Here is a 57,671-nt window from a genome sequence, read left to right as displayed (position 1 = left end):
ACGTCGGTGTTCCAGTTCAAGGGCGATTCGGGCCAGTGCCATTTCACCGTCGCGCCCACCACCGCGGCGCTCACGCGCTGCGCGATGCGTGGCGCGCCGACGACCGCCCTCGTCACGGGCAGCGTGGCCGGATGCGGAAGACGCTCGACGACGCTGCTGCGTTGGAGGGTGGCTGCGTGCGGGGGAAGCGCGGCGATTTCGCGGCGCTGGAGGGTGGCCGCGGGGGGGGGGCGGGGGGACGATCCCCCCGCGCTGGAGGGTGGCTGGATGCGTGGGACGATCGATGCCCAACGTTTCCAGGTCCGGCGCGAGCGGGTGCGGCGGTAGCTCAGTTCTGCACGGACTTCACAAGCACGATCTCCCGACCGTCCCCGATCCGCCACCGGAGCTGACCTTCTCCGACGAACTGCAGCTCTGCCTCGTCGCGACCTCCCTCCTCGCGCAGGAAGCTCACGAGCAGGCGGTCGCCGTTGGCCTCCGTCACCCGGAACGAGCCGGTTCGCGGCGATTCTGCCGGGATCGTCACCGTCACCTTGTTCCCGGTGAACTCGAACGCCGTGCCTTTCACCCAGCCCATGGCCTTGGCGAGGTGCGGCTCCGGCACGTTTTCGATCGATTCTCCGAGCCACCGCCCCTGGAGCCGGTCCTTCGGCGTCTTGCCGCATCCCGACGCGAACAGGGCGACGGCCGCCAGCACGAGCGCCGTCTTCTTGGAAAAACGCATGGGCCTCCGACCGACGAAGCAAGGCCGCGATCTCCACTCGCGTGCCAGGTCCGCCGGCTGGGCAAAACGTTAAGGGAGCCTGGATCCTGGGGCCAACAAATGTAGGAGATCAGGCGACAATGTGCCGACGTGAAGGTGTGACCCCTACGTCCCTACGCCTCGGGGTCGCCACCTTCGGCTGGACAAGGAGCCTCGACCTGCGCCAAGGCTAGCGTCCGGTGGGAGCACTTTTCACGCATCGAAGGCTCGGCGAGGTTGAACGCAAGCGGCTGCTCCGCGAGGTGCTGGAGCGGGCGCGGGATCGCTCACGCGGCACGGGCGTCGTCGTCTTCGACCTCGACGGCACGATCATGGACAACCGGCCGCGGGTCGTCGCCATCCTGCACGAGCTCGCCGACCTCTGGCGGACGCGACACCCGAGCGAATCGGCCGCCCTCGCCGCTGCCGGTATCGACGACGTCGTCTACGGGCTCGTCGACACGCTGCGACGCCTCGGCGTCAGCGAACCAACGCTCCACGAAGAAGGCTTCCGCTTCTGGCGCGAGCGCTTCTTCTACGACCCGCATATCCGCCACGACACCGAGATCGCCGGCGCCCGCGACTACGTGCGCGCTTGTTACGACGCCGGCGCGGTCATCGTGTACCTGACGGGCCGCGATCTGCCGAACATGGCGCTCGGATCCTTCGCGAGCTTGCGGGATCTCGGTTTTCCGATCGGCGTCGTCGGCACCGAGCTGGTCACAAAACCCGCTTTCGAGACGCCTGACAGCGTCTTCAAGCGCGAGGTCGCGCCGGCGCTCTCACGGCTCGGCGAGGTCATTGCCGTCTTCGACAACGAGCCGGCGAACTGTAACCTGTTCCTGGAGATCCACCCCGCGTGCACGACGGTCTTCGTGGACACCCAGTACGCCCCCGATCCGCCGCCGCTCGATGCACGTGCCCACGTGATCCATTCCTTCGAGCTCGAGCCATGAAACCGACTGTCGCGCTCGCCCTGCTTCTCCCGGCCCTCGCCGCGTGCGAGGCGCCGCCCGGCTCGCCCCCTTCCTCGACCTCCACGACCGACGCCGCGAGCCCGAACGCGAGCATCCTGCCCGCGCCCCTCGCCACCGAGGCCGAAGAGGCGCAGCACGACGCGGGCGGTCCCGTCCCCGACGGCGGTCCGATTGGCCTCATGGCCGATCCCTCGGGCCGGCTCATCATCCCCGACGCGGGCACGCCGCCGCCGGGGGTTCTTCGCGGCGACGAGGCGATCCCCGCCGAGTCGCCGACCACGAAGGACCTCGCGGGCGCCACGCTCGAAGCTGTCTTCCGCCCGCGCAACGTCCCGCCCGTTCCTCGTGGCCCCGAGATCTCCCAGGACGGCATCAAGGCCGCCGCGGCGCTCACCGCGCCGAAGTGGAAGATCGACCTCACCGACACGGGCCGCATGCGGGTCGAGTTCGCCTCGCGCGCGATGCCGCTGCCGCAGCGCTCGGAGATCCGCGCGCGCATCGATCGTTACGGCCACATCGCCCTCTGGCCCGACGCGACCGACTACCGCGTCGTCCCGCCCGGCGCGCTCCGCACCGTGCTCGGCGAGCGTCGTGTCGACGTCACGCCCCTCTCGCCCGGCGTCGCGCGCCCGCTCGGCGAAGGCAAACGTTTGCAGCTCCCCACGCGCAAGGTCGAGATCACGTCGAGCCTCGGCTCGGTGCGGCTCGAGCTCGGCAAGTCCGCGGAGATCGGCGAGGGCGGCGCGCTGCTCTGCCGCGCGCTCGTGGAGATCGTCGGCGTCGATCCGCGCACGACGGTTTGTCAGGGCGGCGAGGTCCCGCTCGCGGCCGCGTACACGTGGCAGGACGGCGGAGGCATCGACTTCGAGGTCACCACGATCACGCGCCGCACCGACATCCCCACGAACGAGACGCTCGTGCCGCCGCCTGGCTCGACGTACCAGCCGAGTGGCCTGCCTGCGTCGCCTGGCGGTGTGTTCCTCACGCGCGAGGAGGTCACGGCGTTCCGCTCGTCGGCGCTGCAGCTCCCGCCGCCCACGGATCCGCTCGCGCCGGGCGAAGGGTTCGTCGCGGTGAACGCGTCCGACATGCTCGCGTACGTCCTCGTCGACGGCGTGCCCGTCGTCGCGGTCCCGCCGAACGATCAGCGTTACGTGATCGGCACGCTGCGCGGCCGCTACGTGATCCAGTGGCGCACATTCCTCGGCGATCGCATCGGCCCGGCGAGCACGCTCGACCTCCCGGCGCGCTTCACGTTCGGCGAGGTCCCCGATGCGGGCGCGCCGGACGGGGGCGGCAGCGCGAACTAAACCGTCTCGGGGCTCCGAAACACTGCGGCGATCTCCGCCGGCAACCGCTTCGGCGTGAGCTCGTTCCCCACGCACGCGAGCAGCGTCTCGCCTTCACAGAGCACGTCGGCGCCGCGCAAGATGCGATAGCTGAAGCGCACGGTCACACGCGTCACCTCGGCGCACGTGGTCTCCACGACGAGCGTCTCGTCGAAGCGCGCGGCTTTCCGGTAGCGGAGCTTCGCCTCGACGACGGGCAGGTGGATGCCCATCTCGACCCACTTTTCGTAGGAGATCCCGCGGCGATGGAGCCAGTCGACGCGGCCGGCTTCGAAGTAGGTCAGGTAGTTCGCGTGGTGCACGATGCCCATGAGGTCCGTCTCGCAGAAGCGGACGGTGAGGGTCATGCGGCTCGTGAGGTGCTCGGGGAGCGGCTCGGCTCGTTCGGTGCGCGCACGGGGGTCGGACATGATGCGAGTGGCCGCATCTAGCAGCGATCGACGAGCGACACCACGTCCACCTAGGCGCCCCGCGCCGCCGGTGCTACCTCGCGCTCTCGATGGCCACCAACGTCTCCACGATGATCGACGCCGAGAGCATCGCGCAGCGCGTGCGCGAGCTCGGCGCCGAGATCACGCGCGACTACGCCGGGCGCAACCTCGTCCTCGTTTGCGTCCTCAAGGGCAGCTTCGTCTTCACCTCCGACATCGCGCGCCACATCGATCTCCCGATGCGCGTCGAGTTCCTCGGCGTGCGCAGCTACGGCGAGGACACCAAGTCCTCCGGCGTCGTGCAAATCACCCACGACCTCACCAAGCCCGTCGAGGGCGACCACGTCCTCCTCGTCGAGGACATCGTCGACACGGGCCTCACGATCGCGCACCTGCTGGAGCTTCTCCGCACGCGCAAGCCCGCGAGCGTGAAGGTCTGCTCGCTCCTGCACAAGCCTGCGCGCACGCGCATCCAGGTGCCGATCGACTACCTGGGCTTCACGATCGAAGACAAGTTCGTCGTGGGCTACGGGCTCGATTGGGCCGAGCGTTACCGCAACTTGCCGTTCATCGGCCTCGTGGAGTCGTCGTCGTGAGCAAGCGCCTCGCGGTCCTGGAGAGCATGATTCAGAAGGGGTCGAAGGATCCCTTCGCCTGGTATGCGCTCGCGATGGAGTACGCGGGGGCCGATCGGATCGACGACGCGCTCCGCACGTTCACGTCGTTGCGCGACATGGATCCGAACTACGTGCCGCAGTACCTCATGTGCGGGCAGATGCTCGTGAAGGCGGGGCGCGTGGACGCGGGCCGCGAGTGGCTCGAAGAGGGCGTCACGCGGGCGCGCGGCAAGGGCGATTCGCACGCGCTTTCGGAGATTCAGTCGGCCTTGTCGGCGCTCGACGATTGAGCGTTCGGTTCGGTTTCCTCTTCCCCCTCGGACGACGCCCTCACCCCCGACCCCTCTTTCGACGCTTGGGGGCTACGCTCGGACGAGCCGAGCTGCGCCCCCAAACCCCCCTCACGGGAGAGGGGAGGAGATTGCTGCGCGCGGATCCATCGCACGCGCTCGGCGATCACCTTCTCGTAGCCGCGCTCCGTCGGCTCGTAGAAGTGCGTCCCGGCGATCGCGTCCGGCAGGTACGTCTCGCCCCACGCGATGCCGCCCTTCTCGTCGTGCGCGTAGCGGTATCCCGTCCCGTAGCCCTCGCGCTTCATGAGACCCGTCACCGCGTTGCGTAGCTTCATCGGCACGGGCAGGCTGCCCCTCTCGCGCACGACCTCCTGCGCCGCATGCCACGCGGCGTTGCACGCGTTCGACTTCGGCGCGCACGCCAGGTAGAGCGCCGCCTGCGCGAGGAAGTAGGTCCCCTCGGGCATCCCCACGCGCTGGAACGCCGCGTCGGCCGCGACGGCCACGTCGAGCGCGCGTGGGTCGGCGTTGCCCACATCCTCGCTCGCGAAGATCATCATGCGCCGCAGCAGGAACAGCGGATCGTCGCCCGCCTCCAGCATGCGCATCAGCCAGTAGATCGCCGCGTCCGGATCCGAGCCGCGCATCGATTTGATGAACGCGCTGATGACGTTGTAGTGCTCTTCCCCCGCCTTGTCGTAGAGCAGCGTCTTCTGCCCGCTCGTCTGCACCACGTCCTCGCGCGTCACCCGCGCGCGCCCCTCTCGCTTCGCCTCGTCGGACGCGATCTCCAGCGTCGTCAGCGCCCTCCGCGCGTCGCCGGCCGCGAGCTTCGCGATCGCCTCGATCGCCTCCTCGTCTGCACCCACCGACCCCGCGAGCCCCTCCTGCGATTCGATCGCGCGCCGGAGAAGCTCCGTGATCCCCTTCTCGTCGAGCAGGTTCAGCCGGAACACGCGGCACCGCGACAGGAGCGGCGCGTTCACGGCGAACGAAGGGTTTTCCGTGGTCGCGCCGATCAGCGTGATCGTCCCGTCCTCCACGTGCGGCAAAAACGCGTCCTGCTGCGCGCGGTTGAACCGGTGGATCTCGTCGACGAACAGGATCGTCCGTTTCCCCTCGTAGGCGCGTGCCTCCTTCGCCGCGGCCATCACCACCCGGAGCTCGGGCACGCCGCCGAGCACCGCGTTGAACGGGACGAAGCGCGCCCGCGTCGACTCCGCCACGATCCGCGCGAGCGTCGTCTTCCCCGATCCCGGTGGCCCCCACAGGATCATCGACGGCACCCGATCGGCCGCGATCGCGTGCGCGAGCAGCTTCCCCTCGCCGACGAGGTGCTCCTGTCCGACGAGGTCCGAGAGCGCGCGCGGCCGCATCCGCTCGGCGAGCGGCACGAGCTCGGCGAGCTTGGGATCACGCTTCAGCGCGGCCTCGAACAACGTCGGGCCCGCGTCCTTCTCGCCGCCGCGAGGGCTTCGCCGGGCCGTCATGTCACCGGTCCATCAGCGCGAGCACGGCGCGCTGGATGCTCGACGGATCTCGCCCCACGAAGCGCACCGTCCCCGATCGATCGACCACGAACGTCGTGGGCACCTGCGACACGCCGAACGCGTACTGAAGCCCGTGCCCGCCGTCGTGCACGATCGGAAACGACACGCCGAACGCCTCGGCGCCGGCCGCGGCCTCGTCCGGGCTGTCGTCCACGCTCACGCCCACGACCACGAGCCCCTCGGCGCGTCGATCTTGGTAGAGCCGTTCGAGCGCGGGCATCGTTTGCTGACACGAGCCGCACCACGATGCCCAGAAGTCGATCACGGTCACGTGCGTGCGCAGCGTGCCCGGCACATCGACGGAGCGCTCGTCGATCGCGGTCTCGTGGAACGGCGGCGACGTGGCGCCGAGCAGCGGATGGCCCATCGACACAGGCATGGCCGGCGCGCAACCGAAGAGGCCGATCGCGCCTGCGCAAGCGAGCGCGCTCGGCGTGGCCGCGATGGAACGAAGAGGACCGCGCATGGTGATGCTCGAACTCTAGGCCGCCTCTTCCGCGAAGGCTATCGGGCGCCGAAGATGGCCGTACCGACGCGGACGATCGTCGCGCCTTCCTCGATGGCCACGTGGAAATCGTGGGACATGCCCATCGACAGCTCGGGCAAGAGCGCGGGCGCTTCGAGCGTGTCGCGCAGCGCGCGCAGGCGCGCGAAGAACGGACGGACGGCCTCGGGATCGTCGAGGTAGGGCGGGATCGCCATCAGCCCCACGACGCGCAGATGCTCGGCGCGCCTCGCCGTTTCGAGCAGCGCAGGCAAGGCCTCGGGCGCGCATCCGGCCTTCGACGCCTCGCCGCCCACGTTCACTTCGAGCAGCACGTCGAGCTTGCGCCCGAGCGCGCCGGCGCGTCGATCGAGCTCCGTCGCGAGCTCTTCGCGGTCCACCGTTTGGATCACGGCGGCCACGCTCGCGGCCTGCTTCGCCTTGTTGCGCTGGAGCGCGCCGATGAAGTGCAGCCGCAGCTCTGGCAGGTCCGCGAGCGCTGTCGCCTTTTGCACCAGCTCTTGCACGTAGTTCTCGCCGAAGTCGCGCTGGCCTGCGGCGAATGCGGCGCGGATCGCCTCGGGCGGCTTGGTCTTCGACACCGCGACGAGCCGCACCGAGCTCGGGCTCCGCCTGGCTCGGATTGCAGCTTCGTCGATGCGCGCGCGCACGGCGGCGAGACGCGCGGAGATCGTGCTTTCGTCCTCGTTCACAGGGCCTCACGATACCGCGCCCCGCGCTTCTCGCGAGCGACGCACCTGTGCCAGAGGTCAGCGCGATCCGGGCGTCCGGAGACGTGCCAAGCTGTGCCGCTCTTGTGCCCGTTTCCTCGTGGAAAGGACGTTGCACGTCATGGCATGATGGTTGCGGCATAACGTCAACAGCCATGCGAAAGCTCCTCGTCCTCTTCGTCGTCACGGGTCTCGTCATCTCGGCGTGTACCTTCAACCCGCAACCTGATCCGCCTGGAGCCGAGTCCGGCACCGCAGGCGCGGGCGCGAACAACGCGGTGGGCGCAGGTGGCGGCGGCGGCGGCGGCCCGTCCTCGGGCAGCGCTGGCGGCGATACGACGAGCGGCGATGGCGGCCCGTCCGGGTCGGGTGGTGAAGGCGGCGCTGGTGGCGAGGGCGGCGCAGGTGGCGAGGGCGGCGCGGGTGGCGCCGGTGGCTCCGGCGGCATGGGCGGCGCGGGCGGCGCGGGTGGCGCCGGTGGCGCCGGTGGTGCTGGCGGCGCCGGTGGTGCCGGCGGCGGTGGTGGCGTGGGCGGCGCGCGCGGCAAGTAGCCGAGACGGATCGACGCCCTCCCTCCCAACGACGGCCCCACCCTCGTCCTCCCAACGCTCACGATGACCGGCGGGGTCGACACGCGTCGACCCCCTCGGTGCACGCTGACCGGCGGGGGTCGCCTCGTTTCGACCCCCTCGGTACACGCTGACCGGCTGCGGTCGACACGCGCCGGCCCCCTCGGTACACGATGACCAGCTGCGGTCGACACGCGTCGACCCCCTCGGTACACGCTGACCGGCGGGGGTCGCCTCGTTTCGACCCCCTCGGTACACGCTGACCGGCTGCGGTCGACACGCGTCGACCCCCTCGGTGCACGACGACCGGCGGGTGTCGACACGCGTCGACCCCCTCGGCAGAACGTCGCGACCGCTCGGCGGTCCTACGACACTAGCTGTTTCGGTTGGGCCGGGTGTACTCGTCGATCACGTTGGCGACGAGCTCGGCGAGCAGGTTGTCGCAGACGCGGAGGCGTCTGGACATCTCGCGCGCGATGTTGAGCACGAGCAGCGAGTAGGCGCGGAGGTCGCGCCGGTAGAGCGAGTCGAGGTCGTGCGCGGTGATGCGAAGCAGCCTCGACGGCGCCACGGCGCGCACCGTCGCCGAGCGCGGGAGCACGTCGAGGATCGACATCTCGCCGAACCAGTCGCCCGGACCGAGCACGGCCACGCGTGTCTCGTGCTTGCGCTTCGACTGCTTCAAGACCTCCATCTCGCCGTCGAGCAAGACGAACATCTCGCGACCGCTGTCGCCCTCGCGGAACACCACCGAGCCAGGCGGGAGCTCGATCATGTCGAGCGAGCCCGAGAGGTCTTGCAAGACCTCATCGCCGAGCCCGCCGAACAGACCGATCTCCCGCAGCCGTTCACTACCCTGGAAGCCGAGTTTCAGAGACATGCGCCGTACGTCACGTTGCCGATGATCACATCCACGGAATCCGCGCCGATCGTGATCGGCGTACACGTCGCGCCCGCGGGACAGCTCGGCGCGTTCACGTTGCAGTACTTCAAGCACTCGTTCACGCCCGTGTTGAAGCACCCGTACGTCGCCGCGCAATCGGCGTCTTCCGTGCACGACGAGTTTTGCGTGCCGCTGCCGGCCTCGCGGCACGTCGTGTAGAGCCGCATCTGCCCCGCCGCCTCGCGCCCGAACGTGCAGCCCGTGCCCGCCGCGCAACCGACGTTCGTCGTGGCGTTGCAGTTGTCCGAGCAGAGCGTAACGCCCGCGACCTGGCCGCCGCTGCCGTCGTTGAGCTTCACGACGCACAAGCCGCCCGGCGCCGTGCACTGCGCGTCGGTCGAGCAGAACTCGCCGCACGTGCTGATCGTCGCCGTCGTCGCGAGGCAGATGCCTCCGGCCGCGCAGTCGTTGTCGAGGTCGCAGAGCCCGCCGATCGGCACGTTGCCCGCGGCCACACACACGCGCGTGCCCGCGTTGTCGACCTGGCACATCTCGCCGGCCGCACACCCGCACTGCGGCGAGACGAGCTTGCAAGGCGTCTCGTTGCACGCGCCGCCGCCGCCGGATCCGCTCGAGGACGACGACGAGGACGAACCCGCGCCGCTCCCCGACGAACTGACCGAGCCCATGCCGCCCATGCCGCCCATGCCGCCCATGCCGCTCGCGGACGACGAGCTGTTCGACGCCGGACCGGGCCCCGGCCCGCTCCCTTCGCCGCCTTCGCCGCCGCCACCACCGGTGCCCGTGTACGAGCTGCCTTTCGCGCACGCGCCGAGCACCGATCCCACGAGCGAAACGAGCGTCATCGCCACGAAAAAGCCTGTTCTCATCGTCACCTCGCGCGAACGGGAGCAAGAGGAAGAAGCGAGAGAAACCTTACGCCCAAGGGGCGAAAGATCAACGAGCGGCGAGCGCCTTCGTGAACACGATTCGTTGGCGACCCGGGCCCGCGTAGTCCTCGACCTCGGCCCTCGACCAGCCGAGGGCGTCATGGAAGCGCACAGAGCCTTCGTTGCCGAGCGTGGTGATTGCTTTCATCTGCCGGCACCCGGCGTCGTGGCAGTCGGCCTCGAACGCGGTGTAGAGCAGGCGCGCGACGCCGCGACGCCGATAGTCGGGGTGGATGCCGACGATGTGCACGTAGCCGACCAGCCCTTCGGGCGCGATGAAGCCGAACAGGAAGCCCACGAGATGCTCGTCGTGCTCCACCACCCGCGCGAGCCTTCCGAGCTCGTAGAAAAAGATCGGGTGCGCGAGCGCGCTCGTGGGGCCACCCCACCAGCGGTCGATCACGCGTACGACCTCGTCGTAGTCCGACTTCTTGAGGGGTCTCGTCGTCAGTTCCACGGCTCCTCCTGCGTGAGCCCGGCTCGGGCTCCCCCAGGGTAGCCGCTCTTGGGCTAGGGACCCCACTCGAAAAACATGCTAGCCGTAGCGCCGTGAGTCGCGACGCGATCCGCATCGCCCCCTCGATACTTTCCGCAGATTTCGGTCGCCTCGCCGAGGAGGTCCGCGCCGTCGAGGCCGCGGGCGCCGACTGGATCCACGTCGATGTGATGGACGGGCGCTTCGTGCCGAACATCACGATCGGCCCGCTCGTCGTGCAGGCGGTCCGCGCCGCGACGCGCCTGCCGATCGACGTGCACCTCATGATCGTCGAGCCGGAGCGGTATGTCGCCGATTTCGCGAAGGCCGGCGCCGACCTCATCAGCGTGCACGTGGAGGCCTCGCCGCACCTGCACCGCACCGTCGAGCAAATCCGCGCCCTCGGGAAGAAGGCCGGCGTCGTCTTGAACCCGCACACGTCGGAGGAGACGATTCGCTACGAGCTCCCCGACTGCGACTTCGTGCTCGTGATGAGCGTCAACCCCGGCTTCGGCGGCCAGCGCTTCATCCCGAGCGTCTTGCCCAAGCTCGACGCGCTCCGCCGCGCCATCGAAGCGCAGGGCCTCGCCGTGGACCTCGAAGTCGACGGTGGCGTCGCGGTCGGCACCGCGCGCAAGGTCGTCCGCGCGGGCGCGCGTGTGCTCGTCGCGGGCTCGGCCGTCTTCAACGCGGCGTCGGGCGCCGGCGACCTCTCCTTCGACGCGCGGGTCGCCCGCTACCGCGCGGCCATCGACGCCCTGCGCGCGGACGCGGCCCAGGGCACGGGGGCTCTGGCGTGAGACGCGCCTGGCTCGGGGCCGTCGCCCTCGCGCTCGCCTCCGGCTGTGGCCCCTCCTCGCCGCCGTCGCGCGCGCCCGAGCCTGCGCCTGCGAATTCCAGCCAGCCGACGCCGCCCCCGCCCCGGGAGATCAACCTCGACGAGGAGAGCGCGCCCGACGCCGAGAGCACGGCGGCGGTGCAGAGGATGCTCCAGCGCGTCGCGCGCGCGCGGGGCTTGCCGATCAAGCGGACCGTACCGGGCAAGGTCCTCGATCGCGACACGATGCTGCGCCGCATCCGCGAGACGGTCGAACAGGACACGCCGAAGGACGCGATCGTCGCGCAGGGCGAGCTGCTCGCGTCGCTCGAGCTCGTCCCTGCCGATTACGATTTCGTCGCCGGCACCTTCGCCCTGCTCGGCGGGCGCGTCGCGGGGTTTTACGATCCGGACGACGGCGCCATGTACCTCGCGGACGACCTCGGCGAGGCGGAGGCCGAGGAGACGCTCGCGCACGAGCTCGCCCACGCCCTCGCCGACCAGACCTTTCCCCTGGCGCCGATGGTCGAATACGCGCCGGGCGCGGGCGACCGCCTCTCGGCCGTGCATGCGGTCATCGAGGGCGACGCCACGAGCGCGATGCTCGACGTCACGCTCGGCTCGGCCTTCCAGATGACCGAGGAGCAGGTGCGATTCGCGTTCGTCGCGTCGACCGCGATGTCCGACGTCGGCGTGAAGACCCCGCGCGCCATCACCTCTTCTTTGCTCACGCCCTACACCGACGGCTTTGCCTTCATCCAGGCCCTGCGCCGCCGCGGCGATTGGCCCGCGGTCGACGAGGTCTGGCGGGCGATGCCCGAGACGACGGAGCAATTGTTACACGTCGACAAATTGCTCGCGCGCGAGCCGGCCGAGGCCGTGGCGCCGCCCGTGCTCGGGGCGCTCGCACAACAAGGCTATCGCGTGCTCATCGACGACGTGGTGGGCGAGCAGGGGCTGCGGATCTTGCTGGAGGATATCGGCAGTCGCGGACAGGCGCGGGACGGCGCGGCGGGGTGGGGCGGGGATCGATTCGTGGTGGCGGCGCGCGAGGAGGGGGCGAAGCGGCGCTTCGCCGTGGCTTTCCGGCTCCGCATGGACACGGTGGCGGACGCGGCCGAGGTCGCGGAGCTCTTCGAGCGCAAATACGGCAAAGGCTGCCGGGAGCGGGATACACTCGGCCCTGTCGCGTGGGGGATGCGGGGCCGGGACATCGCGTTCGTCGCGGGGCCGTACGAGAGGGAGGGGGGACGACCGCGGGCGCGTGGGCAATGCGCCGAGGCGGTCACTTGGCTGGGGGAGGTTTGGCAGGCCGCACCACCGGATGGCGAGGCGGGCAGGGCCCGCGCGGGACGATGACGAAGACGCGCACGATCCTCGACGAGATTGGCCATACCCCCATCGTGCCGCTCAAGCGTATCGGCAAGGGCCTCCCCGTGCCGGTGTACGTCAAATGCGAGCACCTGAACCCCGGCGGCAGCATCAAGGACCGCATCGCGCGGGCGATCGTGGAGGACGCCGAACGACGCGGCTCCCTCCGGCCCGGCGCGACGCTCGTCGAGGCCACGGCGGGCAATACGGGCATGGGCCTCGCGCTCATGGCGGCCGTCCGCGGGTACGATCTCGTCTGCGTGATGCCCGAGAAAATGAGCGTCGACAAACGCGCGGCGCTCTCCTCGCTCGGCGCGCGGCTCCACATCACGCCGAACGATCCGCCGGACAGCCCCGACAATTTCCGCAATGTGGCCGAGCGCCTCGCGAAGACGGAGGGCTGGTTCTTGACCGACCAGTTCCGGAACCCCGCGAACATCCGGGCGCACGAGGAGACGACGGGCCCGGAGATCCTGGTCTCGATGGGCCGCAAGATCGGCGCGTTCGTGGCCGGCGCGGGCACGGGCGGCACGATCACGGGCGTCGGCCGGTATTTGAAGCGCATTGCGCCGGGCGTACGTATCGTCCTCGCCGACCCGCGCGGCTCGGTCCTGGCGCATTGGGTGGAGACCGGCGAAATCGGCCCCGACATGCCCTATCGCATCGAGGGCATCGGCGCGAGCCGGCCGCCGGAGTTGCTCGATCGCACGGTCATCGACGAGGCGATCACGGTGAGCGACGAGGACGCGTTCCTCATGACGCGCCGCTTGATCCGCGAGGAAGGCCTCTTCGTGGGCGCCTCCTCGGGCGCCGCGGTGGTCGCGGCGCTCCGCGTGGCGGCGAGCGGCGAGCTCCAGGGTCCGGTGGTCGCGATCCTGGCCGATAGCTGGGACCGTTACTTCACCCGCGAATGGCTCCGCTAGCCGCCTAGCTTGAACACCCGCCGCGCGTTTTCCCCGAGGAACGCCGCGCGCGCCTCGTCATCGAGCCCGAGCGAATCGAGGTTGTCGAGGCAATTCACGGGCGAGAGCATGGGCCAGTTGCTCCCGAACAGCACCTTGTGGCGCCCGTGCCCGCGCATGAACGAGACGAGCTCCGGGGGATACCGGCTCGCCTTGTAGGCGGAGGTATCGATATACACGTTGGGGTATTTCGTGGCGAGCGCGATCATCTCGGTCGTCCAGGGATATCCAATGTGCCCGCCGACGATCCGGAGCTCGGGAAACTCGCACGCGACCTCGTCGAGATAAGGAATGGGCCGTCCGGGTTCGCTGGGCCGGAGCGGCCCTGCATGGCCGACCTGGAGGCAAAACGGCACGTCGAGCTCGATGCATTCGGCGTAGAGCGGATAATACCGCCTGTCATTCGGCGGCAGGCCCCAGAGCCAGGGCAGGATCCGGAGCGCGCGCATGCCGAGGGAGCGCACGGCGCGCCGCAGCTCGCGCACGGCGTCCATGGGCCGAGCGAGGTCGACGGAGGCGACGGAGGCGAGCCGGTCGGGATACCGTCCGACGAACGCAGCCACGTGATCGTTGTCGAGCATCGGCCCCGCAGGCCCCCACCAGGCGGAGACGAGCGCGACCGAGACGGACGCGGCCTCGAGCGCGCCGAGGGTGAACGCATCGGGAATGACGTCCGGCAGCGCATCCGCCTCGACGCCCATCCACCGCCGGAGCGTGGCGAACAGGGGATCACGCAGGAACGGGCCGGTAGGATGCTGGATCCAGGCATCAACGACGAAGGCAGGCGTGTTCATGGCACCTCGGCGAGCGAGCATCGCACGCCCCGTCCGCGCGGAGGAGGTGCGACGAGCGTCGCTCCGTGGTAGGGCTGTCCCAAGCACCACGCCCGGGAGGCGACCGGGACGAGGAGAGGACGGAGGGCGAGCAGCAGGGGATTGACAAACCAGGAAGAGAAAGCCGATATGTTCGGCGTCCGTTCGGGAGGAGTGGCCGAGTGGTCGAAGGCAGCGGTTTTGAAAACCGCCGTACCCGGAAGGGTACCAGGGGTTCGAATCCCTTCTCCTCCGCTGATTTCTGTAGGGATCTTAGCAGCCTGTGGACTTATCTGCTGCGCGCCCCGAATCGTCGGTCGACATCGCTCGAAATCCTTCAGGATTCCTCGCTCCGTCGCCCTAGCTTCGGGGCGCTCGCGACGATAATTCCACAGGCTGTTAGGGAGTTGGAGCGGTCGCCGGGGTGGCCAGGAGCGGACGGCGGCGGACAGGTCTGGACGCAGGTTCTGGCAAATTTCTGGCAAGCGGGAGGGGCGGCCCGGATCGCGGGAGACGCGAACGGGAGATGCAGGAACCGAGGTCTATTCGCGAGCGTTCCCTGCGTCCTTGAGAGAGCGCCACGAAGTACACGCCGATGGTGAGATGAAGGAGGACGAGCGTGCGTTCGTGCTCGAGAGGCTCTCGAAGGGTGAGCTCCGCGTCGCGTCGAACTGCAACATTCTCACGGAGGGATGGGATTTGCCGCAGTGCTCGTGCGTGGTCCTCGCGCGGCCAACACGGTTGCGGTCGCTATGAAAGCAGATACGCGGACGGGGAAAAATCGATTGCTTCATCCTGGACTACGCTGGGTAGCCGAGGCCAATGATACGCCGCTCATGAGGCTGCGTTGAAAGCGTGCGTTTGCGGTATACGAAAAGACACGGCGCCGAATGCGGATGCCGTAACGAAGGAGCTGGAGAGTACAGACAGGATCTCGATGCCAACCCCCGCGACCTAATGCCGCTTTCGGGAGCGGTCGCCGCGCGCTTCCGAGCGCTTCCAGTGCCAATGACGGGCGCTCGCGGTGTGGGGCCTCTCCGTCACGGCCCGAGCGAAGCTACTCGAGCGGCGCGCCGTTCAGGATCCACGTGCGGATCGACGTGATTTCCATTTCTGTCAGGGACTCGCCTGCGCTTGGCATGAGCGCCGTCATTGGGGCACGCGACTCGCACGCCGGGTCCACCTTGCAGAGCAAGTAGCTCGCCGCCGGCTGGCCCGGCACCACGCGCAGCACGCTCGGCTGCTGCGTGGAGGCCACGCTGATCACGTCCTTCACGAACGCTGCCGATGTCGGCGTCAGGTCCAGACCTCCCGCCCTGGCCGCCTCGGTGTGGCACCCCTGCGTCGCGCAGCGCGAGCCCATCAACGTGCGCACGCTGGACCAGGTCCCCGTGGCATTGGGATCGGGCGCGTCCGGATCGAGCGGGCAGCTCGCGTAGTCGATGGGCGCGAGCGCCTCCGGCGAGTCCGGCGTCGCTCCCTCGGGCAGACCGCGAACCCAGCAGAAGAGAGCGCGCGTGGCCAGCGGGCTCCAGGTGCGCGGGATGAGTGGCATGCGCGGCCCGTACTGATCGTCGAGCAGGCGGCGGTAGAGGTAGCTGCGCTTGGGATCACCCGGATGCACCTGCGACCACGGCGCAGGGGCGCCGTGAGCGATGCCGTTGCCGTTGGGATCGCCCATGCGCACGTGATCCTGATCCACCACGCGCACGTCCAGGAAATCGCGCAGCGCGATCGGCGCGCCTCCAAGCTCGATCTTCACCGAGGTCGCGTCGCTCCCCGGCCCCACTGCTGCGCCGTCGAGTGGCACGCTCTTCACCTCCGCGCCCCCGTCGTCGAGCCGCCGGATGCGCGCGCCCATCACGTCGAGCGAGGGCGGCGCCGCGCCGAGCGAAAGCTCCACGCTGGCGGGCGGGAACGGCGCGTCCGACGGCACGATCACGCGCAGGATCTCCAGATCCATACCACCCAACACCAGCTTGTCGCCGGGCCGCTCGCACTCCTCGGGCACGAGCGAAGGATCGGCCGGCGATACCTGACAGGGCGCGTTCACGAGCGCCAGCATGTCGCCCACCGCGTCCAGCTCCGGATACTGCCGCGCGTGATGACAGACGCCCTCGTTCAACGCGCACGTCCGCACCACGCCCAGCGCATGCAACGTCGTCACGTCCGGATACACCGCCGCAGCCGGATCCACAGCGGTATCGCCGCCGCCCGCGCCGCCGCCACCACCGCTGCCGCCGCTGTCGCCGGGCTTGATCTCGCGGTCCTGATCGCCGCAGCCCACCGCAACGCTCAGGACCGCAAGGGCCCTGAGCGCGCGCCACCTCATCCGCACGACCACGCGTCGCTCACTTCCTCGTCACAGTGACGGTGCCCGGGCCGCACGTCATCGTGTACGGCGCCCCGATGTTGCCGAGGAAGCCCGCCACGTAGCCGCACGTTGCCTCGTACGAGACCTCCGGCGGCGAGAGCTTCGGCACCTCGCGCGTGTCCTTCGCCGGCTGTCCGCCCATCATGAACTGCGGCGACGACACCAGCTCTCCGCACAGCGAGCGCAGCTTGCCCTCCAGGTCCGTGACGTCCGTGTCTGCGAGCGACCTCCCGAGCAGCGCCTCCATCTGCGGCTTCTCGCTCGTGGGCTCCACCCACGGCTCGCCGATCAGCCGATCCTTGAGCGCGATCACCGCGTCGCCCACCGTCGCGCCCGGCGTCTGCGTGACCCGTTGGGCGACCTTCGCCACGAAATCGTTGGCGCCCCATGAGCTGCACGCCCCGTACATCGACTCCCACGACAGCCGCCCCTGGAAGTCGAGCCCGCGGAAGCCCGGCTCGCCGTCCTTCAGGAAGAAGCCGATCGCGGTCTGGAACATCTCCTCGTCGGTGCCCTCCGGATACTCATTGATGAACGGCCACTCCATCGCGCGGTGCAGCGAGCGCCGCAGCGGACGCGACGAGATCGCGAAGACGCCGTCGGCGGGGCTATTGCCGCGCCGGGCCAGATCCATCTCGCTCAGCGTCCACGGATCGAGGATGCGCGCCACCTCGTACGGACCGCTGCCGCAGCCCTCCTCCGGCGCCTTCAAGTTGAACGCCGGATGCGCGAGCACGTCGGCGAGTAGCGTCTTCAACGAGAAGTGCGACGCGATGAAGTGCTCGGTCAGCCCCATCAGGATGTCGCGCTGCTCCTGCGTGCGCGGGAAGTAGGTCGCGATCGTCAAGCGCGTGCCCATCACCTCCGCCCACACCTGCTCGACCACGTTCTCCGCCAGCAGGTACGCAAAGGCCTCGTCGGGATCCGCCAGCTTGTTCCCGGGCAGGCGCTGTAGACCGTGCGCTGCGAGCAGGTCCACGCCGCGATGCAGCGCGCGCTCGAGGTCCCAGACGCTGGCGCGAAGGCCGCGGTTCGGCGCGTCCGGCGTCGAGCGGATCGATCCGAAGTAGGTGTCGACGCCGAGCGGATCGTCCTCCTGCGGCTGCTGGAACATCCCGCACGACAAGCCGTTCCATCCGTACGGCGCTTGGTCGCCGGCGTCGGCCACGCCCCAGTAGCGCAGCATCGACAGGCCGCGCAGCTCATCCGTGCCCTTCTCGGCTTGCTCCTCCACCGGATGCAGCCCGTTCGACGATCCGTACAGCGCCACCTCGAAGAGCCCCGGCACCGGCCAAGCGCGGTTCAGCGATGGATCCTCGTTGTACGTCACCGAGAACTCGCTGTTGTGGCAGGACAAACAGACGAGGTCGCGGTGGATGTACGCGCTGTGGAAGATCGCGCCGAAGTTCTGGCGGCGCGCGCGCTCCATCTCGTACGGACCCACGGCCCCCGCGGTATAAGGCCGTGAGAGCATGGCAAAGAGGTGCGCGCGGTAGACCGGCGAGAGGTCGTCGAGCGCGATCGACGAGCTCAGGAGTTGGTCCATGGTGAAGCCCGGCTGGAGCGGGTTCGTCGACGAAGGGTCGTTGTCGCGCACCCACGCGGCCAGCGCGCCATCATCGAAGGCCTCTGCCAGCGGCGTGCCGTAGCAGTCCTTCTGCGACTTCGTCTCGACGCGCACCACCTTCAGCGCATCCATGAAGAAGTCGCTCCAGCGCTGCCGGAAGGCGTCCTCGTTCGTCAGTGCGCGCATCACCAGCTTGCGCGCGTTCACCAGATCCTCGCCGCCGGGCGGCAGTGCGCCACTGGGATCGACGTCCTTGCCTGCCGCCAAGAGGTCCGCCTTGCGGATGCCCGCGATGACGTCCTCGTACGCGTTCACCTCGGCCTGGCCCCAGGGCCGCCGCCCCGTGACGGCCAGGATCGCGCGGCGTACCCAGGCCTGATCGCTGGCCTGGCACTCGGTCCACACGTGGCTCGGCGTCGGCGGAGGCCCTGCGTCCTCGCCCGCATCGCCGCCTGCACCATCGCTGCTGCCCGCGCCGGGGCGCGACGGGCTCGGATCGACGCCGCTACCGTCGCAGGCCGGCACGGAAGCTGCCAGCGAGGCGCTCGCGAGCGCCAGCCACAAAGCCCTCACCTTCCAGGCTCCGCGCGCGCTCACGACTGCACCCCCAGCTGCCGCTGCTGCACGAGCTGCGCCCCCTGAAGCTCCGTGGCCGCGCCCGGCACGTCGGATACGTTGTAGCTCTCCTGCGCGAACGGCCAGATTCCCAGCGCGAGCAGCGCCGCCATCCGGTTCTCCTGCGCCGTTGATGCTTGCGTCGCGCGGGCGTCGGGCCCGCACGCGCCGAAGACGCCCTTGCCCGTGCCGCGCACCGGCCCGCCGATGAACACGATCGGGAAACCGTAGGGCCAGTGATTACGCCCCCCTTCCGCCTGCTTGAACGGGGTGCGCCCGAACTCCGTGGTCAGCACGATCATCGTCTTGTCGAGGTCGAGCTTGTTCGGGTCATTTTCACCCGGTTTGTTCACGACCGAGAGGAGCGCCCGAAGTGTGTGCGATAAGTTTCGCGATTGTGTATGGGAATTCTCGACGTGTGTGTCGTAGCCGCCGCCCCCGTCAGCCGAGATCAGGCCCGTGTCGATGACGCAGACGTACCTCGCGGGCGATATGGGGTGCGTGAGCAAGTGCGTGGCGAGCTTCAGGTTCATGGTCATCGGGTCGACTTCCACGCTGTCGCCACAGTTGGAGGCGCCAAACTTCTGGAAGTACTGCGGCTCAAGGACGTTCATGATGGCGCTCGCATTGGCGATCGACGACGAGGCCGCGACCAGCTCCCCAAGGCGTGGTGAGCGCAGCGGATCGCCCTGTCCTCGCCAGCGCAGCCGCGCCTGGTAGCGCTCGATGTGGCCATTCATCAGCGCGTCGTACTGCGCGCGGTTCGGGCCCACGCTGCCGCGCGCGAGCAGGCTCGCGAGGTCACCTGCCGCGTCCACCTTGATGCCGAGCGGCCGCGCCGCGCCAGGGTGCATGCCGATGGCCACCGAGGTGCGGATGTTGTCGGTGGGCAGGCCGGTCGCTTCGTTCGACATCAGAACGTAGGAGAATGGCGCACGCCCAGGGCTGGGCTCGCGCTCGAGGAAGTAACGCTGGATATGCGCGCCCAGCCCTGAGAGCGCCGGATGCCCGAGCCCACGTCCAGCGAGCGCCATGGGGATCGCCCCCTCGTGCGGCTCGAGGTCATGTGCGGTGATGGATACGCGCACCCTTTGCATCACGTCCGGCCGCTCCCGTAGCGGCATGACGAAGGGGCCGAAGTGCACGGACTTGCCGTTGGCGTCGCCTGCGAATGGCTCGGTCAAATCTCCCGAGAAGCCGCACTGGTTCACGGCGGACAGCACTTCGCCCGAATTGAGGAAAGCGTACCAGCCCGTGCTGTCGGCCTGGCCATACTCGGGCACGCAGTAGAACGACTCGTACTGGCTGATGCCGCCGTAGAGGAAGATTTCGAGGATGTTCTGCGCACGTAGCTCCGGCGGGAGCATGATGCTCTGCGCGTCCTTGGGCACCTCGCCGAATGCGCGGGCTTGTCGCATTCCCCAAAGCGAAACGCCGACACCGCTTGCCGCCGCAGCCATTGCGGCTGCGCTCTTGAGAAAATTGCGACGCTTCAAGCAACCCTCCGACCGTTGAGGTCCACGGCCTGTACGCTCCCGAAGAGAGATCGACCGCAGCGCAGCAGCAGTGTGACTTTAAAATGTGCTCACTGTCAATGGTCCAGCTTGCACAATTGCGCAGATTTCGCGTCGGTGTAAAATTCTACACCACGCCCTGACCTCGCCGGGGTCACTGCATGCTAGCGAAACATCGCGAACGAGCCCAGGAGTCCTCCCAGCACCTTCATATCCATTGGATGGACCTGAAGTCGTCCCTGCTCGAGAAGCGCGGGGCCGTCGGCGGGGCTCGCCGCGAATTGCAGGAAATCAGCCAGCGATGAGGATATCCTCAGGGAGGGGCTGGGGTGTTCGCCTTCGCTGATCTGCATGATGCCATCCGCCAGCTCGATATAGAATGCTTCCGGCTGCTGGCCGGCGATCAGGCGGAACTGGGCGATCAGCGAGAGGCCGCTCGTTGCCTCGGGGACGAAGGTCTCGCGCATACGCTGGCATACCTGCGATGCGCTTTCGAAGGTCGGACGCGTGGGCAGCACGTCCGTCGCGCGCATCGGACCGACCGCGGTATCCAATGCGGCCAGCAGCGCTTCCATTTGCCTGAGCGCCCGCTCTGTCGTGCGATGCGCCGGCCCACCGCTGCCCCCCGGTACGGGCCGACGCCATTCAGCGTGTGCCAGCAATCGACGATGCAGCTCGCGCAGGACGATGTCGGCGCACGAGGGGGTTCGGAATCCGATGGAAACGGAGAATGACTCGTCACTGCCAGCCTCGGTCTGGTGCCAGTAGCCTCGCGGCACGAAGAGCACGGAGCCTGGTCGAAGCAGCACGGTTCGCAAGTCGGAAGGCGCAGGATCCGCGCCCCAGCTTGCTGCCTCCGGTGGGGCGTAAGCATGCAATTCGCCAATGATGGGCGTGCCTGCTACGTGATTGACGGTCGGATAGCGCACTGCTGGCTGCTGCGATATGTGCCATTTTTTGGTGCCGTGGATCTGGATGATCAGCACATCGATGGCATCGAAATGGCGGTTGAAGCCCATGCCAGGCCGTGAGAGGGCGCCGATCGCGTCCACGGTTCCTGGCATCACACCCGTGAGCTGCTCCAGATATTGCGTGAATGCACCCAGCATGGGAATGCTGCGTTGCATGTTCGGGAAGGATACGGTCATCCCGCTCTGATAAAGCACGGCCGCCTTTGCTGGCGGGAGGAAGACATTGCCAAAGCTATTCGTCGTTGTTGGGTCCGCACGGAAGACGAGCTGCACGTCTTCCGGATGGGTGTGGAAGAGCGATGTTGGATTGCGCAACTCTGGCATATGAAAAAGGCTGGAGACGCGCTCGGGATCTCCCTCGATGTGGAGGAACCTCTCCGGCCAGTACTCGTCGACGAACTGCTCGGCCGTGAGCGGCTCGAACAGGCGAGCAAAGGACGCTGGATCGACAGGTGGAAAGGCACGTGCATGAGTCATGTTCGTGTGTGCACACTAACACGGACTGGCGCAGATGCATAGGCGGTAGTTAGCCCGCATCCAGTCGAACTGCTACGATGGTGTACCCCTACACCGCGTGAGCCAAGGATGTGTCTCGGATTGCATGATGGTTCGGACCGGATGGTGCTGCTTGCGGCGCGCCTGGGGACGCTGGTTCTCTTCGCGCTCGCAGTGGCGCTGGGGTTTGGTACATTCTCGCGTTTGCCCCCAAGAGATGTGGCCGCGCCTACGACCGAGTTCTCGGCACAGCGCGCCTATGAGCACCTGAAAGTCGTGGGCGCAGCGCCGCACCCGCCCGGCACGCCAAGGCACGCCGAGGTGCGTGATTACCTTCTCGCACGGCTCCAAGCGCTGGGCGCCGAGGGGCACGTGCAGCGGGAGGCGCTGTTCGCTCCGCAGCAGGACATCCCTCGGCCAGCGGCGACGGTCGAGAACGTCGTGGGCCGGTTCCGGGGCTCGTCCCCGGGCGCCGCGGTGCTGCTCGTGGCGCATTACGATTCGGTGCCCACCGGGCCCGGCGCCGCCGACGATGGGGCCGCCGTCGCTTCCCTTCTGGAGGTGGCGCGCGCGCTGCGTGCCGGTCCGGACCTCGTCCACGATGTGATCCTGCTGTTCACAGACGCAGAGGAACTGCACAGCCTCGGCAGCCTGGCCTTCGTGCGCTCACATCCTTGGGCCCGGGAAGTCGAGGTCGTCCTCAACGTTGATGCCCGCGGCAACGAAGGCCCGGTTCTCATGTTCGAGACGTCCGCAGACAACGGCGGGCTCATTCGCCGGCTCGGGCAGGCCGCGCCCCATGTGCATGCATGCTCGCTCTACGCGGAGATCTATCGGCGAATGCCGAACGACACGGACTTTTCCGTCTTTCGCGAGGCCGGTTGGCGCGGGTTGAACTTTGCTAATATCGAGGGATCGATTGCCTATCATACCCGGTTGGAGACGGTCGACCAGATGGACATGGGCACGATCCAGCAACAGGGGGAGACGCTCCTTGCGCTGGCACGTCGGCCCGGGGAGGTTGCTACGAGCGAAGAAGGGGACCGGATCTACATCAACTGGGGCCCGTACCTCGTCCATTACCCGGAGCGCTGGGCACGAGCGCTTCTGGCCGTGGTGGCCATGGTCCTGGTGGTCGTGCTCCGCTTCGGCGTACGACGCGGAGCCCTTCGGCCCTCGAGAGTGGCGAGGGAGGCCGGGGCGCTGCTACTCGCAGTTGTCGGTGCAGGCGCCCTGGTGAGCTTGGGCTGGCCGCTGTTGAAGATACTCCAGCCTGAGTACCGAGCTTTCCTTGAAGCGGAATCTTACGGCAACGGCCTCTATGTCGCTTCCTTCGTAGCGGCGACGCTTGCCGTGGTGCTCGCCGTGCTTGCCCTCAGGCGCCGTGCGCGTCCCTCCGAAGTCGCCGCCGCAGGGTGCCTTCTGTGGACCGTACCCACGGTCTTCACCGGCCTCGCCATGCCCGGGGCAAGCTGCGTTTTCATCGGACCACTCCTCTCGGCCACGGTGGCGCTCGCGCTCTTGTGCCGCTCGTTCGATCGTACGGCTCGCCCTCGCGTCGTGCTGCTGCTCGGTCTCGCTGCCGTGCCCAGCGTTCTGCTGCTCGCCCCCGTCATCCATGATCTTTTCTTCGCGCTCCAACTCGATGAGGCAGGGCTCGTGGCTGCCCTCCTGGCGCTGGCGCTCGTGCTGTTCGCCCCTTCCTGGCGGGCTTCCTTGGGACGCGCTACGCCCGTGGCGGCGGCCAGCGCCGCGATTTGGGCGCTCGGGCTCCTGGGTTGCGGGGCCCTGGCGCAGCGCTTCGACGCGCGCCACCCGCGCCCCACGAGTCTCATGTATCTGCTCGACGCGGATTCCGGGTTGGCTCGCTGGGTGTCCAGCGACGCACACCCGGATGCATGGGTCGAGACTTTCGTGGGCGATGCATCCCCGATCGCCTCGCTGGAAGCTCTACCCGAATGGCGTGAGCCGCTCCGTGTATCCCGGGCCCCGTCGATATCGCTGGAAGCGCCCGAGGTGGTCGTCACTGAGGATTACACCGAGGGCGAGGTTCACACCATTCGCTTGCGAATCTCGTCCAGGCGTAGAGCCGCCTTCGTGGACGTGCAGGTTCTGTCGGCCCGACCCCCGGCGGCGGTGTGGCTGGCAGGGCGGCGGGTGGAGGGGTCGACGCTGGTAGACGACAGCTCGAAGCAGGGGGTGCTGCTGCGTTACTGGGCGCCGCCGCCCGAGGGCTTCCTGCTGGGGATCGAGGAAGAGCCCGGCGGTGGCGCGCTGGGGGTACGTGTGAGCGACCATAGCTACGAACTTCCCGCAGAGGTGATGGCTGGCCCAACCCGGCGTCCTGTAGAGACCATGCCCGCTCCCTTCCGCGAGGCGCTCGACGAAGGAATACGGGTGACGCGCGTCGTCGACCTTCGCCCAGCGCCATAAGCCTCGCCCTGAAGCCGCTCAAACGCGGATGATGGGCCGCGACGAGACGATACGAAAGCGCAGAAGGAGCACCATGGCCGCCGTGGTCACACCGAGAGCCAGACCCCACCACAGGCCCACGACCCCAAGCTGGGAAACCAGGCCCAGCACCACGCCGAGGGGTAGGCCTAGCGCATAATAACCGAGGATGTACGCATACACGGTCACCCAGGTATCGCCCGCGCCTCGCAGGGCCGCGGAGGAGACGACCTGGGCGCCGTCGCATACTTGATAGAGCGCCGCAATGCGCAGCAGGGCCGGCGCGGCGGCCACGACCGTTTCGTCGTCCGTGAGCAGACGCGCGACCCCGGTCGGGGCCACGAAGAGCAAGAGTCCACCGAACACCATGGTGCCACAGCCGACGAGTAGCCCTGCCAACCACGCCATTCGCACGCCCTCGGCGTCCTCGCGGCCCACGGCATAGCCCACGCGTACCGTCGTGGCGCTGCCCACACCCAATGCTATGCTGAACAGGAAGGACATCACCGTGTTGGCGAGGCTATGCGCGGCCGCCGGTACGCTGCCCAGGCTTCCCGCCAGCGTCGTCACTGCGCTGAAGGCACCGACCTCGGCGAGGAGCTGCAGCGCGACGGGCACGCCTACCCGCAGGGCAGTCAGCATCAACGAGAGCGGTGCCGACTCCTCCACCTCCTCCGGCTGGCGTCCCCTCGTCGCCCGCCAGAGGAGGATGGCGAGAGCCACCACCGTGGATATCACTGTGGCTAGCGCCGAACCCTCCACGCCGAGCGCAGGCAGGCCCAGCCCAGGCAGGCCCAGCGCGTGCAGCGAGCCGTCGCCGAATACGAGCAAGGCGTTGGCCACGGCATTGACGATGTTTGCGATCACCATAACCACAACCAGCGTCCGCACCTGCTGCGTGGCCTGCAGGTAGCTACGCACGGCCACCGTCATCAGCGTGGGCAGCAGCCCCCACAGGCGCACATGCACGTAGCTCGTAGCGACCGAGGCCACCTCGGGCTCCACGTTCGCGAGGGCAAACAGGCGCGGGAGGGACAACGCCGCCAGTGCCAGGGGTATCGAGGCGAGCGCGGCCAGCACCAGTCCCTGGCGCAACACTGCCCGGGCCCGCGCGTGGCGCCGCGCGCCAATGGCCTGGGCGAGCAGCGGATCGAGCCCGAGCAAGAGCCCCACGCCGATCACCTGGAACGCCGTCCACACGGCACTGCCGACACCCACGCCGGCCATGGCGACGGCACCCAACCGGCCGACCATCACAAAGTCGACGATGCCCATCAACATGTACCCGAGCTGAAACCCAGCGAGCGGCATGGCCAGTGCGGCCGTCTCGCGCACTTCTGTCCACAGCCTGTTCGGGAACGACGAGATGGGACGCGGAGCGTAAGGAGGAATGGACATTGACCTGTCAGATGGAACTGATGTACACCAGCACCACCTGTTATCTCACAAAGATGGTTGAAACGAAATGAGCTTGAACTCTACGTCGGCCCGAGCCTTGGACGCCGTGTCGCAGTTGATGGAGGGGTTCCGGCATCGCTACCCCCCTTCGGAGCTTGCCCGTCTCGAGGAGTGCCTCCGCATCAACTTCGGCGGAGCGCCGCTCCCGGAGCTGCCGACCTACCAACGTCCCAACCTTTTTTTCTTCCCGGGGCTCACGCGCACGCCCTACGTGGATCCCTTGGAGCACGTAACGTTGCGTGAGGCCGTGGAGACGCTGGAGCGGGCGGCGCCCCGCTTACGCGAGGAGTATCTGAAGGTCGTCACTCCAGAGGATTTGCGGCCCTATCTGGACGAGCATCCCGACCGCTTCGCGCACCTCCGGGCGCAGGACTGGGGCACGTTCTACCTGCAAGCGAAGGGCGGCGAGCGAATCGCGGAGAGCTGCGTGCGCAGCCCCCAATCCGCCGCGCTGCTGGATGAGCTGGAGCCGTACATGAGCCCGGGCGGCGCATTCCTCTTTTCGGTGATCGCTCCCGGCGTGAGCGTACCTCCTCATCACGACTCGGCCAACTTCAAGCTCACCTGCCACCTGGGCCTGATCATCCCGCCAGATTGTGCCATCCGCGTCGGTGGTGAGACGCGCGTGTGGGAAGAAGGTCACTGTGTTGTGTTCGACGATACGTTTCAGCATGAGGTATGGAACCGTAGCGACCAGCCGCGGGTGTGCTTGATTGTGGATCTCTGGCATCCGCTGCTCACAGCCGTGGAGCGTGAGGTGATTGCGACGCTCGCCCCGATCGTCGGGGAGCACGTAATGCAAGGCTTCCTGCCCACGTGGGCAGTGGACCCGATCGGTAGCTCGAGCAGCGCGGCAGGAGGTGGGGCGTGAGCGAACCCGTGCAGGATTTGACGGATCTGGACGAGGCCCCCTTCGGCCTGGAGTATGGACCGGCCGTGCTGGAGGCGCCGGAATATTTTTGGACGTCCTACTTGGGCACCCTCGTGCGTTATCGCGACGACGAGGCCCGTCCGCTCGGCGAGGGCACCGCTCCACGCAGGTATCTGGAGGGGGTGCCCATGGAGATGCGGACCTGCCCCTACGCAGGGTCGCGACACAGGCATCCACTGCCCATGAATGTCTCGGCGTTGCGGCAGGTCACCCAGCACTGGAGCGAGGTGGCGGGAGGAATGGCCCTGCTGCGCGAACTTTACGTGAAGCACCGCGAGCGCGGGCGAGCCGAGGCTCCGCTGAGCCTCACGGACGTGTGGAAGGTGAGCCGCCTCGGATTGATGCTGCCGGCGTACCTGCTGCGGCGCGCCCACCATCCATTGGCGGACGGCGAGATCCCGGCCATGGTGGCGGTCATCTACAAGATCATGCTCGGCCTCAATCGAGTGGCGGACAACCAGGCGCTCATGGCGTTCGCCGCCGGCGTGTACCACAGCGTTTCTCCCCTGGATCCGGCGACCCTCTTCGCCTTCTCCGAGGGGAACGATCTCTTCATCGGCCGTCACAGCGTGTGCGCCGGGACGCCTGCCATGGTCGAGGAAACGTTTCGCATCATCCTCTATGGTCATTGCACGAGTGATTACGACACCGCGCTCATGGCTCGGCTCCTCGAGCCCGGCGCGTTGGAATATTTCAACCTGCTGATGGCGATGGACATCCACAAGTACGATTTCGGCCTGCGCTCGACACTGCAATCGTACGACCTGGCGCGGCTGGTGGATGCGCCTGGGTGGCAGGATATGGGCGCGCTGGCACAGGCGGCGATAGACTTCGATCAGCGTACCATGCAGACCAGCTCCCTGGCGCGCGAGGTGGCCTACGCGGGTTCTCAAGCGAGACAGCGCGTGCTGGAGGGGCTCAGGCAATTCCGTGACGAGCTCGAGGAGGAGCGCTTGAGCATGGGCGCCGAGGGGTTCGCCTGGGCGTATGCACGCGCAGAGTCGCTGGCCGTTCCCCCGCCCGGGCACGCGGAGGCGCTGGTCGCTTTTCTCGGCCGCTTCCGTCAAGATTCGCCTACGCTTCGCGCCTTTGCCGATGCGCTCGCGGACTATTTCGCCCTCGAGCGCGCTTCGCTGTGGCTCTTCGAGACGATGCAGCACCGCATCGACCTCGCCCTCGGCCACACGCCGACGCCGCTGCAGCTCGTGGGCGTGGACGTGCCGAAGATCTTCGGCCCCAAGCTACGCGACCTAGCCGCCGAGCTGTTCGGCTTGCAGATCGAGGTAACCTCGCAGGAAACGCTGCTTCGTAAGGATGGTCATGAACTCTCTCTTCGCTTCTGACGCGGGCTTTTCACACGAGCCTCCGCCAGCCCAGCCACTCGAGCGACTATCGGCCAGCGAAGCGGCTGCGCGGCTCGCACGGCCGGAAGGGAGGGAGCGGCCCTTCATCATTTCGGGCATGACTCGGTCGTGGCCGGCCTGCCGCCGCTGGTCGCCGACGTTCTTCAAGGAGCGCTACGGGGACCGGTCTATCGTGGTCGAGCGCTGGCGCAGCGGCGTCGCAACGACAGACCCCATGGCGTTTCTGCGCAACCGCTATTACAGCCGCGAGTCATTGCGTGCCGTCATCGAGCACATGGAGGCTGGGCTGGAAGCGCCGGGTAGCTGCTACATCACCTATGCCAACATTTTCGAGGACGCCCAGGAGCTCAACGCGGACATCGAGCCCCTGCACGAGCAGCTTGGCGTGCCGAACCATTATCCGGCACAACTGCGGCGGTGGCTGTGCCTGCGGCCTGGCTTCTGGCTGGGGCCCGCCGGCACCGTGTCGACCGTCCATTATGATCGGCACGAGAACTTCAACGTACAGGTGTACGGGCGCAAGCGGTGGACGCTTTTTGCGCCCGGGGACGCCGCCGCGCTGTACGCCAACTCCGCAGAGCTGCCCGTGGTCCTCTTCAGTCCGGTGGACGTGGAGCGGCCGGATTATGGCCGCTACCCGAGCTTCCGCCAGGCCCGGCCGCTGCAGGGCGATCTGGATCCAGGAGATGTCATCTTCGTGCCGTGCGGTTGGTGGCACCACGTGCGCGCACTGGAGATGTCGATTACGCTCAACTACTGGTGGTGGTCTGCGCGGGCCGCGTGGGCGGCGGCCCGGGTGGGCTATTTGCAAGCGCGGCGCCACGTGGGCCTGCGCATCGCGAGCGGCGGAGAGTCGGAGGACGCCGCCTCCATGCCGACGGAGTGATTCGAGATTACAGGAGCGGACCGCGGAAGATGATGGCGCCCGCGTAGGGCTTGTAGCCCATCAACTCGTTGAGGTGCCGGATCGGGGCGTTCCCAACGATGTTCTCCGTCACCAGACGCCGGAAGCCAGCTTGCTTCGCGCCTGCCACTTGTGCACGCTTGAGCGCGCTGGCAATGCCCCGCCCGCGCCATGCACGCCGCACGCCCGTGAGGCTGTGGAACGCCACCCCATCTCGGCCACGTTGTAGCACAGCGTAACCCACCGCCTCCTCGCCATGTAAAGCGATGAACGTCAGGTCATGCGTGTGGATAGGCCTGTCCATGTCCGTGGCGAGCCATTCCTCGAAGGAGCCCACTTCATCCGCTTCGTCCACCGGCATGTCGGGAATGGCTTCCAGCGCCACTCGGTACATGTCGGGTAACAGGTCGGGCCGCTCCGCCCGGGTGACGATGGTGATGCCGGCGGGCGGCCGGATCTCCGGCATGGCTACGGAATCAAGCTCCAGTACCAGCTCAGCGTGGCGTCCCACTTCCTTGTAGCCGCGCCGCTCCAAGTAAGCGCAGGCATCCGCTACACTCTCTTGGGCCTCGATCTCGAGCTCGTGTAACCCGAGCCGGCGCGCGTGCTCGGAAAGCTCGCGGTGCATGGCCGAGCCTACGCCTCGGCGCCGGTGCCCGGGCCGCACCCAGATGCTCGCCACCCCGCACGGCTCCTGACTTCCGCCGCCAGGAGGCCGGACGAAGGCGGCACCCACCGCCTGACCATCCAGCCGCAACACATAATCCCGTCGAGCTGCGTCGAGGCCGCGCAGATAACGTGCGTCCTCGAACGAGGGTATTCCCCACACGTCCGCAGTGTTCACAACGTCGACCCAATCATGAAGGGCCGCATCGTCTTCGACGAGCTCAATTTTCATTGTGGTGTTCCATTTGTGGCGAGGACATAAGACTCGCGAAATTGACTGGCCAGATCCCCTAGCACGGTGCAGTAGCGCTCGGCCAGCTTTTCTATCGTAATACGCCGATGCAGGGCCTCGCTGTAGCGCCATTGTATTTCCAGACCTGTCTCGGCCTGCGCAGCGACGATGATCTGGAGCTGATGCGTGCGCGGTGAGACGGGGCAGCGATCCGGGCCGCTGGATTCGAGCGCCAGCTTGAAGCCGGCCGTTGCGACGGGGGGCTGCGCGCCGAGGTAATCGAAGCTCACGGTAGCGCAAGGTAGGGCGCGCGCTTCCCGCGCCACCTCCTGGTCCTGGCAGAGGTAGCGAAGTAAGCCGTAGCCAAAGCCGCGATGTGGCATGCGCTGCCGCCGTGCGTCCAGGGCGCGGAGGGACTCGAACGTGTCCCCCTCGGGCAGCTCCAGGCGGAAGGGGCTATCGCTCGTAAAGCAACCGATCGTGCGAGATACCTCCAGCCCCGTCAACGAGGCCTGTCGGCCATGGCGCCCCAGGTCGACAAGGACCGGCGCTCCGTCCGTGCAGGCGCAAAGCACCCGTGCCAGCGCCCACAAGAGCACGGACTCCACGTCCACCTGTAGCGTTGCGGGCAGATCGTGCACCAGGATGCGCGCGTCCGCGTTGAAGAGCCGCGCATACACCACGCGCAGCGAAGCCTCCGTGTTGGCGCCAGACGGAGTATCGAGCGGCAGGGCCGCCACCGGTCCGCCGAGCTCCTCCCGCCAATACTCGAGCTCGTGCCGAGCTTGCGCGCTTTCGCTGTAGGCCATGATCTGCTCAGCCCATGCATAAAAGGGGACTGTGGTCAGCGGCAGCCGTACAGGCTCACCTCGGCGGATCCAGCGATATGCTGCCTGCAGATCCTCCAGCAGCAGCGTCCACGAGAAGGCATCCGCCACCAGAAAGTGGGCGATCACGAGCAGGCGCTGGCCATGGCTCGGGCCCAGTTCCATGAGCGTCACCTTCCATAGCGGCCCGTGCTCGAGGTGCAGGGTTGTCTGCTCCCGCGCTGCCGCCGCTTCGATGGCGCTCCCGAGCTCCGCGGTCGGTGTCGCGGAGAGATCGCTCCGGGAGAAGGGGATCTGCTCGGCGGTCTCGACCGGGCTCTGGCGCATGCCATCCGCATTACGGTGGAAGCGCAATCGAAGCGCCTCGTGGTGCCGTTCCACCTGACGTACCGCCTCGCGGAGCGGTTCAGCGTCCAGTTCCTCCTCGACCTCCACCAGGAGTGCGCGGTTCCAGTGGTGCAGGTTTTCGTGCGGATGCTCGAAGAATCGCTGCTGTCCGGGCGCCAGCGGGAAGTCGGGGCCCGTCGGCGCCTCGGTCGTGGCCACCAGCGCGCGCTGCCCAATGTGCGCTGCAAGCGCGGCGATCGTGGGGCGCTCGAAGACGTCCCTCACGGAGAGCTGGAAGCCCTGCTCGCGGGCACGTGCCACCAGCCGGATGGCTAACAGCGAATCGCCTCCCACGAGGAAGAAGTCATCGTGAAGCCCGGCATGCTGCACCCCGAGAACCTCGCCCCAGATCCGGGCGAGCGCCCGCTCGACAGCGCCGTCCGGCTCCACCTGGGCATTGGGGTCCTGTTCCCTTGGCGGGAGCGAAAGCAGCGCCTGCCGGTCTGGCTTGCCGCCCGGCGTGCGTGGCATCTGCTCGAGCACGTTGAGGACAGCGGGCACGAGGTGCGACGGCAAGTACATCCGGACCCGTTCGCGCAGCACCTGCTCGGTGAGCGGTTCGGAAGCCACCGGCTCGACGAAGGCTTCCAATCGACCATCGCCCCCAGGGCCCTCACGGTACAATACGGCCGCCTCGGCCACCCCGGCCAGCTGCCCCAGGGCGAGCTCCACTTCCGCGAGCTCCACGCGGAAGCCGCGCACCTTCACCTGCCGGTCCATGCGCCCCAGGAATTCGACCTGCCCATCGTGCCGGTAGCGGCCTCGGTCGCCCGTCCGATAAAGCCGCGCGCCCGGCGTACGCGAAAAGGGATGGGGCAGAAAGGCCGCCGCCGTCGCGTCCGGACGTCGACGGTAGCCGCGGGCCAATCCCTCGCCACCCAGGAAGATCTCGCCTGCGATTCCAGGCGGTACGAGGCGGAGCTGGTCGTCCAGTACGTAGAGCTCGACGTTGGCGATGGGGCGGCCGATGGGGACGTTCGCCTGCGGCTCACGAGGCCCTGCAGGGGGCTCATGCAAGGTGGCGGTGATGGTGGCCTCGGTGGGGCCATAAGCGTTCATCCAGCGCACGTCCGGTGCAAGCTCGCGCCACGCGGCGAGCTTCGTGGCGGATACAGCCTGGCTGCCAGCGATCACGAGCCGCAGCGACGGCGGGGGAGCGCATGCAGGATCCCGCACGAGGGCCTCGACCCACGCATGCCAGTAGGGCGCGGGGAGGTTGGCCACGGTGATCCGCTCGCGTGCCAGAAAGCGCACGAACTCGGGGATGGGGGCGCTGAGCCGATCCGGCCACAGCACCACCGTCGCGCCTGCGAGCAGCGAAGGATACAGCTCCTCGATGGCCACGTCGAAGGCGAACGATGCAAATTGAAGTACGCGATCGCTGGGCCCCAGGCCATAATGCATCACCATGGCTTGGGCATGGTTGAGCAGAGCCCCGTGCGGGACGACGACACCCTTGGGCGTGCCGGTAGAGCCCGAAGTATAGATAATATAGGCCGCTTGTTCGGCCAGGGGTTGCTCCAGCCGGGGCGGCGCAGGCTCGTTGGCGAGCGCTTCTGCCACCACCTCCTCCGCGGCATCGATATGCACGGTGCGGAGCCTCTGCGTCGCGAACCGCTTGCTCAGGGCCGTGTGCGTGATGAGCACGGACGCGTTGGCGTCCTCCAGCAGCAGCTCCAGCCGGGCGTCAGGATAGGCGGGGTCGAGCGGCAGGTAGCAGCCCCCTGTAGCGAGGGTGGCGAGCGCTGCCACAACAAACTCTGGCGAGCGCTCGAGGCACAGGCTGACGACAACCTCACGGGTGACCCCGAGTCCACGTAGCCGCTGGGCAAGCTGATGAACCTGGCTCCACAACTCGCCGTAGCGGAGCGTGCGCGCGCCATGCTCGATCGCCATCGATGCCAGGTGCTGCTCGGCGCGTGCGGCGAGCAGGGCCGGCAGGGGGCTCGTCGGTGTGGGCATCGATATGCCCCGGCAGCCCTCCAGCAGGAGCGGTCGTTCGTCCGCGGCGATCAGTGGCAGTTCGTCGACGGGCACGTCCGGCTCTCGGATCAGAGCCATCGTCGTCTGGGTGAAGCGCCGGGCGAGCGCGGCCACGGTGGCTGGCTCGAATAGATCTGCGCAATATTCGAATGCCCCGCTGTAACCTCGTGCATGGCGGGTAAGCACCAGGGTGAGATCGAATTGCGCCGTGCGCCCGGCGAGTGGCACGCGCTCGAGCTCCAGGTCGCCCACTCTCGTCCGCTCCAGCGTGCCCGCCTCGAGGGAGAACATCACTTGAAAGAGCGGCGTGCGGCTCAGATCACGCTGAGGCTCCAGGGCGGCAACGAGCTTTTCGAAGGGGACGTCCTGGTGAGCTTGGGCCCCGAGCGTGATTTCGCGCACTTTACGCAGGAGCTCGCTGCCGGTGGGGCGGCCCGAGAGGTCGACGGGCAGCACGAGGGTATTCACGAACATGCCGATGATACCCTCCAGCTCGGTGCGGCTGCGGCCCGCCACGGGAGTGCCCACGGTCACGTCCTTTTGGCGTGCGTACCGGCCGAGTAGCACGGAGAATGCCGACAGGAACGTCATGAAGGGCGTGAGCCCCTGGCTGCGGCTGAAGGCCTCCACCTCGTGGGTCTGCTCCTCGGAAAAGGCGAAGGTGTGCATGGCGCCGCGGAGACTCTGCGTGGCAGGTCGGGGCCGATCCGTGAGTAAATCGAGCGGTCGCCGGCCGGCGAGCTGCTGCCGCCACCATGCGAGCTGGGCCTCGAGCACCGGCCCTTTCAACCAGGCGCGCTGGCGGCGGGCGTAGTCTCCGTACTGCAGGGGCAGCGCAGGAAGCGCAGCTACGCGACCCGTCTGCAAGAGCGCCATGTAGTGGGTCGTGAGCTCGTTGAGCAGCACACCCATGGACCAGCCGTCCGCCACCAGGTGGTGCATCGTGAGCATCAGCAGATGTTCCGTTGCGGATAGCAAGATGAGAAGCGCCCGGAAGAGCGGACCTCTTTCGAGGTCAAACGGTGCCAGACTCTCCTCGAATGCGTGCTCCCGGGCGAGGATCTCACGCTCGGGCCGGTCGCGCAAATCGAGCCGACGGAACGAGACCGGTGACGGTGCGGTCACGTGCTGCACGGGCTCGCCCTCCACGATGTGGAAAGTGGTACGCAGCACCTCGTGACGACGGGCGACCTCCTCCAGGGCCCGCGAGAGCGCATCGCTGTTCAGCGGCCCGCGCAGAAGGACACATTGCGACAGATGGTGGGCAGCGGTCATCGGCAGGAGCTGCTCGATCACCCAGAGACGTTGCTGCGCGAAGGAGAGCGGATGGGTATCCTGTCCGCGCGGGCTTTCCTCGGGCTCCGCGTTCGGCGCCGCAGGTTCGCTGTTGGTTGAGATTCGGCGTGCGATGCCCGCGATGGTGGGCGTGTCGAAGAGCTCTCGCATCGATAGCGCAGGGGCCATGGTCTCGCGCAGGCGGGCCAGGAGCTGCGTGGCCAACAACGAGTCGCCGCCGAGGGCAAACAGGTCGTCGTCCACGCCGATCTCGGCATAACCGAAGCACTCGCGCCAGATGTCGGCTACGCGGCGTTCGATCGCGGTGCGCGGCGCGACGTAAGGCACCTCTAGCGGAGGTCGCGCACATCCCGAGGGGTCTCGTGGCCCTGAGGCGTGATCTTCGGGCTCTGGCCGTGCCGCGGCAGGTGGGGCGATACGCGGTCCGCGCGGCGGATCGATCCAGTAGCGGCGGCGTTCGAAGGGATACGTGGGTAACGAGACGCGACGCGGCGGGGCACCTCCGTGATAGCCAACCGGATCCACCGGCACGCCCTCGGCCCAAAGCCTGCCGAGCGCCTCCGTGGCGACGTGCAGGTCTGTCGTGCTCGAATGCCGCAGGGACATCAGCGATACGACCGGCTGCGTGGACGGACGCTCGGGGTGGCGGAGGGCAAGGGTAGAGAGGGCGTTGCCAGGTCCGACCTCCAGCAGGACCCGGTCGGGCTGCTGGAAGAGTTGTCTTAATCCATCGCCGAAGCGCACCGTTTCGCGCAGGTGGCGGGTCCAGTAGTGCGGGTCGGTGGCATCCTCCGGGCGAATCCATGTGCCGCTGAGGTTGGAGATGAAGGGCACCGTGGGCGGGCGCAGGCGAAGACGGCGGAGCTCGGCGGCAAAGGGCGCCAGGGCCGGCTCTACCATCCACGAGTGGAATGCATGTGACGTGCGCAGCAGCGTGCTGTGCACGCCGCACGCGGCAAGCTGCTCCCGAAGCTGGTCCAGGGCCTCGTGAGGGCCAGCCGCTACGCTCAGCGAGGGGCCGTTCACTGCGGCCAGCGATAGCTGCGGGCCGAGCAGCGGCTCGAGCTCGTGCGCGGGCAGCTGCACCGAGAGCATGCCGCCCGTCGGAAGCCGCTGCATCAGCGCGCCGCGCATGGCCACCATCCGCAGCGCGTCCTCCAGGCTGAACACCCCCGCGCGATACGCAGCGACGTACTCTCCCAGGCTATGGCCGATCATCGCGGCCGGCCGCACGCCCCAGCGCTCCAGCAAATCCGCCAGGGCAACCTCGATCGTGAAAAGCGCCGGCTGGGCCAGCCGCGTCTGGAGAAGTTCCGCCTCGGCTTGCTCGCGGCGCGCAGGTTCGGGGAACACCGTGGCGCGCAGGTCCATGCCGTCCAGATGCAGCCGTAGCAGCTCGGCGCAGCGATCCACCTGCTGGCGGAAGACGGGCTCCTGCTCGTACAGGCCGCGCGCCATGTTCACGCGCTGCGCGCCCTGCCCAGGAAACAGAAAGACCACCTCGCGGCGGGTGGACTCCTGCACCGTGGTGTACACTCGGTGTGGCGCCGCGCCCTCGAGCGCGGCCACCGCCTCCGTGAGGTCCTGGCACACGAGCGCGCGGCGGTGTGGAAAGAGCCGGCGTCCTGCCATGAGCGTGTGGGACACTCCTGCGAGATCCAGCTCGTGGTGGTGTATGTACTCTGCCAGGCGGTGGCTCATTCGCTCCAGCGCGGACGTGGAGCGCGCCGAGAGCACCAGGAGCCACGGTCGAGCCGGGAGCGCTGGCTCACGAGGCAGCGGGGGCGCCTCCTCCAGCACGACGTGCGCATTGGTGCCGCCGATGCCGAAAGAGCTCACTCCGGCGCGGCGAGGAAAGCCCGGGGTACGCCATTCCGTGAGCGCGGTCTGCAGCCGTAGCGGTGAACGCTCGAAATCGATGTTTGGATTTGGAAATTCGAGGTGCAGGGTGGGCGGGAGCTGCCGGTGCTGGAGCGCGAGCACCGTCTTGATGAGGCCTGCTACGCCGGCAGCCGCGTCCAGGTGACCCAGGTTGCCCTTCACCGATCCGAGCGCGCAAAAGCCTTTCGCCTGGGTGCGGCGCTGGAACGCTTGGCAGATGGCAGCGACTTCGATGGGATCCCCCAGGGGCGTCCCGGTGCCGTGGGCTTCGATGTACGTGATGGTCTCCGGATCCACCTCCGCCATCGCCTGCGCCAGCGCGATGACCTCGGATTGGCCCTGCACGCTGGGGGCGGTGAAACCTGCCTTCTGCGCCCCGTCATTGTTGATGGCAGTGCCTCGAATGACGGCGCGGATGGGATCTCCGTCGGCGAGCGCGTCCTCGAGCCGCTTGAGCACCACGACGCCCACGCCATTGCCTTCCACCGTGCCGCGGGCACGTGCGTCGAAGGGGCGGCAATGCCCGTCCGGTGAGAAGATGCCCCCCTCCTGGTAGAGGTATCCACCTGCCTCGGCTGCGCGCAGCGTGACGCCCCCGGCGAGCGCTACTTCACATTGCCCCGCGAGCAGATGCAGACAGGCCAGATGCACCGCGACCAGTGAAGTCGAGCAGGCCGTCTGCACCGCCATGCTGGGGCCACGTAGATCGAGCTTGTAGGAGAGGCGCGTCGTCAGATAGTCGCTGAAGCTCCCCATCGAGAGCTGCAGGATCTGCTCGGGCGGCAGGCCGTAGGCGGCCTGAATATTGAGCAGGTAGCCGCTCGTGCCCGCACCGGCGAAGACGCCGATCCGACCGGGGTAGCGGCTCGGATCGCAGCCGGCATCCTCCAGCGCCTCCCAGGCGCACTCGAGGAAGTGCCGGTGCTGGGGGTCCATCAGCTCTGCCTCGCGTGGCGTGCAATCGAAGAACTCCGCGTCGAAGCTGGCGACACCATCGATCATGCCCGCGGCGGGTACGTAGTTCGGATCACGGAGCATCTGCGCATCCACGCCCGCGCGCAGCAGCTCCTCCTCCTTCCAGACGGAGATGGACTCCACACCCTTATGAAGGTTTTCCCAGAACTGTTCGGCGCTGCGCGCCCCGGGAAAGTGCAGCGAAAGACCAATGATAGCGACGCCTTCGGTGGCGAAGTCGTTATGCTGATCCGTCATGGGGGACTCACCACGTTTTCTTGGTCCTCAACCGCTCCAGGCGACGGAGGCCCTGACGCTGCTGATCCTCGCGCTCCTCCAGCTTGGCTTTGCCCCCCGTCACCGGCCGCTGCCCAAGGTGGTCGGCCAGCGCCCCCACGGTGGGGTATTGAAACAGGGCTACCGCGGGGAGATCGATATGCAGCTGCTCGCGCAGCTCGGCGTACACGCGCATGGCCAGCAGCGAGTTGCCGCCCAGGTCAAAGAAATTGTCGTCGCGCCCGATCCGCGTCGTCTGCAGAACCTGTCGCCAGATGGCCGCGATGGCTTGCTCGAGCTCGCCCTCCAGCGGCAGCGAATCGGCCAGCGCAGGCTCCACCGCTGAAGGCGCGGGCAGGGCACGGCGATCCAGCTTGCCGTTGGGGGTGCGCGGCAGCCCCGCGAGCCCCACGAAGAACGAGGGCATCATGTACTCGGGGAGCTGGCTGCGCAGGGTGCCACGAACCTCCGCGATGAGCCGCGCTTGGCCAGAAGGATCCTGCGGCTCCGTAGCTACCAGGTAGGCCACGAGCCGCGAATGCCCCAACCCATCGTCCTTCGCCACCACCGCCGCCTCGCGCACGGCGGGATGCTGGCGCAGGGCCGTCTCCACCTCGCCGAGCTCGATACGGTAGCCCCGGATCTTCACCTGCTGGTCCTTGCGGCCCAGGAACTGGAGCTGCCCGTCCGGCAGATAGCGCGCCAGATCCCCTGTGCGGTACATGCGCGCGCCCGGCATGGCGGAGAACGGATCCGGCACAAAACGCTCGGCCGTCAGCCCCGGGCGGTGCAGGTAGCCTCGCGCCACCCCCCTGCCACCGATATAGACTTCCCCGGGCACGCCGATCGGCACCGGATGGCCAAAATCGTCGAGCAGGTATACCTGCGTGTGCAGGATGGGTCGGCCCACCGTGGGCGTGCCTTCGCCCGTGCGACGCGTCCAGGTCGAGTACGTGGTCGTCTCGGAGGGCCCGTAGAGATCGAAGACGTCGGGCACGCCGCGCGCGTAGAGCTCCTGCACGATCTCGTTCTTCAGCGGCTCGCCAGCCAGGTTCACGGCCCGAAGGCCCGCGGGCAGCCCGTCCACGCGCAGCAGCTCGGTGATGGCCGAGGGCACTGTGTTGAGGAGGGTGACGTCGGCCGCAGCGCGCAACGTGGGTAGCCGTAGGACATTGTCGGCCAGCAGCACCTTGCCACCCACGCTCAGGGGGACGAACAGCTCGAAGATGGACAGGTCAAAACATATGGAGGTCGCGGTGAGAACGCCGGCCAGCGCCTCGCGTGAGAATGCGTCGCGTGCCCAGGTGCAGAGCGTGGTGGCGCTACGGTGCTCGATAGCGACGCCCTTGGGGCGGCCGGTAGAGCCGGAGGTGTAGATGAGATAGGCGAGGTTGCGCGGGGAGGCGCCTCCGCCAGGAGTCGTCGCCGGCTCACGAACGAGGAGCTGGCGGATGGCATCCACGCGTATCGTGCGCAGGCTCCCTGTCGACGGTGCGCGCGCGGCCACGGCGTCCTGCGTCAGGAGCACACGCGGGGCCGCATCATCCAGCATGAATGCCAGGCGGGAGGCAGGGTAGCTCGGGTCCAGCGGGAGGTAGGCGCCGCCCGCCTTCAACACCGACATCAATGCCACCACCATGTCCGCGGTGCGCTCCATGCACACGCCCACCACCACCTCGGGGCCCACCCCCGCCTGGCGCAGGTGGTGCGCGAGCTGATTGGCCTCCTCGTTCAACTGCCGGTAGGTGAGCGTCCGCGAATCATCCACGAGCGCCACGGCATCCGGCGTGCGCTCCACCTGGGCCTCGAAGAGCTCGTGCAGGCAGCGGTCGTCCGGGGTATGCGTGCTGGGCGCATTCCACTCGACCAGCACCTGGTCGCGCTCCTGCGCCGAGAGAAGCGGCAGCTCATGCACGCGCTGCTCGGGCGCCCTGGCCATGCCCCAAAGAAGCTGCTCGAAGTGCACCAGGAGACGCACCATGGTGGCCGCCGAGAAGAGATCTCTATTGTATTCCAGCCACCCGCTCAGCCCCGCGTCCTCCTCGTGAAGGTTGAGGAGCAGCTCGAACTTGGCCGTATCCGTTGGCAGTTCGAGGATTGTCATGTGCACGGGGCCTAGCTGCGACGTCGGCGGGAGGGCTTCCTGCAGGACGAAGAGGGCCTGGACGAGCGGCGGGCGGCTCGCGTCGCGTGTGACCCCCAGCATGTCCACGAGTTTCTCGAAGGGCACGTCCTGGTGCGCGTAGGCGCTGAGCGTCGTTTCGCGCACACGCGCCAGGAGCTCCCGCGTGGTCGGGTGGCCGGACAGGTCGGTGCGCATCGCCAGCGTGTTGACAAAGAATCCGACGACTTCTTCGGTCTCCAGCCGGCCGCGGCCAGCCACGGGAGAGCCCACCACCACGTCCTCTGCGCCCGTGTAGCGGGACAGGAGCGCCTGGAAACCGCCCAGCAGCGTCATGAAGAGGGTGGTGCGCTCGCGGCGTCCCAGGCTGCGCAGCGCCGCCGTCAGCTCGGGGGAGAGCCGCACCGGAACGCGCCCGCCGCGTACCGATTGCACGGCTGCGCGCGGTTGATCCGTGGGCAACTCCAGCGCCTCGGGGGCTCCGGCAAGTTGCTGGCGCCAGAAGGCCACCTGTCGCTCGAGCACGCCGTCTTGCAGCCACGTTCGCTGCCATGCTGCATAATCCGCGTATTGCAGCTCCAGTGTTGGCAGCGGCGAGGGCCGACCGGCCAGAGATGCCTCGTAAAGCGCGACCAGCTCGCGCAGGAAGATGCCCACGGACCAGCCGTCCGAGGCGATGTGGTGCACTGTCACCGTGAGCAGATGCGACCGTGGAGCGAGCCGCACCAACAGCGTGCGGAACAGCGGCGCCTGACTCAGATCGAACGGGCGCTTCGCCTCCGCGGCGATGAGGGCTTGCAGTCGTTGTTCCTGCTCGGGTTCGGGCAGGCCGCGCAGGTCCTCCACCAGCCAGGGCAAGGGGCCGGGTGGCTCCACGACTTGCATGGGGCCGCCATGGACGAGGACGTAGCGCGTGCGCAGGACCTCATGGCGGCCGACCAATGCCTCCAGCGCGTCGCGCAGCGTGGCCTCGGATAGCTCGCCCTCCAGGCGCAGGGCTGCCGGCACATTGTAGACGGCGGTCCCCGGCTGGAGCTGGTCGAGCACCCACAGCCGCTCCTGCGCGAAGGACAGGTGCAACGGGGCCCCGCGTTCGACGCGTACGAGCGGCGGCGTCGAATCCGGTGCGCTTCCAGCCCGCGTCTGATCGATCCAGCCCGCAAGATCGGCGAAGGTGGGGTGCTCGAAGATCGCGCGCAGCGGCACCTCCATGCCCAGCACCTGACCCAGGCGCGAGGTGACCTGCGAGGCCAGCAGCGAATGGCCGCCCAGCTCGAAGAAGTTATCGTGCGGCTCCACGCGCGGTATCGCCAGCACCTCGGCGAAGATGCTGGCCAGCACCTGCTCCGTCGGCGTGCGCGGCGCCCTGGCGCGCGAGGTGGCGATACGCTGCGGAGCGGGCAGGGCCGGGCGATCGACCTTGCCATTGGGGGTGAGCGGAAAGGTTTCCAGCACCGAGATGAAGGCAGGCACCATGTGCGCGGGCAGGGCGGACTCCAGGCTCTCGCGTAGCGCTACGACCGAGGGTGAACGGCCCTCCGAGGCGACGACGTATGCCACCAGATCCTTGCGACCCGGCAGGTCCTCCCGCGCCAGCACCACCGCATCCTTCACGTCCGGGTGCTGCCGCAGCGCGGCCTCGATCTCACCTGGCTCCACGCGGAAGCCGCGCACCTTCACCTGATGATCCAGGCGCCCGAGGAACTCCACAGTGCCGTCCTCCAGGAAGCGCACCAAGTCTCCCGAGCGGTAGAGCCGCGCGCCGGGCTCGCTGCTGAAGGGGTGTGGCACGAAGCGCTCGGCGGTCAGCGCCGGGGCATTCAGGTAACCGCGAGAAAGGCCGATACCGCCGAAGTACGCCTCGCCCGGCACACCCACGGGGACCGGCTGCATGGCCCGATCCAGCACGTAAAGCTGCATGTTGCGATTCGGCCGCCCCACGGGGACGATCTTTTGCGGCGTGCCACGGCGGCAAACCAGATAGGCCGGATCGATGGTGGCCTCGGTCGGACCGTACAGATTGATGAGCTGCACCTCCAGCGTACCAAGCAGCCCGTCCTGCAACCCCACGGGCATGGCCTCGCCGCCGCAGTAGACGCGCCGGAGGCTGGTGCACGCGGGGAAACCCGGCTCCTGCAGCAAGAATTGCAGGAGCGAGGGCACGAGCTGGATGGTCGTGATACGCCCCTCGACGATGTGCTGCACCAGCCGGGCAGGCTCGCGCTGATCGCCAGCTCGCGTGAGCACGAGCTCAGCGCCAGCGATGAGCGGAGTGAAGATCTCCGAGACAGAGGCATCGAAACTGATGGCGTTCAGCTGCAACGCCCGGTCCTCGGGGCCCAAGGGGAAGGCCGTCTGCATTGCGTGCAAGTAGTTGCAGACGGAGCGGTGCGTGGTCATCACCGCCTTGGGCGCGCCGGTCGACCCGGAAGTGTAGATGATGTAGGCGAGGTTGTCCGCCAACGCGCCGCAAGGCGGCTTGCTGGTGGTCTCGTTCGTCACGAGATGCCAATCGGAGTCCAGGCACAGGACGCGGCCGGGGAATGCGGGCAGCAGGGGCTTGAGCTCCTCCTGGGTGAGCAGGATTTGAACCTGCGCGTCCTGGAGCAGGTATTCCAGACGAGCGCGCGGGTACTCCGCATCCAGAGGGACATACGCGCCGCCTGCCTTGAGCGTACCCAGCATGCCTACCAGCATCTCCGGCGAGCGATGCAGGCAGACGCCTACACGCACCTCGGGCCCCACGCCCAGCCGGCGCAGGTGCCATGCGAGCTGGTTTGCTCGCTCGTCGAGCTGTGCGTACGTGAGCCGCGCCTCGCCAGACGCCAGGGCCGTCGCGTGAGGCGTGCGCCGGACCTGCGTTTCGAACATTTCGTGCAGGCAGGTTTCGGCGGGCGGCTCCATCTGGGTGGCGTTCCATGCCACCAAGATGTCCTGCTGCTCTTGCGCCGTGAGCAGCGGCAACACGCTCAGCCGCAGCTCGGGCCGTGCGGCCGCGCCTTCGAGCAGCACCTGGAAGTGCTGCGCGAGCCGGCCCATGGCCGTCGCGTCGAACAGGTCGGTATTGTACTCGAACACGCCCTCCAGCCCGACCGGCTCGACGGCCAGGTCCAGCACCAGGTCGAATTGCGCCACCCCACGCTCGAAGGGGAGCAGGCGCGCCGGCAGGCCCGCAAGATCGAAGCGTCGCGGGGGCTCCAGGTCCACGGAGATCAGCGCCTGGAAGAGCGGGGGGCGGCTTGGATCACGCCTGGGCTGGAGCTCGGCCACGAGCCGATCGAAGGGGACATCGGCGTGGGAGAACGCACGCACCGCGTTATCGCGCACGCGCCGCAACAGTTCCTGGAAATTTGGATCGCCCGCAAGGTCGGTTCGTAGAACGACGGTGTTCACGAAGAAGCCGATGAGCGGCTCGGCCTCCGGATGATTGCGTAGCCCTACCGGGGTCCCCAGCGACAGGTCTTCCTGGCCCGTGTAGCGATGCAGCAGGGCCAGGAAGGCAGCCGTCAGCACCATGAACAGGGTAGCGTTCTCGGCGCGCGCGAGCGCCTGCAGGCTCTCCAGCACGCGCGCGGGCACGTGGAAGGCTAGGTGTGCGCCACGGAATGTCTGTACCGGCGGTCGGGGTCCGGCCGTGGGCAGGTCCAGGGCGGGGACCGGGCCGGCCAGCCGTGTTCGCCAGTAGGCGATTTGCCCCTCCAGCGGCCCCTGCTCCAGCTCTCGGCGCCGCCATGCCCAATAATCCGCATACTGCGCTCGCAGCTCTGGTAGCGGTATGGGTGCACCGCGGTGGAGAGCGCCGTAAATTATGGACAGCTCCCGGAGGAGCAAGGGAATGGAGCGGCCATCGGCTACCAGATGGTGCAGCACGACGAGCAGCACGTGCTCGTGCGTCGCCAGCCGCAACAACCGCAGGCGCAGCAGCGGCCCGCGTTCGAGGTCGAACGGAATGGCGCTCGTCTCGGCGGCCAGGCGTTCGACTGCGGCGCGACGCTCGGGTTCGGGGATATGGCGTAGGTCCTCCACCGGCAAGTCCAGCGTCGGCGGCGCGGCTGGTAGCGCCACGGGTTCGTCGTCGACCAGGAGGAACGTCGTCCGTAACGCCTCGTGGCGGCGCACCACCTCCTCGAACGCGCGCCGCAACGTCTCCGAATGCAGCTCCCCTTCCAGGTGAATGGCAGCAGGCATGTGGTAGGCGCCGCTGCCTGGCTGGAGGCGCTCCAGGAACCAGAGAGCCCGCTGGGCGAGCGATAGGGGCAGCGGGCCCTCGCGGTTCAGGCGGGGCAGGGCCAGTACCGGGGCGCGGCCCGCAAGAAGGGCCGTCTCCACGCGGCTGGCAAAGACCGCCAGCGTGGGAGATTCGAACACGGCCTGAACGCCCACGGCTGCGCCGAGCTGCGTGCGTACCCGGGCCGTCAGCTCGGCGGCGAGCAGCGAGTGGCCACCGAGCTCGAAGAAGTTGGATTCGAGGCCCACTTGCGGCACTCCCAGGAGCCCTTGCCATAGCTCGGCCAGCGAGCGCTCCAGGTCCGTGTTGGGCGGGGTGATGTGGCCCGGGGAGGCTGCTTCCGGCACGGGCAGCGCCCTGGCGTCCAGCTTGCCGTTGGTGGTCAGGGGCAATGCCGCCAGTGACATGAGCGCTTGCGGCACCATGTACTCCGGTAGCGTGAGCGAAAGCCGCATCCGCAGCGCCGCCGCGTCCAGCGTCTGGTCAGGGTGGGTGACGTAATAAGCGAGAAGCTGCTTGTTACCGCTGGCATCGGGGCGCGCGATTACCGCGGCCTCCCGCACCTCCGGTTGGCGGCGCAGTTCGGCCTCGATCTCACCAAGCTCCACGCGGAAGCCGCGCACCTTCACCTGATGATCCTGCCGGCCCAGATACTCCAGGCCTCCATCCGGCGCCCGCCGCGCTCTGTCCCCCGATTTGTAGAGCCGCTCCCCGGGGTGCGAGGTGAGCGGGTGGGGCACGAAGCGCTCGGCGGTGAGCGCCGGTCGATCGTGGTAGCCACGCGCAAGGCCAGGGCCACCCACGTAGATCTCCCCGACCTGCCCCTCTGGCACTGGCTGCATGTAGCCGTCCAGCAGCAAGATCTCCATATCCTGCATGGGCAGGCCAATTCGGTTCCCACGCGCTTTCAGATCCTGCAGCGTCACCGGGTGATAGGTGACATGCACGGTCGTCTCCGTGATGCCGTACATGTTCACGAGGCGCGGGTGTCGGTCGCCATATCGGGCGAACCAGGGTTGCAGGCTCTCGAACTGGAGCGGTTCGCCGGCGAAGATGATGGCGCGCAGCGCGAGCGGCTCGGGACAGAACTCGTGGAAACGTAGCAGCGGCTGGAACGCCGAGGGCGTCTGGTTGAGCACGGTGACGCGCTCACGCGCGAGCAGTGCGTGCAGTTCCTCGGGGGAGCGGGTGGTCGTCGATGGAATGATGATGAGCCGGCCGCCATAGAGCAGCGCACCCCACATCTCCCAGACGGACACGTCGAAAGAGATCGAATGAAACAGTGGCCACACGTCCTCGGGGCCGAAGCGATAGCTGGTATCGGTGGCGTCGATCAGCCGTGTCACCTGCCGGTGGGCGATGAGCGTTCCCTTGGGCCGGCCGGTGGACCCAGAGGTATAAATGATGTAGGCGAGGTTATCTACATCCGCTGCTGCTTGGGGATTCGACTCGTCCTCCCGAGCCAGTCCCTCTGCGTCTCTGTCGACGCATAGCAGGGTCGGGCCGCCCTCCTCGGGCAGCGGCAGCGCCGAGACGAGGTGCTCCATTGTCACGATCACCGACACACGCGAATTCGCCAGCAGGAAGGCAAGACGCTCGCGAGGATAGGCAGGGTCCATGGGCACGTAAGCGCCGCCCGCTTTGAGGATGCCGAGCACGGCGGCGACCTGATCGGGGGATCGCTCCAGGCACAGGCCGACCCGGCTCTCGACGCCCACGCCGAGCTTGCGCAGCCGGTGGGCCAATCGGTTGGCGCGGGCGTTGAGCTCGGCATACGTCCAATGCGTGTCGCCGTGGGTCAGGGCGCGCGATTCGGGCCGCGTGCGGCACTGCTCCTCGAAGCGTACGTGCAGGCACCGCGGTGGAGGCAAGGTCGGCACCTCGCAGCGCACCAAGCGCTGGAGCTCCTCGGGCGTCAGCAGCGGCAAGTCCCCGATGCGCTTGCGCGGATCAGCGGCAATGCCCTCCAGCAGCGTGCGTAGATGGGCCACCATGCGACGCACCGTCGAGGCGGCGAAAAGATCGCGATTGTACTCGAGCGAAATCGCGAGCCCCTCCTCTACGCTTGCCATGGAGAGCTGTAGTTCGAACTGCGCCGAACGGCGTTGCAGCGGGTAAGACTCGAGCTGCAACGATCCCAGCGAGACGGACGCTCCGGGGGCACCAAGCGCAAGACCCTGCAGGCCGCCTCCACCCAGCGTGGGCATATCCTGCAGGACGAAGTACGCTTGAAAGATCGGCGAGCGGCTCGGATCCCGCCGAGGCTGCATGCGCTCGACGAGCAGGGGGAAGGGGTAGACTTGGTGCTCGATGGCGCCGAGCACTCGCTCGCGTACGTCCTTGAGGTGCTCGGTAAACCGCGGGTTTTGGCCCAAACGGGCGCGCAGTGGCACCGGACTCACGAGGTAGCCCACCGTGCGCCTCAGCTCCGGACGCACACGGCCGACCATGGAGGTGCCCACCACCAGATCGTCTTGGCCCGTGTAGCGGTGCAGCAGAAGCTGCCAGGCCGCCAGCAGCACAGTGTACTGCGTCGCGCTCTCGCATTCAGCTACCTCGCGTAACCTGCACACCAGCGAAGCGGGCAGCGTGGCATGCTCGACCGCCCCACGGAAGGTTTGCAGGGAAGGGCGCGGGAAATCCGTGTAGAGGTCCAGCGGATGCAGGTCTCCTGCGAGCTGCTCGCGCCACCAGGCGAACAGACGCTCGCCCTCCGGGCTGTCGACGAGCCTCTGCTGCCACCGCGCCACGTCCGCAGGCTCGACCGCCGGGGCCGCGAGCTTTGCAGGCGGTCCTCCCGTGTACTCGGTGTAGAGCGCCCCCAGCTCCTCCAGCAGCACGCCGATGGACCACAGGTCGGTGATGAGGTGGTGGGCCACAAGCAGCAACAGGCGCTCGGAGACCGTGCGCTCCAGCAGGTGAAACCGCAGCAGCGGACCGCGCTCCAAGTCGAAGGACCGATGCGCCTCCTCCGCGAGCGTTTCCTGCAGTTGCTCCTGCGTCCATGCCGATGCGTCATGCCGCTGCAGGCACAGGGTTGCTTGCTGGTGCACCACCTGCACGGGCCGCCCTTCATGGACGGCGAATGTGGTCCGCAGCGCCGCGTGCCGTTGCACGAGCGTGTTCAGCGCGCGCTCGAACGCCTGCGTCTGCAACGCACCGTGTATGCGAATCGCGCTCGCGACGTTGCACACCGCACCTTCGGGATCCAGCTGATGCAAGAACCAGAGCGCCTGCTGTCCCGGCGAGAGCGGATGGACGCCGTCGGCGCCGGCGTGGGAAGCGCTTTCCACGGGCGGCAGGCGGCCGGGAGCAGTGTGCGAGCTGGGCAGCTCGGCCAGCTCGTGAAGCGTGCTCCCCTGGAGTAACTGGGCCGGCGATACAGGTGCGCCGAGAGTTTGCTCGAGCTCCAGCGCGAGCTCCAGCGCCACGAGCGAATCCAGACCGTAGCGGGTGAGCGGCACGTCGCGCGAGATCTCCTCCGCGCGCAGCTGCAGATGCCTCGCCGCCAGCGCCGCCAGCGGGTCCACCTCCGGGCTGCCCGTGGGCGCCGCGCTCGCAGGCTGCTGCCACGTGTGGAGCGTCGATAGCCGGCCGGAGAGGTAATCCTCGCGGCACGCGCGGCGCTGGATCTTCCCGCTGGAGGTCTTGGAGATGCTGCCCGCCGGCAGCAGCACGACGGCATGCACGGCGACCTCGTGCTCCTCGGCTACCGCCTGGCGGATGCTCGCTACGACCTCCTCGGGGTCCGCGGACCGCCGAGCGTCCAGTTCCTGGACCAAGACCAGCCGCTCTTCGTGCTCCACCTCCACGGAGAACGCCGCGCCGCAGCCCATGCGGGCCGCTGCGTGGCTGCGCTCCATCGTGCGCTCCAGGTCCTGCGGGTAGAGGTTGCGCCCCCGGATGATGATGAGGTCCTTGGCCCTGCCGGTGACGAAGAGTTCGCCATCGTGCAACACCCCCAGATCCCCCGTGCGCAGCCAGGCCAATCCCTCGACGCCCGAGAGCTTCGCCCGGCACGTGCGGATCGATTCCTCGGGCTGGTTCCAGTAGCCCGAGGTCACGCTCGAGCCGGCGACCCAGATCTCCCCCACCTCGCCGGGGGCGCACGGGGCGCACGTCTCCGGATGGGCGATGAGCACGCGCTGGTCTCCGAGCGGCCGACCCGATGACACGAGGCGCAGCGTCCCCTCCTCGCCGGCAGCGAGCACCATGCGGCCCTCCGCCAGCGCCTGGCGGTCGATCCGCTCCACCACCATGCCCTGGCCGCGCTGGCTGCCGGTGACGATGAGGGTTGCCTCGGCGAGGCCATAACAGGGGTAGAAGGCCTCGCGGCGGAAGCCGCATGCTGCGAATGCGGCGCTGAACTGCTCGATCGTCTCCGGGCGGACAGGCTCGGCGCCATTGAAGGCCACTTGCCAGGAGCTCAGGTCGAGCGCGGCCTTTTCTGCCTCGCTCACCTTGCGTACGCATAACTCGTAGGCGAAGTTGGGTCCGCCACTGGTGGTCGCCCGGTAGCGGGTGATGGCCTGTAGCCAGCGCACCGGTCGCGCCAGGCAAGCGAGGGGCGACATGAGGATGCACGGAATTCCCATGTACAGGGGCTGCAGCACGTTCCCGATGAGCCCCATGTCGTGGTAAAGCGGCAACCAGCCGACCACGATGCTCTGCTCATCGTGGCAGAAGCCCTGCTGGATGAGCAGCTGATTGTGCAGTATGTTCCGGTAGGTCAGGACCACACCTTTGGGCGTTCCGGTGGATCCCGACGTATATTGGAGGAAGGCCACCGATTCCCCGTCGATGCGCGGCGGTCGCCACGCACTCGCGCGGTCACGACGGATGGTATCGGTCGCCATCCATTGCAGCCTCGAAAGCTCGGGCGCCTGCTCGAAGGCGAACGTGGCCAGGGCGAGCACCGCCTGCGTGGTCAACACCGCGTTCGCGCCAGCATCGCGTGCAATCGTCGAGAGCCGCGGCAGCGAGCGGCTCAGGCGTGTCGGATCCGGTGGATACGCTGGCACGGCGATGGAGCCCGCGTAGAGGCAGCCGAAGAACGCCGCGACGTAGTCCAGCCCCGGGGGGAAGAGGAGCAGCACGGGCTTTCCCGCGAGCCCAGCCTCCTGCAGTGTGGCGGCCACGGCCCGGGCAGCCTCGTCGAGACCGCCGTAGGTGAAGGCGGCGCCCTCGATTTCTCCGTCATCAAGGAAGCGCAGCGCGAGCGCATCGGGCTTGTGAGCGGCTCGCTCGCGCAGCAGGTCCACAAGGGTATCCACTTCGGGAAGGAACATATCGATTGCTATGGTTCGTTACGGCAGGGGAGTCCGTTCGCGGTAGGCATCAAGGCCTGCGCCCAGCAGCGCGAGTGCATTCTCGAGCGTGCCGGGCGGCGCACCCATGGGCAGCCGCACGAAGGCCCCTTGCACGCCCTCGTAATTGGAGGCGGAGACCAGGCAGAGTCCCAGCTCCGCCAGAGCGAAGTCGCAGAACTCTTCCACGTCCGTGACCGGCAGCTCTGCGAAGATCTGCGTGCCTCCTGCAGGCACGTCGAAGCGGATACCCGCGATCTGCGGCAGCCGCTCGCTGAGCATTTGCCGGCCCGCGCGGACCGCCTCTACCAGCACGGCATTGCCCCGGTCCAAGAGATCGCTCGCGATGGCCTGGGACAATCCGCAAACGGAGATGTTCTCGAGCTCCAAGACGCGCAGCAGCGCGTGCACGTTCTCCGGCGTCGAGACGAGCCAGCCGACGCGCAGCCCAGGTGAGCCGAAGTTCTTCGACATCGAGTTGACGACGTATACATTCTTCCAGCTCACGCCAAGGTCCTGCGGCGACGTCACGCGCGCATGATCGAACGCATAGCTGTCGTAGACCATGTCGGCCACCAGGATGGCCCCCAGCTCGTGCGCGAGAGCGCACAGCTGTTCGAGCGTATCGGGTGCAAGGATGTCGCCGCTGGGATTGAGCGGCGTGTTGAGGTAAATCATGCGAACGTCGGAGGAATGCAGGCGCCGCAATGCTGCGATGTCCACTCGGCCGTCTAGCGACTTGAAGAAGACCGGGCGGTAGCCATAGCTGCGCAGCATTTCGGGGACCGCTCCTAGCACCGGGGCCTGACAAAGCGCCACTGCACCGGGCTGCTGGTGCTGGCGAAAGATCATGGCGAGCGCATGCAGAGCTCCGTTGGTGACCAGGATCTGCTCAAGCGTGACGTCGTTCTCGCGCCTCCGAGACTCTCGCGCGGCGATGCGCTCCAGCAGATCGCGCTGCCCGCGCGAGGGGGCATAGTTGTGGACGTACCGCCATGCGGAATCAGGCGCCCCCTCGACGCTGGGCCACTGCGGTACATTCTCGACGATGTTCACGAAACGTCGCTCGGGGAACCGCTCCATGTACAGCAGCCTTTGCTGCAGCGTGGAGAGCGGTGAATCGCCAGAGACGACGCCGGAGCAGCGCGGGCGCGCTGCATTTGCGCGGTTCATATTCACGATTTCTTGCGCAGTAGATACCCGACCTCCAGCCCTGTCGAGTCCACGCTTGGGTCCACATCCTGGCGTGCCAGCACTTCCAGCCCGGCGCGCGCGAACAGATCGTCCCAGAACGCCCGTGTCTCCAGCCGCTGCTGGGTGAAGGGATGCAGCAGGTAGTAGGCATTGTAGTAGGCCATGGCCAGCCCGTGCCGCATGACGCGCGGGTTCTTCATCTGCTGGTCGACCTCGATGACGATCAGGTGCACGCCCTGGAAGCGCTCGGTGGCGCCCCTCAGCAACTCGAGCACTGCCGCTTCGCCACCCTGGCCGAGCAGTTCATGCAGCACGAAGCCCAGTACAATGAAATCGGGCCGGTACGTTGTGTCAACGACGCGGAAGAAGTCCAGCGCGGTGCTGCAGGTGAGCCGGATGCGCGACTCCAGCCCGCGACTGCGTACCACGCGGACGGCGGCCTGGTAGCCCTCGGGGTCTGGCTCCACGCCCCACGCCTCGACCTGCGGCAGCGCTGTGCAGAACTCCGCCAGGTAGAGCGCATTCCCGCATCCGAGATCCAAGAGGCGGTTCGGATTGCCCGGGATCCGAGCCATGAGCGAGCGCGTGAGCGGGATAGCGTCGAAATAGCTGATGGCGCAGCTCCCCACGCCCACCCGTGCGGCATCCCGCGTGGCCGGCGGGCTTCCTCGCTGCAACCGCTCGCCCATTTGGAGAAACGTCTGCCCGTAGCCACCTACGAGCATGGTGTACCAGCCACGAAAATCCTCGAGGCCCAGCCCCCGCGCGGTCAATCCGTAGCGGCCTTCGTGTTGCTTCAGTATGCCCTCGTTCTGCAGGAACGAGAGAAGCGCCTCCAGCCGCGCGGGATCCATCCCGTGTCGCTCGGCCAGCTCGCCCAGAGCGAGCTCGGAGTCGCGGAGGCAATCGAAGAGGCCAGTCTCGAAGAAATGGTACAACGTGGTGGCGAAAGCAAACCCACGGATGGGCTGCAGGGCCTCGATGAGACGAGGTTCAAGGGAATCGACGCGCAGCATGGATGGGGCTCCATCCCCAGATGGTAGGTAGCGTTGAGTTCAATTCGTGGTGCGAGGGATGAAATCGATGAATACCACTTCGAGATCACATTCCCGCGTCAATCGCGCCTTGATCATATCGGCACGCTCTCGACTCCGCGTAAGAATTCTCACAAATGGTCGATGGGACCCATCCCAGGCAATAACCTGTGTGGGGCCTTGCAGCACAAAGACGATATCGTTACGAAACGGAAGATCGAAAAGCAAAGCACGTGCCATGGCCACCGTGCGCTCGGCTTCCTCTGAGGAGTAGCCGTACAGTTCAAGTGTAGGCATGCTTCGAGCCTATTAGCACATCCTCTCTGGATGCAAGTGACAAAAGTGCGTTGCTGTAGTAAGAGGACAAGCAGTCCTATGAACCAACACACTCCTTCGAAAAAAGCTTTGGACGTGCAGCGGCAGCAACGGCTCACCGCTGCCGAGGTGCGAGAGGGCGTGCAGAAGGCACTCGAGGAACTTCTGGCCCGTCACGGTGAGCAAGCGATGGCGCGCGTCGTGGAATGCTGCGAGATCGCCGTCGGCCTTAAAGAACCGACCTACGGCCACCCCTTGCAACGCCCCTCGTTCATCTTCTTTCCTGGCCTGCCATCAAAGGCCTGGTACGACCCGGCCTCCTACGAGACGACCGGGCGGCTCACGAGAGCGCTGGAGGAGGCCTTTCCTTCTATACGCCATGAACTGAAGGCGCTCCAGGGCCGCTCCGAGCCCTGGGCGCCCTACATCGACGGCGAGTATGCACTGGCCAAGTTCCACCCGCTGCAGCAGGACGCATGGGCCTCGTTTACGCTGCGCCACGACGGCCAGATGATCGAGGCCACGCGGGAGTTCTGTCCGGCCACCTACGCCGTACTCGAGGAAATCGAGCCCTACCTGACCTCCACCGGCGAGGCCTTCTTCTCCACGCTCCGACCGGGCGTCTCGCTGCCTCCGCATCACGACGACAGCAACCTCAAGCTCACCGTGCACCTGGGCCTCGACATCCCACCTGATTGCGGCATCAAGGTAGGCACAGAAACGCGCACCTGGCAGGAGGGCCGGTGCCTCATGTTCGACGACACCTTTCTCCACGAGGCCTGGAACCATAGCGACCGGACTCGTACCTGCCTTCTGCTGGACGTGTGGCACCCGGAGCTCACTCCCCAGGAAATTGATGCCATCACGTTCCTTTCCCGCTTGATCGGTGACGGCTGGGGTCTGCCTGGCGCCGACGGAACCGAGCGCGCCACCCTTGCCACCTAGTGACCATCATGACAAGCACGTTCTCACCTGGCCTGCGTACCCTGCTGCAGATCGATGATCCCCGCACGTTCCTCGATCAATGCTGGCCCGACCGGCACGTGGTGGTCCACGGTCCGATCGAGCGACTGACCGGCTTTGCAGACATCTCCGCCGCCGAGGATGTGCGGGCGCTGCTTGAGCACGGCCACACCTACCGTCGCGCAGATTATCGCTCGTCCACCCAGTTCTTCAGCGTAGAAAACCCCTCCATCGAGGAGGCATACCATCTCTACCAAATTGGTTTTACGCTGTACGTCTACGACGTGGATTCGCCTGCGTTCAACGCCTGGAAAGTGGCGCTGGCCGAGGAGCTGAACCTTCCGCCTGGGGGGGTCGTCATGACCGCTTTCGCTTCGCGGCCGGGGGCAGGCTCGCGCGCGCATTTCGATGCACAGGAGAACTTCATGGTGCAGGTGCGCGGCCACAAGCGCTGGCGCATCGCACCGAACAAGCACGTGGCTTACCCCTCGGACAATTACTTCGTCGGCAGCGAGCCGAACGCAACCCTGCGCAAGCAAATTCAGGGCCCGCTCCCCCAAGATATCCCTGAGGATGCGCTCACGGTCGATATGCAGCCGGGCTCGGTGATGTTCCTTCCTCGCGGTTATTGGCACGAAACCGACACCGTCGAGGATTCGCTGCACTGGGTCGTGCAAGCGCAAGTGCCCATCTGGTCGGACGTGTTGCAGTTCATCCTTAAGCATACGCCGCTGATGCACGAGCTGCCGTGGCGCAGCCCGGTGGCCAGGGCCTGGAAAGGCACAGGGCCGTCAGCCGATCTGATGCGCGAGCTCGGCGCGAAGCTACGCGAGCTCGGCTCCTGGCTCGAGCAGGCGAATGCAGAGGAACTGCTAGGGAGCGCCGTGCGGGAGCAGGTGCAGCAGGAAATGATCCAGTCCATCAAGGCCGCACAGCCGACACTCAATCCGCCTCCTGAGGGTCGATGAGCGAGGACCGACGGGAACACGGGCGATGACCTCCTGGTTCTGGGCCGCGCACCCGCGGGTGGCGCCCCGGATACGATTGTTCTGCTTTCCTTACGCGGGAGCGGGCGCGAACGTGTACCGCGGGTGGGCGAGCCGAGTACCGCCGGACGTGGAGGTCGTCGCTCTGCAGTTACCGGGCCGCGGGCCACGGCTTCGGGAGCCTGCGGTGGATCGGCTGGAGCCTCTGTTCCAGGCGCTGCGGGGCGCATTCTTGCCGTATCAGGGCGTCCCGTTCGTGTTCTTTGGACACAGCATGGGAGCAGTACTTGCGTTCGAGTTTTGCCGGTGGCTACGTCGCCACGGTGACGCCGCTCCGATGCATCTCATCCTCTCAGGCTGCGAGCCACCGCCGCCTGAGAGCGACTCCCCCCCTCCCCGGCGATTGTCCGACACGGACTTGATCGCATGGATGCGCAGCATGGGTGGGACGCCTGAAGGGGTGCTGGACAACGCGGAATACATGCAGCTCGCGCTGCCGGCCCTGCGCGCGGATCTCGCGCTCGTGGACGCCTGGCGACCCATGCCCGAGGCCCCACTCGACATCCCCGTGACCATCATGGGCGCTCGCGACGACACGCTCGTGCCCGCGTCCGTTCTTGAGGGCTGGCGTGACCACACACGGAGTGCGTACGCATGCCATCTTTTTTCTGGAGGGCACATGTTCATCCGCACCGAGGAAGCTTCGGTGCTGGAACTGATATGCAGCGTCCTCGTGAGTGGTAGGTAACTGAAACGTAACATCATAGGAGCGTTCGATGTCCGAAGACAGCTCGGAGTACCTGGTTGTTGTGAATCACGAAGAGCAATATTCCATCTGGCCCGCCCTCCGAGAGATCCCCGCGGGCTGGAGAGATGCGGGGAAGCGGGGGTCGAAGCAAGAATGCCTCGCCTACATCGAAGAGGTCTGGACCGATATGCGCCCGCGAAGCCTGCGTGAAAAGATGGCGGAAGCGCAAAAGGCGCAGGATGGATGAAGTGCGACGTCGCCTTGAAGGAGGCGTTGTATTGTGGGACGAAGTCCACGACCTCGTCGCGCGTGTCGTGGGGAACCCACCGGTTAGGTTTGTCCCGTTCCGAGGGGGCAGAACACGCTTACCCAACCGCAAATGGATAAGGTCATAGAGGGATAAAAGCCACGGCCCAAAGAAAGGAGGCCCGAAGCTGTGGCAGATCCGCTCGAAACTCCGCCTACCGACATCCAACAGCTCTCCACCGCATCCCTGATCGACCTCCTGCTCGGACGCCCCGGCGTCGCAGCCCATCTCCTCGAATCGCTCGGCAACCTTGCCTCCCTCGCCCGCCTGTCCCCCCTCGCTCTCACCGAGCGCTTCGCCCTCACCCCCGACGAAGCCACCCGTCTCTTCGCCACTCTCGAGCTCGGTCACCGCCGGTTCGTCGAAGCCGCAGACGTCACCTCGATCGCCTCCTGCCTCGACGTCGTCGCCTGGGCCCAGCCCCGGGTCGGGCCGTTTCAGCTCGTTCGTGGCGAACCAGTGGGCAACCGACTCTGCGCGGAAATAACTGACGAGACCCGGTATAACAATCCGGGGGGAACCAACCATGGACGTCATCATGATGTCGCGGTTCTTGAGCCGCCTCCGCGACCCCAAGCTGGTCAGCAAGGCGATGCGTATCGGGGCTGCTGTCCTCACGGTGCTCGCCCAGGTCATCTCCATCATCACCGGATAGGTGTACTGGTTCCCCGTGAACTGGACGTCCGCGCGGTTGAGGTACGCAAGGACGGTCGGAGCTTGAGGCCCATCGCGAGAGCGTGATGCCATCGTGCTCGCGCCGGGCAACGTCGCGTCCTCGCCATCCTCGCGGCGAGAGTCCTGGCCTGCAACGGCCTGCGGATGGCTCCGGGCGCGACGTTGCCCTCTGCTGCGCGCGGCGGTTCCGCGAATGCGCGGGCGATGGGCAGACGGAGTGCCTCTGGCAGGGGCTTCGAGCTCCGGAGGGCGCAGGGGTACGTAGCAATGTCGTGGGGCCCTCTTGTTTCGAGAGAGGCAGTACAACACCGACAGCGCGCTCCTTGGACGCTGGTGCCCCGAAGGGAGCACTGGATGCGGAACCATCAGCGAGCGGCTGTCATTCGTGCGGAGATCGAGCAGAGCGTGCGCGGACGCGGGAACGCCTACCCCGAGCAAGTGCGTCGGCGCGCGACGGAGTACTTCTGGTTGCGGCGCGGCGAGGGCGCCACCGTCGTGGAAATCGGGCCCGAGATCGGCTTGCATTGGCGGACGTTGTACGGCTGGGCCAAGGGCGCAGCGCCGCCGGAACTGCCGGCTGTCGGGTTTTCTCCCGTTGAGATCATGGACATCCCGGCGACGCGTGCAGGCGGACCTCTCGTCGTGCAGCACCGCTCGGGACTCCGTGTCGAGGGACTCGACCTCGATGCGCTCGTCGAGCTCCTGCGGAGGCTTTCGTGATCGGCTCGACGCGGCAGGTCAAGGTCTACGCATATCGAGAGCCCGTCGACATGCGCAAATCCTTCGGTGCGCCAGGCCAAGCCTGGCGCTTCCAGCGGGTGAGACTCCCGCTCCGGCAAGGGGAAGAGCCGCCCCACCGGGAATCGAGCCTTGCGCTCGTGGAGGTGACGACATGAGCGAAGCGTAGGCAGAGCGAGACGCGGGCCGTAACGTAAGTGAAGCGATTGAGCCTCGTGACAATGGTCCGGGGGCCGACAGGGTCGAAAACCTGGAAGGCCATGGTAGGTCGACCGACAAGGCGAGGGCGACCGGAGACCCCGGCGGGGTCTGAGAGCACGGCACGCGTCGAAAAGGAGGCGCCAAGGAACCTGGGAGGCCTGCGTGAGTCTTCGTGGACGTGCCAATCCACGGAGTACGTCGGAGGAACGGCGTATACCTGACGAAGACGGACGCTCGCGCAGGAGTCGGAGGCGTGCGTAGTACTCGGAGCGCGGGAAAGCCGCGTACAGGGGGAAGGCGCGCCGCAGAGCAACACGCACGGCGGGGAGACATCCGCTGCACGCAGAGGCAGGAATCGGATGACAACAGGACTGTCGCGCATCGCGGAGAAGGCAAAGGCCGATCGGAAGGTCCGCTTCACGTCACTGGCGCATCTGCTCACGCCCGAGTTTCTGCTCGAGACGTGGAAGCAAATGAATCGACGTGGCGCGGGCGGGGTGGATGGCGAGACGATGCAGGAGTTTGAACGCGATCTGGAAGCGAGGATCGATGGGCTCCACGCGCGGCTACGGGCGGGCCAATATCGGCCGCCTCCCGTGCGACGGGTGGAGATCCCCAAGGGCGACGGCAAGACGCGACCGCTCGGGATCCCGACGGTAGAAGACCGCCTCGTTCAGCGCGCCGTGGCGCGGATCCTCAGCGCGATCTACGAGCAGGACTTTCTGGGCTGTTCGTATGGATTTCGGCCCGGGCGCAAACCGCATCAGGCGCTGCGTGCGCTGCGAAGCCACGTCGTGGCGGGAAAGGTGCGGCACGTGTACGAGGCCGACATCCGCGGGTACTTCAACCACATCAATCACGACTGGCTGCGGAAGATGGTGGCCCACCGCATTGCCGACCCCGTGATCCTTCGCCTCATCGGGCGGTGGCTCCGGGCTGGCGTGATGCTGGATGGCATCGTCGTTCGCGTGCACGAAGGCTCCCCGCAAGGGGGGCCGATCAGCCCCGTGCTCGCGAATATCTACCTGCACTACGTGCTCGACCTCTGGTTCGAGAGGAAGTTCAAAGCGTGGTGTCAGGGGGAGGCGTACCTGACGAGGTTCGCCGACGATTTCGTCGTATGCTTCCAATACAAGCGAGACGCCGAACGCCTCGACCGCATCCTGACGAAGAGGATGGGGAAATTCGGGCTGGAGCTGGCCCGTGAGAAGACCCGGATGCTGCTCTTTGGGCGGTTTGCACGCGGACAGATGGCCGAATACGGCAAGAAGCCGGAGACCTTCGAGTTCCTCGGCTTCAAGCACGTATGCGGCGTCGACCGCAATGGCAAGGCCGCCGTCGTGCGTATTCCTAGCACGAAGAGCTGTCGCAAGTTTCTGGACCGAATACACGAATGCCTTCGGAGACACATGCACTGGCGGCGGCGTGACCAGCAACGCGAGCTCGCGTCACGGTTGCGCGGCTTCTACCAGTACTTTGCGCTGTCGCACACCCTGCCGAAGCTCTTCTGGGTCCTCGGCGAGGTGAAGCGGCAGTGGCGCCGGGCGATTCGACGGTGCGGACAGCGCAGTCGTTCGCACTGGGCATACCTCGAAGCAAAATCGTGGTTCCACCTTCCGCATCCCAAGCTGCTTCACCCGGCGGTCTGATGGAGCTTCGCCGCGATCGTGCTCTGGGGAGCCCGTTGCGGGAAAA

At 67.3% G+C, this 57,671-nt stretch carries 41 protein-coding genes and 1 tRNA gene (2 of these 42 running past the window's edge); 21 read left to right on the top strand and 21 right to left on the bottom strand.

What is annotated here, in order from left to right:
• Together POL67_RS50885 and POL67_RS50880 are read right to left on the bottom strand one after the other, a co-directional pair.
• On the bottom strand, positions 1-116 hold the 5' portion of the coding sequence (locus POL67_RS50885; protein WP_271929937.1) for a hypothetical protein. Its footprint begins 1,063 nt before the window's first position; 116 of the gene's 1,179 nt are visible here — the first part of the coding sequence; the start codon lies at positions 114-116; its stop codon lies beyond the left edge, outside the window.
• 212 nt (positions 117-328) lie between these two features.
• On the bottom strand, positions 329-724 hold the full coding sequence (locus POL67_RS50880; protein WP_271929935.1) for a hypothetical protein: 396 nt from the start codon (positions 722-724) through the stop codon (positions 329-331).
• A gap of 218 nt (positions 725-942) precedes the next feature.
• Here POL67_RS50880 and POL67_RS50875 point away from each other — a divergent pair, with 218 nt between their 5' ends.
• Both POL67_RS50875 and POL67_RS50870 read left to right on the top strand, forming a co-directional pair.
• Positions 943-1,698, top strand: coding sequence for an HAD family hydrolase (locus POL67_RS50875; RefSeq protein WP_271929933.1), 756 nt, complete (start codon positions 943-945; stop codon positions 1,696-1,698).
• On the top strand, positions 1,695-3,029 hold the full coding sequence (locus tag POL67_RS50870; protein WP_271929931.1) for a hypothetical protein: 1,335 nt from the start codon (positions 1,695-1,697) through the stop codon (positions 3,027-3,029). The genes POL67_RS50875 and POL67_RS50870 overlap by 4 nt, the downstream gene beginning before the upstream one ends.
• On the opposite strand, the gene POL67_RS50865 is transcribed toward POL67_RS50870, so the two are convergent.
• Positions 3,026-3,478: an acyl-CoA thioesterase gene (locus POL67_RS50865; protein WP_271929930.1), complete on the bottom strand. Its 453-nt coding sequence runs from the start codon at positions 3,476-3,478 to the stop codon at positions 3,026-3,028. The genes POL67_RS50870 and POL67_RS50865 overlap by 4 nt on opposite strands.
• A gap of 89 nt (positions 3,479-3,567) precedes the next feature.
• Here POL67_RS50865 and hpt point away from each other — a divergent pair, with 89 nt between their 5' ends.
• Together hpt and POL67_RS50855 are read left to right on the top strand one after the other, a co-directional pair.
• On the top strand, positions 3,568-4,095 hold the full coding sequence (hpt, locus tag POL67_RS50860) for a hypoxanthine phosphoribosyltransferase (protein WP_271929927.1): 528 nt from the start codon (positions 3,568-3,570) through the stop codon (positions 4,093-4,095).
• Positions 4,092-4,406, top strand: a complete 315-nt coding sequence (locus tag POL67_RS50855) for a tetratricopeptide repeat protein (protein WP_271929925.1) — start codon at positions 4,092-4,094, stop codon at positions 4,404-4,406. The genes hpt and POL67_RS50855 overlap by 4 nt, the downstream gene beginning before the upstream one ends.
• On the opposite strand, the gene POL67_RS50850 is transcribed toward POL67_RS50855, so the two are convergent.
• The 3 genes from POL67_RS50850 to POL67_RS50840 are packed head-to-tail and all read right to left on the bottom strand — an operon-like array spanning position 4,376 to position 7,156.
• Positions 4,376-5,899: a replication-associated recombination protein A gene (locus POL67_RS50850; protein ID WP_271929923.1), complete on the bottom strand. Its 1,524-nt coding sequence runs from the start codon at positions 5,897-5,899 to the stop codon at positions 4,376-4,378. The two genes, POL67_RS50855 and POL67_RS50850, sit on opposite strands and share 31 nt — an antisense overlap.
• Before the next feature lies 1 nt (position 5,900).
• On the bottom strand, positions 5,901-6,425 hold the full coding sequence (locus POL67_RS50845) for a TlpA family protein disulfide reductase (protein WP_271929922.1): 525 nt from the start codon (positions 6,423-6,425) through the stop codon (positions 5,901-5,903).
• A gap of 38 nt (positions 6,426-6,463) precedes the next feature.
• Positions 6,464-7,156 carry a YggS family pyridoxal phosphate-dependent enzyme gene (locus POL67_RS50840; RefSeq protein ID WP_271929920.1) on the bottom strand — a complete coding sequence of 231 codons (693 nt, stop codon included), beginning with the start codon at positions 7,154-7,156 and terminating at the stop codon, positions 6,464-6,466.
• A gap of 173 nt (positions 7,157-7,329) precedes the next feature.
• Here POL67_RS50840 and POL67_RS50835 point away from each other — a divergent pair, with 173 nt between their 5' ends.
• A complete protein-coding gene (locus POL67_RS50835) occupies positions 7,330-7,725 on the top strand; it encodes a hypothetical protein (RefSeq protein WP_271929917.1) in 396 nt (131 codons plus the stop codon).
• A 391-nt stretch (positions 7,726-8,116) separates the two neighbouring features.
• Here POL67_RS50835 and POL67_RS50830 read toward each other — a convergent pair whose 3' ends face one another.
• From POL67_RS50830 to POL67_RS50820, 3 genes are all read right to left on the bottom strand, one after another.
• Complete coding sequence (locus tag POL67_RS50830; protein WP_271929914.1) at positions 8,117-8,623, bottom strand: cyclic nucleotide-binding domain-containing protein; 507 nt, start codon at positions 8,621-8,623, stop codon at positions 8,117-8,119.
• On the bottom strand, positions 8,614-9,516 hold the full coding sequence (locus POL67_RS50825; RefSeq protein ID WP_271929911.1) for a hypothetical protein: 903 nt from the start codon (positions 9,514-9,516) through the stop codon (positions 8,614-8,616). Before POL67_RS50825 ends, POL67_RS50830 begins: the two co-directional genes overlap by 10 nt.
• Positions 9,517-9,583: 67 nt before the next feature.
• Complete coding sequence (locus POL67_RS50820) at positions 9,584-10,033, bottom strand: GNAT family N-acetyltransferase (RefSeq protein WP_271929909.1); 450 nt, start codon at positions 10,031-10,033, stop codon at positions 9,584-9,586.
• 92 nt (positions 10,034-10,125) lie between these two features.
• Between POL67_RS50820 and rpe the strand changes: the two genes are divergently transcribed.
• From rpe to POL67_RS50805, 3 genes are read left to right on the top strand one after another with little or no spacing between them, the layout of a single operon-like run.
• The gene (gene rpe, locus POL67_RS50815) at positions 10,126-10,851 is read left to right on the top strand and encodes a ribulose-phosphate 3-epimerase (protein ID WP_271929906.1); all 726 of its coding nucleotides are present in this window, start codon (positions 10,126-10,128) and stop codon (positions 10,849-10,851) included.
• Positions 10,848-12,227, top strand: coding sequence for a hypothetical protein (locus tag POL67_RS50810; RefSeq protein WP_271929904.1), 1,380 nt, complete (start codon positions 10,848-10,850; stop codon positions 12,225-12,227). The genes rpe and POL67_RS50810 overlap by 4 nt, the downstream gene beginning before the upstream one ends.
• Positions 12,224-13,162 carry a PLP-dependent cysteine synthase family protein gene (locus POL67_RS50805; RefSeq protein ID WP_271929902.1) on the top strand — a complete coding sequence of 313 codons (939 nt, stop codon included), beginning with the start codon at positions 12,224-12,226 and terminating at the stop codon, positions 13,160-13,162. The genes POL67_RS50810 and POL67_RS50805 overlap by 4 nt, the downstream gene beginning before the upstream one ends.
• Here the strand turns inward: POL67_RS50805 and POL67_RS50800 are convergent.
• Entirely contained in the window at positions 13,159-13,995 is an 837-nt protein-coding gene (locus POL67_RS50800; protein WP_271929899.1) for an amidohydrolase family protein, read from the bottom strand. The genes POL67_RS50805 and POL67_RS50800 overlap by 4 nt on opposite strands.
• A gap of 186 nt (positions 13,996-14,181) precedes the next feature.
• Here POL67_RS50800 and POL67_RS50795 point away from each other — a divergent pair.
• Both POL67_RS50795 and POL67_RS54435 read left to right on the top strand, forming a co-directional pair.
• Positions 14,182-14,268, top strand: a tRNA-Ser gene (locus POL67_RS50795).
• 312 nt (positions 14,269-14,580) lie between these two features.
• A complete protein-coding gene (locus tag POL67_RS54435) occupies positions 14,581-14,769 on the top strand; it encodes a helicase-related protein (protein ID WP_373372391.1) in 189 nt (62 codons plus the stop codon).
• Between the two features lie 301 nt (positions 14,770-15,070).
• Here POL67_RS54435 and POL67_RS50790 read toward each other — a convergent pair whose 3' ends face one another.
• From POL67_RS50790 to POL67_RS50775, 4 genes are all read right to left on the bottom strand, one after another.
• Positions 15,071-16,357, bottom strand: coding sequence for a hypothetical protein (locus POL67_RS50790; protein WP_271929896.1), 1,287 nt, complete (start codon positions 16,355-16,357; stop codon positions 15,071-15,073).
• A 7-nt stretch (positions 16,358-16,364) separates the two neighbouring features.
• On the bottom strand, positions 16,365-18,551 hold the full coding sequence (locus tag POL67_RS50785) for a hypothetical protein (protein WP_271929894.1): 2,187 nt from the start codon (positions 18,549-18,551) through the stop codon (positions 16,365-16,367).
• Positions 18,548-20,065 carry a DUF1501 domain-containing protein gene (locus POL67_RS50780; protein WP_271929892.1) on the bottom strand — a complete coding sequence of 506 codons (1,518 nt, stop codon included), beginning with the start codon at positions 20,063-20,065 and terminating at the stop codon, positions 18,548-18,550. Before POL67_RS50780 ends, POL67_RS50785 begins: the two co-directional genes overlap by 4 nt.
• Positions 20,066-20,247: 182 nt before the next feature.
• The gene (locus POL67_RS50775) at positions 20,248-21,531 is read right to left on the bottom strand and encodes a JmjC domain-containing protein (RefSeq protein WP_271929889.1); all 1,284 of its coding nucleotides are present in this window, start codon (positions 21,529-21,531) and stop codon (positions 20,248-20,250) included.
• Between the two features lie 141 nt (positions 21,532-21,672).
• Here POL67_RS50775 and POL67_RS50770 point away from each other — a divergent pair, with 141 nt between their 5' ends.
• Positions 21,673-23,982, top strand: a complete 2,310-nt coding sequence (locus POL67_RS50770; protein ID WP_271929886.1) for a M20/M25/M40 family metallo-hydrolase — start codon at positions 21,673-21,675, stop codon at positions 23,980-23,982.
• Between the two features lie 18 nt (positions 23,983-24,000).
• On the opposite strand, the gene POL67_RS50765 is transcribed toward POL67_RS50770, so the two are convergent.
• A complete protein-coding gene (locus tag POL67_RS50765; RefSeq protein WP_271929883.1) occupies positions 24,001-25,335 on the bottom strand; it encodes an MATE family efflux transporter in 1,335 nt (444 codons plus the stop codon).
• A 169-nt stretch (positions 25,336-25,504) separates the two neighbouring features.
• Here POL67_RS50765 and POL67_RS50760 point away from each other — a divergent pair, with 169 nt between their 5' ends.
• From POL67_RS50760 to POL67_RS50750, 3 genes are read left to right on the top strand one after another with little or no spacing between them, the layout of a single operon-like run.
• The gene (locus tag POL67_RS50760) at positions 25,505-26,329 is read left to right on the top strand and encodes an aspartyl/asparaginyl beta-hydroxylase domain-containing protein (RefSeq protein ID WP_271931040.1); all 825 of its coding nucleotides are present in this window, start codon (positions 25,505-25,507) and stop codon (positions 26,327-26,329) included.
• Positions 26,326-27,732 carry a hypothetical protein gene (locus POL67_RS50755; protein ID WP_271929881.1) on the top strand — a complete coding sequence of 469 codons (1,407 nt, stop codon included), beginning with the start codon at positions 26,326-26,328 and terminating at the stop codon, positions 27,730-27,732. The genes POL67_RS50760 and POL67_RS50755 overlap by 4 nt, the downstream gene beginning before the upstream one ends.
• Entirely contained in the window at positions 27,710-28,639 is a 930-nt protein-coding gene (locus POL67_RS50750) for a cupin-like domain-containing protein (RefSeq protein ID WP_271929878.1), read from the top strand. The genes POL67_RS50755 and POL67_RS50750 overlap by 23 nt, the downstream gene beginning before the upstream one ends.
• A gap of 7 nt (positions 28,640-28,646) precedes the next feature.
• Here POL67_RS50750 and POL67_RS50745 read toward each other — a convergent pair whose 3' ends face one another.
• Genes POL67_RS50745 through POL67_RS50720 form a run of 6 tightly spaced genes read right to left on the bottom strand, consistent with a single transcriptional unit; the run spans position 28,647 to position 51,340 of the window.
• On the bottom strand, positions 28,647-29,555 hold the full coding sequence (locus POL67_RS50745; protein WP_271929876.1) for a GNAT family N-acetyltransferase: 909 nt from the start codon (positions 29,553-29,555) through the stop codon (positions 28,647-28,649).
• The gene (locus POL67_RS50740) at positions 29,552-37,141 is read right to left on the bottom strand and encodes a non-ribosomal peptide synthetase/type I polyketide synthase (RefSeq protein ID WP_271929873.1); all 7,590 of its coding nucleotides are present in this window, start codon (positions 37,139-37,141) and stop codon (positions 29,552-29,554) included. Before POL67_RS50740 ends, POL67_RS50745 begins: the two co-directional genes overlap by 4 nt.
• 7 nt (positions 37,142-37,148) lie before the next feature.
• Positions 37,149-48,797, bottom strand: a complete 11,649-nt coding sequence (locus POL67_RS50735) for a non-ribosomal peptide synthetase (RefSeq protein ID WP_271929871.1) — start codon at positions 48,795-48,797, stop codon at positions 37,149-37,151.
• An 18-nt stretch (positions 48,798-48,815) separates the two neighbouring features.
• Positions 48,816-49,988: a beta-methylarginine biosynthesis bifunctional aminotransferase gene (locus POL67_RS50730; RefSeq protein ID WP_271929868.1), complete on the bottom strand. Its 1,173-nt coding sequence runs from the start codon at positions 49,986-49,988 to the stop codon at positions 48,816-48,818.
• A 2-nt stretch (positions 49,989-49,990) separates the two neighbouring features.
• Positions 49,991-51,025: a 2-ketoarginine methyltransferase gene (locus POL67_RS50725; protein ID WP_271929865.1), complete on the bottom strand. Its 1,035-nt coding sequence runs from the start codon at positions 51,023-51,025 to the stop codon at positions 49,991-49,993.
• A gap of 39 nt (positions 51,026-51,064) precedes the next feature.
• Positions 51,065-51,340, bottom strand: a complete 276-nt coding sequence (locus tag POL67_RS50720; RefSeq protein WP_271929863.1) for a hypothetical protein — start codon at positions 51,338-51,340, stop codon at positions 51,065-51,067.
• A 78-nt stretch (positions 51,341-51,418) separates the two neighbouring features.
• Between POL67_RS50720 and POL67_RS50715 the strand changes: the two genes are divergently transcribed.
• The 7 genes from POL67_RS50715 to POL67_RS50685 form a co-directional block, all read left to right on the top strand.
• Complete coding sequence (locus POL67_RS50715) at positions 51,419-52,303, top strand: aspartyl/asparaginyl beta-hydroxylase domain-containing protein (RefSeq protein ID WP_271929861.1); 885 nt, start codon at positions 51,419-51,421, stop codon at positions 52,301-52,303.
• A gap of 8 nt (positions 52,304-52,311) precedes the next feature.
• Complete coding sequence (locus POL67_RS50710; protein WP_271929859.1) at positions 52,312-53,289, top strand: JmjC domain-containing protein; 978 nt, start codon at positions 52,312-52,314, stop codon at positions 53,287-53,289.
• A 25-nt stretch (positions 53,290-53,314) separates the two neighbouring features.
• Complete coding sequence (locus POL67_RS50705) at positions 53,315-54,055, top strand: thioesterase II family protein (RefSeq protein ID WP_271929856.1); 741 nt, start codon at positions 53,315-53,317, stop codon at positions 54,053-54,055.
• Positions 54,056-54,083: 28 nt separating this feature from the next.
• Positions 54,084-54,302 carry an MbtH family protein gene (locus POL67_RS50700; RefSeq protein ID WP_271929853.1) on the top strand — a complete coding sequence of 73 codons (219 nt, stop codon included), beginning with the start codon at positions 54,084-54,086 and terminating at the stop codon, positions 54,300-54,302.
• 1,089 nt (positions 54,303-55,391) lie between these two features.
• Positions 55,392-55,757 (top strand): hypothetical protein, encoded by a 366-nt coding sequence (locus POL67_RS50695; RefSeq protein WP_271929851.1) that lies wholly within the window; start codon positions 55,392-55,394, stop codon positions 55,755-55,757.
• 578 nt (positions 55,758-56,335) lie between these two features.
• On the top strand, positions 56,336-57,625 hold the full coding sequence (gene ltrA / locus POL67_RS50690) for a group II intron reverse transcriptase/maturase (protein WP_271929848.1): 1,290 nt from the start codon (positions 56,336-56,338) through the stop codon (positions 57,623-57,625).
• Positions 57,625-57,671, top strand: the beginning of a protein-coding gene (locus POL67_RS50685; RefSeq protein WP_271929846.1) for a reverse transcriptase domain-containing protein. 919 nt of this gene lie beyond the right edge of the window; only the first 47 of its 966 coding nucleotides appear in the window; the start codon lies at positions 57,625-57,627; its stop codon lies beyond the right edge, outside the window. The genes ltrA and POL67_RS50685 overlap by 1 nt, the downstream gene beginning before the upstream one ends.

Source organism: Polyangium mundeleinium (assembly GCF_028369105.1).
In the GTDB taxonomy this organism is placed as follows: Bacteria; Myxococcota_A; Polyangia; order Polyangiales; family Polyangiaceae; genus Polyangium; species Polyangium mundeleinium.
This window is presented reverse-complemented; position numbering and strand designations above follow the sequence as displayed.

Coding starts and splice junctions, on each gene's coding strand:
- POL67_RS50880 (WP_271929935.1), bottom strand. CDS start 724: ATGCGTTTTTCCAAGAAGACGGCGCTCGTGCTGGCGGCCGTCGCCCTG.
- POL67_RS50845 (WP_271929922.1), bottom strand. CDS start 6,425: ATGCGCGGTCCTCTTCGTTCCATCGCGGCCACGCCGAGCGCGCTCGCT.
- POL67_RS50735 (WP_271929871.1), bottom strand. CDS start 48,797: ATGTTCCTTCCCGAAGTGGATACCCTTGTGGACCTGCTGCGCGAGCGA.
- POL67_RS50750 (WP_271929878.1), top strand. CDS start 27,710: ATGAACTCTCTCTTCGCTTCTGACGCGGGCTTTTCACACGAGCCTCCG.
- POL67_RS50700 (WP_271929853.1), top strand. CDS start 54,084: ATGTCCGAAGACAGCTCGGAGTACCTGGTTGTTGTGAATCACGAAGAG.
- POL67_RS50720 (WP_271929863.1), bottom strand. CDS start 51,340: ATGCCTACACTTGAACTGTACGGCTACTCCTCAGAGGAAGCCGAGCGC.
- POL67_RS50800 (WP_271929899.1), bottom strand. CDS start 13,995: ATGAACACGCCTGCCTTCGTCGTTGATGCCTGGATCCAGCATCCTACC.
- POL67_RS50805 (WP_271929902.1), top strand. CDS start 12,224: ATGACGAAGACGCGCACGATCCTCGACGAGATTGGCCATACCCCCATC.
- POL67_RS50740 (WP_271929873.1), bottom strand. CDS start 37,141: ATGACGGATCAGCATAACGACTTCGCCACCGAAGGCGTCGCTATCATT.
- POL67_RS50850 (WP_271929923.1), bottom strand. CDS start 5,899: ATGACGGCCCGGCGAAGCCCTCGCGGCGGCGAGAAGGACGCGGGCCCG.
- POL67_RS50835 (WP_271929917.1), top strand. CDS start 7,330: ATGCGAAAGCTCCTCGTCCTCTTCGTCGTCACGGGTCTCGTCATCTCG.
- POL67_RS50730 (WP_271929868.1), bottom strand. CDS start 49,988: ATGAACCGCGCAAATGCAGCGCGCCCGCGCTGCTCCGGCGTCGTCTCT.
- POL67_RS50715 (WP_271929861.1), top strand. CDS start 51,419: ATGAACCAACACACTCCTTCGAAAAAAGCTTTGGACGTGCAGCGGCAG.
- POL67_RS50745 (WP_271929876.1), bottom strand. CDS start 29,555: ATGAAAATTGAGCTCGTCGAAGACGATGCGGCCCTTCATGATTGGGTC.
- POL67_RS50725 (WP_271929865.1), bottom strand. CDS start 51,025: ATGCTGCGCGTCGATTCCCTTGAACCTCGTCTCATCGAGGCCCTGCAG.
- POL67_RS50830 (WP_271929914.1), bottom strand. CDS start 8,623: ATGTCTCTGAAACTCGGCTTCCAGGGTAGTGAACGGCTGCGGGAGATC.
- POL67_RS50710 (WP_271929859.1), top strand. CDS start 52,312: ATGACAAGCACGTTCTCACCTGGCCTGCGTACCCTGCTGCAGATCGAT.
- POL67_RS50775 (WP_271929889.1), bottom strand. CDS start 21,531: ATGACTCATGCACGTGCCTTTCCACCTGTCGATCCAGCGTCCTTTGCT.
- POL67_RS50695 (WP_271929851.1), top strand. CDS start 55,392: ATGCGGAACCATCAGCGAGCGGCTGTCATTCGTGCGGAGATCGAGCAG.
- POL67_RS50870 (WP_271929931.1), top strand. CDS start 1,695: ATGAAACCGACTGTCGCGCTCGCCCTGCTTCTCCCGGCCCTCGCCGCG.
- POL67_RS50865 (WP_271929930.1), bottom strand. CDS start 3,478: ATGTCCGACCCCCGTGCGCGCACCGAACGAGCCGAGCCGCTCCCCGAG.
- POL67_RS50825 (WP_271929911.1), bottom strand. CDS start 9,516: ATGAGAACAGGCTTTTTCGTGGCGATGACGCTCGTTTCGCTCGTGGGA.
- ltrA (WP_271929848.1), top strand. CDS start 56,336: ATGACAACAGGACTGTCGCGCATCGCGGAGAAGGCAAAGGCCGATCGG.
- POL67_RS50770 (WP_271929886.1), top strand. CDS start 21,673: ATGGTGCTGCTTGCGGCGCGCCTGGGGACGCTGGTTCTCTTCGCGCTC.
- POL67_RS50705 (WP_271929856.1), top strand. CDS start 53,315: ATGACCTCCTGGTTCTGGGCCGCGCACCCGCGGGTGGCGCCCCGGATA.
- hpt (WP_271929927.1), top strand. CDS start 3,568: ATGGCCACCAACGTCTCCACGATGATCGACGCCGAGAGCATCGCGCAG.